Genomic DNA, 55,800 nt, shown 5'->3' with positions numbered 1-55,800 from the left:
CCACCCGCCCGGATGGGCGGGCTCGAATGTGGCGAGGCATCCCGGAGTCCGTCCCTACGAGATCGCCGTCAACATGGAGCCCACACTGCCGCCGGACCGGCGGATCGCGCTGGAGGACATCCTGCTCGGGGCGACGGCCACCCACTTCTACCTGCGCTCCGCGAGGCTGGGCCGGCGGCTTTCGGTGGGGCACAGCCACGCCCTTTCCTGGGTCCAGGCCCCCAACGTGTGCCGCGCACTGCTGGAGTTCTCGGCGGACGGATTCACCCAGGGAGCGATGTTCGACTGGGGGCCCCTCAGCGAGGCGCCGTTCCTTCCCCGCCTCACCAGGAGCAGGACGGTGGTGCACCTGGCGAAATGGACGATCGGCAGGACGAGCTTCCCCGACGGCGACGCGACGGCCGACGACTTCTTCCATGCCTGCCGGAGTTGGCGCGAAACGTGGAATGTCCCCCGTTACGTCTACCTCACGGAGTTCGACAACCGGCTGCTGCTCGACCTGGAGCATCCTCTGTGGGTGGACGAGCTGCATCGCGAGGTGGTGCGGCGGCGACGGGACGCGTGGTCGCGGTCCATCACCCTGCACGAGGCGTATCCCGGTCCTCGTGAACTGTGGGTGCGGGACCGCGCGGGCCGCCCCTACCACTCGGAGATCACCGTCCCCCTGCGGCTGCGGGAGCCGCTCCGCACCGCGGAGCCCCCGGCCGTGCGGCCCCCGCCCGTCACCCGCCGCTGGCTCCCGGGGGACCAGTGGATCCACCTGAAGCTCTACTCGGCCCCCGACCAGCACGACGCCGTCATCGCGGGACCGCTGCACGCGTTCGTGCAGGAGATCCGGGAGTCGGGACTGATCGATCGCTGGTTCTTCATTCGCTACGGCGATCCGCTGCCCCACCTGCGGCTGCGGTTTCGCGCACGGCGTCCCGACGGGGCGGCGGAGCTCATGACCGGATGCGCCGCCTGGGGGCGTGGGCTCGTCGCGGCCGGGCTGGCGACCGACCTCGCCTTCACCAGTTACGACCGTGAGGTCGAACGGTACGGCGGCCCGGACGCCATCGACAGACTGGAGACCGTGTTCTTCCGCAACAGCGACGTCTCCGTCGATCTCGTGCGGCTCGCGCTCGCGGAACCGGCCGCCTTCGACACCGAGATCATCTGCAGCGCCTCGATCCATGCGCTGTATCTGAGCTGGGGCCTTCCCTCTTTTCCTTTTCCGCGCCCGCGGAATGCCGAACGGAAGATGCTCGACGACACGCGGGAGCGCTTCCGGGAGATCCGCCCGCTGCTGTGTGAAGTACTCGCCCCGGGCGAATTTCGCCCGGATGTGCGCGCGGCGGGCTACCGGGCGGCCCTGGAGCCGATTCTCGCGCAACAGCACGACGCCGTCCGGGAAGCGGGCGAGCACATCCGGCTCCTCCGCGAAATGGGGCGGCTCACCGTGAGTGAGCTGAACATCATCGAGAGCCTCGCCCATATCCAGGCGATCCGGCTTCTGGGGGTGGACAGGGAACGGGAGATCCGCTGCCGTGACCTGGGGACACTCGCTCTTCGGGCCATCCGGAACCGCCCGCCGGGGGGACGATCCGCGCCGAGTGGGTGACGTACACCTGACGTACACCGATGCCGTTGGTAATGCGCTGCCGACGTTCGCCACATTGCGGCAACACCACCCGGCAACCGGGCGCAGATAACCTGAGGACAGGTTCCCGGCCCCACAGGAAAGGATTGGCAAGTTGACCACAGAAGCGATCACCCTCGCCCCCGACGACGAGGACCTTTTCGACCTCGATATCCGCGTGTCGGCGATTCTCGATCAGCACACCCCGAGCGCCGGTCCCACCGGCCTCTACAGCTGCTGCAACGTGAACGGCTCGTCGTGCACATGCCCTATAACGATGTGGTCGGACAACCAGCCTGTCCCCGGCTGCTGCTGAGGGCGGCTCGACCGTAACGGCCCGTCCGCTCTCCCGGCGCGTCACCGACCGGCCGGGCATGTCCGAGCAGCCGGATATGCCCGGCCCCCCGGAGGAGATATTCGTGCGCAAGCGATGGGCCGCGCGGCGCGGGTCCCGGCGGACGGCGGGGGACGGGCCGCCGCCGTCGGCCTCGGAGGAGCAGCTGTTCGGAGGACGGCTGCTGTACGACGCGAGTTGGACGCGGCACGACGGCGACTGGTTCAAGCTCGGTGCCCGGCAGAGCGTCGCGGCGCTGCCCCGGTTGCTGGGTGCGGCGGCCGGTCTCGCCTGGCGGGCGGACCGCGGAGCGGTCCTCGCGGTGCTGGCGGCCGAGCTGTGTCGCGGGGCCGCGCGGGCGGTGGGACTGCTCGGCGTCAACGCCGCGCTGGCCGCGCTGCTCGCCGGGGGGACGATGGACGCCCGGCTCCGCTCGGTGATCCCGATCGCGGTCCTCCTCGCCGCCGTGGCCGCGGTCGGCGCGGTGTGCACAGCGGTCTCCGCCCGGTTCAGCGAGCCGCTGGGACCGCGCGTGGAGCGGCTGGTGCGCCATAGCTACCTTGAGCGCTCCAGCCGCGTGGAGATGGTCGCCCTTGAGGACCACGCCTTCCACCGGCTGCTCGAAAGCGCGAAGCTGTCGGCGGTCTCCGCGCGCCGGATGGTCGAGCAGTCCGTCACGGTGATCGGCCTGCTGTTCTCACTGGCCGCGATGGGCGGGGTACTCGCCCGGCTGCACTGGCTGCTCGTGCTGATGCTCGCGGTGATGGTGCTGCCGGGCATGTGGGCGACGCTGACCGTCGCGAGGCACCGGTACGAGTCCTTTCACCGCTGGTTGCAGTACGACCGGGCCGCGGGCACGGTCGCCGATCTGCTGACCGGCACCGACGCCGCCGCCGAGGTCCGGGTCCATGACGCGGGTCCCTTCCTCCTGGAGCACCACCGGCTGATGTCCGAGGCCGAGGAAGCGGAGCAGGACCGCCTCGCCCGGCTCACCGCCCGCCTGAGAATCACCGCCTCCTCCCTGACCGGCCTGATCGCCGTGGCGACCTACGGTCTCCTCGCCGGTCTGCTGTGGTCGGGCGCTCTGGCCCTGGCCGGCGCGGGCACGGCGGTCCTGGCCATCCGCCAGGGCTCCACCGCGCTGGAGAACCTGGTCAGCCGGATCAACGTCCTGCATCGCGAATCGCTGCACGTGGCGGACCTGCGCCGGTTCCTCGCCGAATCCGCCCGACACCTGATCCGCACGGGTGGAGGTCCGCTGCCGCGCAAGGTGGAGGCGATCCGGGTGCGGAACCTCACGTTCACCTACCCCGGAAGCCCGCATCCTGCTCTTCACGACGTCACCCTGACCGTGCCCACCGGCCGTATCGTCGCCCTGGTCGGCGAGAACGGCAGCGGCAAGACCACCTTGGCGAAACTCCTGTGCGGGCTGTATCTGGCCGACACCGGCAGTATCCACTGGGACGACGTCGACGCGGCCACCGCCGACCGCGCCGAGATCTTCGCCCGCTTCGCCCTCATCCAGCAGGACCACGTGCGCTGGCCCATGACCGCGGCGGTCAACGTCGCCATCTCCCGCACCGGGCACCCTGTCGACGAGCGGCGGCTGTTCTCGACCGCCGAGGACGCCGGCGCCGACTTCGTCGACGACCTCCCCCACGGCTGGCGCACCCTGCTCTCGCGCACCTTCGTCCGCGGCGTGCAACTCTCGGGCGGCCAGTGGCAGCGCCTGGGGATCGCCCGCGGCCACTACCGCGAGGCCGACGTCCTCATCGTGGACGAGCCCACCGCCGCCCTGGACGCCAAGGCCGAGGAGCACACCTTCAACCACATCCGCGCGGTGGCCGACCGCGGCCAGACCGTCGTGCTCATCACGCACCGCATGGCGTCGGTCCAGCACGCCGACCTCGTCCATGTTCTCCACAAGGGCCGCCTCGTCGAAAGCGGCACCCCGCACGAGCTCCTGTCCGACCCGGACAGCCGTTACCGCGTGCTCTACGACATCCAGGCCGCTCCGTTCGCCCATGGCCCCCCCCGGACCGGCGGCCGCGCACGACGGCAAGAGAGTCTCTGACGTCGAGGCGGAGTGCCATGGCACCCCCGCGCCGTAGAAGCACCCCAGAACCGCATCCGGGACGTGACACCCGCCCCATCGGGAGTCGGCAATGCCGATGACCACCGGTTCCACCACGTCAGGGTGGATCATGATCTCGTTCTCGAGTTCGACCGAGGAGATCCATGAGCCGCCGGACTTCACGAGATCCTTCGGTGCGGTCGACGATGCGGATGTAGCCGTACCGGTCGATGGTGGCGACGTCGCCTGCCTGGATCGGAACCGGAGTGCCCTTGCCGGGATAGTGGGATTCGGCTTCGACCGCACAGCAGCCGCGAACAGCCATGCCGGCTCGTTGTTGGCTCGGCGGGATCGGTGCGCGACGGCACGGTCTGGCACCGGAATGGGGCTGAACGCGTACAGAACGGCACGCGGCACCACCGTTGGCGCTCTTTTAATCCGTAGGTTGTGGGTTCGAGTCCCACGCGACCCACCCATCTTGACCAGGGAAAACGCGAGAACGCTCCGCTTTGCTCCCCATCCGTTCCGTCCCGTTTCGTTCCCATGTTGGCTCGCGGGGCCGGACCGGGGACGATCATGGTTTCCGAGCGCCGCCTCCATTCACTCAAACCGGACATCTGGCCGGGTGGGTTGGCGGCCCGGGTGGCCGGGCCGCTGTTGGGGGTTCACTGGTCGGTGAGTGCGGGTGGTGCCGGTTCGTCGCGTTCGGGGTCGAGTGGGGTTTTGCGGACCAGGTCGACCGGGAAGGCGGTGATGAACTCGGCCGGTGTCTGCGAGGTGATCGTTGCCTCCCCTGCCACCTCGTTCAACTCGCCATGGATGTAAGCGCGGATCACCCGTGGCGGTTCCCATACGGACAGGTTGCTGATGGCGGGGGCGAACCTGTCGCCTCGGGCATGAAGGCCACGATCAGGCGGCGGTCGGGCGCGAACGCGAACACGTTGCCGGTGCCGGTTTCGATGCGGCACCCGGCGTTGCGAAGCACGCCCAACACGGTGTCGGGCATGCCCGCTTCGGCCAGGTGGCGAGGGATGGTGACCATGGAACTGTTTCCAACCTCGGCTGGCGTGATGGTGCAGGGTGAGGATTGCTTGGACGATGGTGGTCAGCCGGGCTGGTGAGCAGCGAGTGTGGCGCAGGATGTGCCGGCGTTTGAGGGCGGCGGCGCCCTGCTCCCCGACGGAGCGGGTCTTGGCATGGTGCCGGTTGAACAGCTTCTTGCGGCGGCCGAACTTGCGGTGCTTGTGGCGGTGGTAGGGCGTGCCGATGGCGCTGCCGGCGCCGAGGTATCCCTTGTCGGCGTAGCACGCGATCGCCCGTTGGGTGAGCGCGTCGATGATGCCGTGGGAGCGGGCGGCGGTCAGGTCGCCCGTATCGGCGGCCGTCGGCTTGTACATGGCCAACAAGCGGGCAGGTGCGTGGTGCGCTGAAGCGCAGTGACTACACCACCAAACGCGCCCGGATGATTCTTCAGCACGGCTTGTGCGTCGGTGGATCTCGACGTCATCGACGAGCTCGTGCGGCAGCTGAAGCCTTTGGCCCGCGCGGCCGAGGCTGAGCTGACGCGGCGGCGCCTGGCCGAACGCCCGGGCACCGAGCAGGAGATCGCCCGGTTGGGTCGGACCAACCCGTCGGCTTCGCAGGAGCTGGAGGCGCTGTCGCAGCGGTGCGTCGAGCTGGCCCGGCGGGTCGCCGCGGCCGCGCTGCCGGACTGGAACACCCGCAGCGCATCCGGGGACGCTCGGCCCGGCTGCTGCCCGCCGCCCAGGTCCTGGAGGACATCGCTGACCAGCTCCGCCGTGCGGTGCGGGCCTCGCTGGAGTAGTTGCCCCACCCGACCCCGAGGCCGTGCGCTTGGCCGCGCTCGCCGACCAGATCACCATCGCCACGCAGCGCCAGCGGCCGGGGTGCGCCGGCCCCGGCTGCGACCACCAGCCGCAGCCCGCCCCGACCGGACGTCCCGCCGCTACTGCAGCGACGCCTGTCGGTAGCGTGGCCGCCGCCTGCGCACCCGCCAGCCGTAGAGCAACCGCCGTCATGCCGTCGTACCGTCATGACGGCACGACGGCTATGTCCGATCATGGTCTGGTGGGGACACTTGCGCGGGCGGTGGAGCGGCTCGGTTCGGCGGAGATGGGCGTCCGGCTGGACGGCATCGACGCGCTGATGCGCCTGGCCGACGACTCGCCGTCCCCGCTCGAAGGGCCGGCGCGGGCGCTGGAGGCGTTCGTCCGCCGCCGCGCCCCGGCCTCCCGGCTGGACGACCGGCTGATGCTCCCGACGGTCCCCCGCCCCCGGCAGACGGCGGGACCCGAGGCCGATGTGCAGGCTGCGCTCACCGCGCTGGGCCGCGTGCCACGCCAGCACCACTGGCTCGACCTCAGCGGCCTCGACCTCAGCCGGGCGCGTCTCGGCGGCCTGAACCTGAGCTACGCCCACCTGTACGCGGCGGAACTGTGCGAGGCGGACCTACGCCACACGAATCTGCGCAACGCCCATCTGGCGTACGCCGACCTGAGCGGCGCGAGGCTGGAAGGCGCCATCCTCAGCCGCACGGTCCTGATCGGCGCGAACTTGAGCGGCGCCGACCTGCGCGAAGCGGACCTGCACGGCCTCTATCTCTGCGACGTGACCCTGCACGAGGTGGATCTGAGCGGTGCGGACCTTGTCGACGCCGACCTCCGCGGCGTCCGCCTGGACGGTGTGGACCTGCTCGACGCCGACCTGAGCGGCGCGAACCTGCGAGGCACGGTGATGACCGGCGTCCGCGGCATGACGCTCGACGACCTCCAACCGGTGGCATGGACCGACGAGCGCACGTGGGTCGAGGAGCGTCCCGCGGAGCCGGGGCTCGGAGCCGGGAATTGACCAGGCGGGTTTCGGCCGGGGGCGGTGGAGAGGCGGGCGGGTTGCGGAGCTTGAGCAGCAACCGAACGATGCTGATGGCGACCGAGCCCTCTGGCCAGCCGATGAGGCCCGAGACTCAGGTCCGTGTCACCAGGGGCAGAAGCCCCCGTTGGCCGTACGACGGCCAACGGGGGCCCGCCCCATCCTCGCGGACGAGCCGCTACTGGCCGTTCCGATCCTCCCCGCGGGCCACTACCGCGGCTTGAGGCTGAAGCTCCCTTGATACGCACGGGGCCTTCAACGGAGCACGCGCGCTTCACACACCGAGGATGCGCTGTGCGAGCGCGGCGCCTGCCCCGGCCGCCGCGGCGAAGCGGCGGACGAGCCGGAAGAGGGCGGGGCAAGATGCTCTCCGGTGTGCGGTGCGTCGGCCTGAGGGTGGGCGGTGGTGCGGGCGGCGAGGGCGCGGCGGCGGTTGAGGGCGTCGGGTGCGGGCGGCAGTGCGAAGTAGGGCGGCGGTGCCGGCAGCAGGCCGGCGAGCTGGGCGCGGAGTTCGGTGCGTCGCAGGGCGCCCGGCACGATGTCGTAGGGGCGGTCGTAGGCGGCGACGGCGTTGGCGATGAAGACAGCGCGGTGGTGCAACATCGGGATCCGGCCGGTCTGCTCGGCTCGCAGCAGCGACCAGCGGGAGAACTCGAACCAGGGGGCCGCCTGCTGGGCGGTCAGGCCGGCCCAGTGCCGTAGATCGGCCAGTGACGCCCAGCAGGGCTCGATCCCGGCCAGTTGCTCGGGTGCACCTCCAGCGCCCCGGTCAGCGCCGCTGGCCGGGGCGGATCGGGGCGGCGCGCACCGGGCTCGTAGTCGATCAGCTGCTGGCGGGTCGTGCCGCTGCCCACGGTCGCCGCCAGTGCATCCAGGCGCCGACCGCGGGCGTGCCGCGTGCGTCGCAGCGCATCACCGTCCAACCGCGGCAGCCCGTGCATCCCGGCGACCCCCTTTCCCCAGTCCGTTTGGGGGCTTGCCAGGGCGCGCCGCTCCGGTAACCACTCGGATGATCCAGGGAGTCCCCAGGTCCTGCTCCCTTGACCAGGCGGGCGATCAAGGGAGCAGCGCCGCTGTGTACGCCCCGTGACCTGCGCCGAGATCTCCGCTTTGGCCCTGGGGACGCGTCCGGGAGAGAACGCCTGAACAGACGGCGATCAAGGGAGCAGGGGCGGCCCGCGCGTCCCCCGACCATGTGCCCGGACCCTTGTTCTTGCTCATGCCCGGGCCTGGCGGGACGCGGTCGACAGTGAGTGCTGGTCTCAGAAGGTGCGGTTGGTGAACCAGGTCGCCTGGCTGGAGGGATGGGTCAGGTCGAAGGTGACGCCGGTCAGGCGCCGGTCGGAGCCCAGCGAGCCGACGTAGCGTCCCCGGGCCCCGCTGGACCATCCGATGGTGAAGGAGATGGAGGTGCCCTCGACCGCTCCTTCCTCGATCGTCCCGACCGTGTCGCCGAAGGATGCGGACCCGAAGAGCCTGCCGCTGCCGTCCTGGGTCACGTTGACCCGCGGGGCGGCCCCATTGCTCTGGAAGAGCTGGTAGGTGCCGCTGGCGTTGAAGGCGGGCGCGGCGAGCGCCCTGCTCGGCGCGGAGGTCGGTGCCGCGGGCGCGGCGAGGGCGGCGCTGGGGGCCAGGGCCAGGCCGCTTGTCCCTGCAGCGAGGGTGAGGGCGGCGGCGGCGAGCTTGAGCTTGATGGTCATGATGCCTCCTGTATGTGAGGGCTCCGTGCACCAGCCACGCTCGCGCATCGGCAGGCGGCCGCAGTACCCCCTGATTTAGGGGGTGGCCGTGATACGTCGGCTGCTTCACCCTCCGGCTCGTGTTGTTGGTTCTGGTGCGCTGGTGAGGCGGGCCGGTCCTGCCGGGTCGTGATGGTGACGTTCCCGTCGCCTCCCAGAGAGCCAGGCCGGTGGGCCAGGGATACCGATCAGCGTGTCGCGTGATACTGCCCGGGTGACAGGGGGAGCGAGCGCCGCGGTGATCGGGGCTGCGGCAGAGGCCGGCACCAATGCGGAGCTGGGTACGGCGATCTCACAGTGGATCGGGCGGGTGGTGCCGCACGACGGGTACATGCTCGCCGCAGTGGACCCGGTCACCGGCGCCGGGTCCTTCCTTGCCAGAGAGCACGGCTACAGCCCTGCGGCCGCCCGCCGGCTGACTCTGGGCGACCGATCGGAAGGCGAGCATCCCGTCACCTTTGAGCGGCTGGTCGATGGCCCGCACCGTGCGGCGGTGCTCAATACCGATGGTCCCGGGCCCTGCCGCAGTCCCTCGATGCGCGCGGTGATGGCCGGGGAGAGCGTCGGCAGTGAACTGCGTGTCGCGCTGGTCGGCGCAGGGGTCACCTGGGGCGGCCTGGTCCTGGTACGCGCACGGAGGGCCCGGCCGTTCTCGGCGGTCGAGGCGGCGCGCGTCCAGCGGCTGGGCAGGAGCGTTGTCGCCGCGATGAAGCGCTATGTGTCCGGCCGGCCGCTGGAGCCCAGCAGTCTGGACCGGCCACCGGGAGTGCTGGTCGTCGGAGCCGACGAGACGGTCGTGGCCGCCACCCCGTCCGTGCGCGACTGGATCGGTGAGTTGGGGACCGTGCCCGCCGCCGTGTCCACCGCCGCGCTCGTCCAGCCGCATGCGCTGCTGGAGAGCACCGTCTGGAACCTCACCCAGGCGACGCGCGGGACGGGTGCGCCCCGCCTGACCCGCGTCCCCACCCGGCGCGGATGGATCGCCTTGCGTGCCCAGCCCATGATCGGCGCAGGACCAGGCGCGGTGGCCGTGACGATCCAACCGGCAACCGGCACCGAACTGCTGCCGGCGATGGCGCTGTGGCATGGCCTGTCCCCTCGGGAAAGCGCGATCGTCGGGCACGTTCTGCAGGGCATGGCCACCAAACAGATCGCCCGGCGTCTGGAGGTGTCTCCCCACACCGTCAACGACTACTTCAAATCGATCTACCGCAAGACCGGCGTCTGCGCGCGCGAGGAACTCATCGCCAGACTTCTCGGCTGAGCTTGTCCTGCCTTCCAAGTCCGTGACCGCGCGAGCGCCAGCTGCAACACGCGCATCCGCAAGGCGGTCACCTTCTGGGCGACAGCCGGCCACTGCCGTTATCGGGACACTCTCGGTCGGCTAGAGACATTGCACCTACCGTGGTGGCATGAGCATTTGCGCCGGCGTGGTCGTGTTCGTACTCGGCGGCGCCGTCCTCTACGGGTTCAACAGGGCAGGACGAGTGCGTGGAGTCCTCAGCTGCGACTGCAACGACGAAACCAACTTCCTCGTCGTTGGCCAAGACTCAATGCTGTACTCGCTGTACTCGTTTGGATCTCGCACATGTGGCCCGTCAGTCTGACCGTCGAGGGCTACCTGGCGTGGCGCCACCGCAAGGTCACCAGATGCGGCCACTGCGGTGGGTGGGCGTTCGAGCCAGGCCCTGCTGTGTCTGACTAGAGACCCCGCCAGGCTGGGCTCTTCTGCTCCCTTGATCGCACGGGCGTTCAACGGAGCACGTGCTCACATGCCGAGGATGCGCCGTGCGAGTGCGGCGCCGCCGCCCGCTGCGGTGAGGTGGCGGACGAGCGGGAAGAGGACGGGCGAGATGCTCTCCGGTGTGCGGCGCGTCGTCCGGGGCGAGCGCGTCGGCCTGGGGGTGGGCGGTGGTGCGGGCGGCGAGGGCGCGGCAGTGGTCGAGAGCTGCGGGTGCGGGCGGCAGCGCAAAGTAGCGGCGGTGCCAGCAGCAGGCCGACGAGTTGGGCGCGGAGTTCGGTGCGTCGCAGGGCGCCCGGCACGATGCCGCAGGGACGGTCGTAGGCGGCGACGGCGTTGGCGATGAAGACCGCACGGTGGTGGAACATCGGGATCCGGCCGCTCTTCTCCGCGCGCAGCAGCGACCAGCGGGAGAACTCGAACCAGGCGGCCGCCGCCTGCTGGGCCGGTCAGGTCGGCCCAGTGCCGTAGATCGGCCAGTGACGCCCAGCAGGGCTCGATCCTGGCCGGCTGCTCGGGTGCCACCTCCTGTGCCGCGTGGTCGGTTGAGCAAGCGAAATGGTTGGTACGAGTTCTTCCCCCGCCCGGAGGGCGGGGAAGATTCGAGGATGGCTGGACCCTGGCACCAGGCGAGTAGGTCCGAGGATCGGCCCGATGACCGGCTGGATCGTCAGAATTTCAGCATCCGAGCAAAATTTGAACTAACGCTGTACTACCTGTTTCACCTGGTCAAAGCGTGATCCCATCCGTTTTGGGGGGATTTTTAGCGTCGTAGCGACGCATAAACTGCAGCGTATCTCAGCGTCACTCGCGTTGTAGAGCCCAACAAACGCGGCGTCGTTGTTGTGACGCTGGTCGTCCCCAGTGGCCAGTGGTCAGGTTGCCCTGCAACCGGGGGAGCCAGTAGCTTCCGATCCGGCTCGCTAGCTTCCCATCCGCTGCAATTGCCGGATGGACCGGCGACGCGAGCATCGGCCAACTGGCCGGGGAAGGGAGCGAGCACCCATGGGTGATCGTTCGAAGCGGGACCCCGAAATACGTTTCTGGAAGATTCGCACGACGATCGAGATGGCAAAGCTCGGCATCTGGATCGTCTGGCAGACGTTCCGGGGCGGTCCCGGCGGCCTCCTCTAGCAGGAGGAAGGGCCTCCTACCGACGCGATTGGCCATCGTTCAGCAGGTAGGAGGCCCTTGTGCTTCCCCGCCGGGGAACTTGCCTATGCAAATCTGTGCCCGGCGCCTGGACGATACACCAGCCGCCAGGTGGATTCGAAGTCCTCCCACGAGCCGGACCTGCGGCCCATGGCAGGGCGGTTAACGGCACCCCATGTCGTGCTCCAGTTCGGCGGCGGTGGCGAGGGTCGTGGTGAGCGATTCGCTCTGGGCGTCGGTCAGGGCGAGGGCGCGCAGTCGGGTGAGGACGGTTTCGGCGCGGTCGGTGTCGTTGAGGCGGAGCGCCAGTTCGGCGCGGTAGACGAGCGCCTCGGCCAGGGTGGTGACCGGTGTCGCGGAGTCGGACTTGGCGAGCCTGCCGTCGAGGATCTTGGCGGCCTGGCCGACGTCGCCCTTGGAGTCGCCGAGGACGACGGCGTTCTCCAGGGCGCGGGCGAGGGGGTCGGTCGCGGGAGGCGGGGCGTCGGTGTCCTGGCGCTGGAAGACACGGATCCAGTTGCCGCCGGGGTCGACGATGCTGAAGCCCGAGGAGTTCCCGGCGTTCTTGCGCCGGCGCGGGCGGGTTATGCGGGGGATGCCCGACAGCAGCAGTTTCCCGTGCACCGCGCGCATGCCCGCTGCGAACTCCGCGAAGAGCTCGGCGGTGTCGTCCACGCCGATGATGCAGGAGCCATACGACTGCTCAGGGTCGAAGCCGGGAATGCCGGCGAAATGCAGGTCGATGGCGCCGTACCGGACGGCTGCACAGGGGTTGGGGCGGGTCTGCCGGTAGATGCGCTCGAAACCGAGCATGCGGTAGAAGTCGACGATCTCGTCGATGTCGACGCACGGCAGAATGGGCGCGACGATCTCATTGCTCATCATGCTCCCGGAGGTACGGCTAGGTGGAAAGCCGCCTCACCGTACCTCCGGAGGTCATTGATAAGCACATCATCAAAAATGGAGAATAACGTTCTCGCGCGCCTCGGGAGGCGATGGCGTCGAGCTTGGCCGGCTCTTCCTCGGGCAGGGTGACCAGCAGCTCCACATCGGCCGGCGACAGCCGCCACAAAGCCGCCTCCGGCAGGTTTGAGACGGCTTTCCAGGCACTCACCGGTGTCGGCTACTCAGGAAGACCAGGACGATCGCGACCACCGCGGCGATCACGGTGACCGGCACTGACTGGGACGTGGCGTAGGCGGCCGGCACGCCGATAAGGGCCGCATTGACCACGATCAGCAGCTTGGTGGTGTCGTCTCCCCGGCCTGCGCGCCGTGGCGTCGGCTCCTCTGCGGGGTTGCTGTGCTCGGACACTTCGCCTCCATTCGCCGTAGTCGGCAGGTACGTGCGACAGGAGGCCCCGATGTGCAAGCAGGGGCCGCCTGAGCGCCGACCTGTCAGCGCCGCCGACGTTGACACAGAAGTCCATGGCGATGCCGACCAACCCCGAGGCGTACCCCTGGCCCGACGGCGCAGCGCTTCTACCAGTAGTCGCTGCTGGTACAGCCCGCCGAAGAGCATCGCGGTCTCGGTCGGGTTGTCAGCGTCGTAGATCGACGGAGAACACGCCCCACAGGTCGATGACCTGGTCGTTTCGGCGCGAAACCCCCACTTGCCGCCGCTGCCGGTACAGCTCGCCGAAGAGCATCGCCGTCTCGGTCGAGGCGTCCTCAGGAGACCGACGGACAGCCATTTGACGCTGAGAACGATCTAGGGCCGCGGGTGGCACCCGTTGGAAATCGATCGGTTCTCAATATGATCGGGCGAAGTTGCCTTCACTGGGTGGATGAAGCCGCCCTTGGCGTTGAGAATCGTGTTGCGCAGTCGACATGTCCAATTGTTCCGACGCCACCGATTTTTATACGCTTGGTGGTGCGTCGGCGACAGCCCACCATGAGGTCCCTCCGACGACGTGCCCCCGATGTCGTTCCAGAGGTGATCCCCGCGGCGGCCACAGCGGTGGGCGGGCGACGGGTGCAATTTGCCGTTGAGGGTCGGCAGCGATGAGCCACGATGCTTGACGCGACATGCGAAATCTCCGGGGCAGGGCCTACGGCATGTGGCGGGTCGGACAGGCCGACTTGGACGCCGACATCCGTGGCCGCCTGTGCCGCGATCAGGAACCTTGGTTTCGTGGCGGACTCCTTGCTCCGGAGAGCAACGGAGGACGGTGACGCCGGCCGCGGACAGCCATGTTGGCTCGTTGTTGGCTCCGCGGGATCGGTACGGGACGGCATGCGGTGACACGGCCTGGCACCGAAATGGGGCCGGACGCGGACAGAACGGTACGGCGCGGCACCATAAACGCCGCCCCGGAATTATCCCAGTGGGCTTTATTCCGTAGGTTGTGGGTTCGAGTCCCACGCGACCCACCCCCGTGTGACCAGCCCAAACGCGTCCAGGCGGGCATCCCCGTGATCATGCCTGGGGCCCGCCTGAGGCCGACCTGAGGCCACGAACAGCAGGCTTCAGACACGCCTCGCCGGGTCCCACGGGACTCACCATCAGACCGGCGACCGGGCAGCAGCGATCCGGCGTCCGACCACCTCCTCGGCGCCGGGCGCGATCTGATGTTCGGTTGGCCCTTTCCGCGGAGACGTCACAGGAGGGGGAGCGGAGGCTCTCAATCACGCAGCAAGCGCCGCGGCCGACCGGCTATCGGCACGTGCGGCGGTGGGCCGCTTGAGCACGGCAGGTCGTCGGCGCCGTTTGGTTCCGGGCACTCGCCAGCCAGCCCGCAGCACATGTGTGGCGGTCGTTTCGGCGGCGGCGGTGTGCGCGACCTTGGGGAGCACGCTGGTGTAGGTGTCGGCGGTTAGCCCGATGCTGGAGCGCCCGAGCATCTCCTGCACCACCTTCAGCTCAACCCCCGCCGCCAGCGCGAGCGTGGCCGCGCCGTGCCGGAGATCGTGCAGCCGGTGCTGGGCCAGCATCTTCTGGAAGAGGTGCGTGAGCCGCCCCAGGGAGACCGGATCGCCGTTGAGGTTGGTGAACACATACCCGTTGTCGCGCGATAGCGGTCCCCGTGGGCGGCGGCCTCGGCACGCTGCTGGTCGTGGTGCGCCCGCAGGGCGGCGATGGTGGTGCGGTCCAGCGCTGTGCGCGGTCTTGGGCGGGCACGCCTGAAGACGGCCGTACCGCCTCTGCAGCTGCTGACAGATGACCGCGGTGCCGTGCTCTAGATCCACATCCACCCAGCGCAGACCCGCTGCCTCACCACGCCGCAGCCCACGCAGCGCGATCAGATGATAGGCGGCGTAGAGATGGTGCTCGCCGATCGCATGCAGGAACGCAGCGTCTGCTCTGCGGTCCACACTGCCACCGCAGGCCGCTCCCCGGTCCGTCAACGCGGGCGTCGGTCCACACCACCGCCCGCGGCCGCCGTGCCGCCGGGTTTTCGGCGATCAGCCCTTCCCGGAGCGCGGTATTCAGAGCGCTGCGAAGCGTCGAGCGGATCCGGTTCACCGTCGCCTGCCGAATCGGTCGTCCCTGGGCCTGGTGGTCGTGGACGATCGCCGCGAACATTCCCCGCACGTGCTCCACCGTCAGTTCGCCCAGCAGGAGTCCACCCAGATGCGGGGCCAGATACAGGCGGATGTGGCCGAAATACCCGGCCACGGTTGAGGCGGCACCCGGATGCTCGCGCAGCCATCGCGCCAGCCACTGCCCCACGGTTAGGTCGGACCGCGCAACCGCGCCAACGCCTCCTCTGTGGCCTAACGGGAGCGGTATCCGCCCCGCCGAACCCGCCGACGCCTCCCGTCCAGCCCCGCGCCGAGCTCCAGCGTAGATACCAACTCCCGTGGCCGCGCTCAGCCTGAAGCCGCGGGCACTCCCGGCCCACCCCTCGACCGGTCTGCGGATCCTCACAGCCGCACCGCCGGTACACCCCACCTGCACGCCTCGAAGTTCCCATGCGCCCAGGTTGAGCCGCCACCACGAGCCGACGACCTGCAGCCATAAAGGAGTACCGGCAAGGCCAGCGGACCCTCCATACGAAGTAGGCCACCACCGCAATACCGAGTCCCGGTGGGGAGCTTCCTCCCGCGAACTGACGGTTGGCCCGGGAACGACATGCTGACCGCGGCGGGGGCCGGGTGGACCCGCACCGGATCGGCGACGAGCCCGGGGCGGAATTCGGAGCGTCGGTGATGTCCCATGTGCGGCTGCTGGTTCGTCGTAGGGGTGAGAGTCCAATGCCCTGGAGGTTGTGATGCAGTACGCCCTGTTGATCTACGTCGAACCCGGCTCCCATGACGGGTTGTCCGATGCGGACCGTGACGTGGTCGACGCCGACTATCGTGCGTTGGCCGATGACGGCCGCTGCGTCGTCCACGCGCAACTGCAGTCGGTCGAGACGGCGACCAGTGTGCGCGTGGTCGGGGGCCGGACGCTGATGACCGACGGTCCGTTCGCGGACACCAAGGAGGTGCTCGGCGGAATCGGCATCATCGAGGCGGCCGACCTGGACGAGGCGCTTGAGCTGGCCGCGAGCATCCCGGCCGCCCGGCTCGGCGGCACCGTTGAGGTACGGCCGTTGGTCCGGCCCTGAGCGTGCTTGAGAAGACCTTCAGGGAGGAATGGGGCCGGGTGCTGGCCTCGCTGGTCGGGTTCCTGGGTGATTTCGACAAGGCGGAGGACGCCGCGCAGGAGGCGTTCGCGATCGCGGCGGAGCGCTGGCCGGTGTCGGGCGTGCCGGACACCCCGGGTGCGTGGCTGGTGACGACGGCCCGCAACCGGGCGATCGACCGGATCCGCCGGGAGCGCACCCTGGCCGAGAAGATCCCCCTGCTGACGGTGCCGGAGGCCGCTGCGATGGACGAGTTCGACGAGAGCGGGATCAAGGACGAACGACTTGAGCTGATCTTCACCTGCTGCCATCCGGCGCTGCCGCTGGAGGGGCAGGTGGCGCTTACGCTGCGGGCCCTGGGCGGCCTGGAGACCGCCGAGATCGCACGGGCTTTCCTGGTCTCCGAAGAGACCATGAAGCGCCGCCTGTCCCGGGCCAAGGCCAAGATCAAGGCGACCGGGATCTCGTTCGCGGTGCCCAGTGCACATCTGCTGGCGGACCGTCTCGATGCCGTGCTGGCCGTCATCTACCTGATCTACAACGAGGGCTACAGCGGTCGGATCGACCTCGGCGCCGAAGCCATCCATCTTGGAGGAGTGCTCGCCGCGCTCATGCCGGACGAGCCGGAGGCACATGGGCTGCTCGCCCTGATGATGATCCACCAGGCCAGGCGGCAGGCCCGGTTCTCCGGTGACGATCTCGTGCTGCTCGAGGATCAGGACCGTTCGCTCTGGGACGAGCGCCAGATCGCGGCTGGGCGGGCCGCGCTCGATCGGGCGATCGCCTTGGGCGGGCGCGGCCCCTACGTCGTCCAGGCCGCGATCGCCTCGCTGCAGACGCGAGCTGAGATCGATTGGACCCAGGTCGCCGCGATGTACCAGAGGCTGGTCGAACTCACCGGCTCGCCGGTGGTCGAGCTCAACCGCGCCGCGGCGCTCGCCCAGGCCGGCGACCCCGCCACGGCACTGCGCGCGGTCGATGGCCTCGACCTGGACGGCTACCTCTACTTCCATTCGACCCGGGGCGAGCTGCTGCGGCGTCTGGGCCGCGACGCAGAGGCCAGATCCGCGTATCGCCGGGCGCTCGACCTGGCCACCTCACCCCCCGAGCGAAGGTTCCTGACCCGCCGCCTCGAACTTTTCTGACCCGGGTCGTCCCCTGGAGGCGTGTTCGTTCGTCGCCTGGATATGAGCGACTACTTCTCCCGCCTTCCGCACGAGGAGCGGGGCCGGTGTCTTCGTCCAGGCCATCCCGTGGTGATCGGCGGCAGACGGCCGGACCTAAGGCGACGTAGGTGATGTCCGTACCAATGCCACGCTCGTGGCATTGGCAGCGGGCGGGGAGAGCTGCGGATCGGTGACCTGTTCGATCGGCGGAACGCCACGCGCCGTCCCCGCGGCGTTCCAACCGCCGTCCGCGTCGAGTGGTCGACGGGCCGTCGCGCACCGACGGCCAGATCTCACCGTGAGTCGTGGCCACCACTGAAAGTTCATGGCGATCCAAGGAGAAACACATGTCAGAAGGCCAGACGGCGATCAACAAGGCGACGTGGCACCGCGGGAGCCAGGCGGTCAACAGCGGTGATGCGGACCTCATCTCCGCGACCTTCGACGAGGTCTTCGACCCGGACGTTGTGATCCGCACTCCCTTGCCGATCGGAATGACGGGAGTCGGGGCGATCAAAGAGGTGTTCACCAAGCTCCTCGGTGCCTTTCCCGACCTGCACGTCACGATCGAGGACGTGATCGCCGAGGGGGACAAAGTCGTCTCCAGGAACACCGTGAGCGGAACTCATCAGGGCGAGTACATGGGCATCCCGCCCACCGGAAAGACCGTCACCTGGAAGGAGATCATGATCGCTCGATTCGAGGACGGGCGGGTCACCGAGACCTGGGGGGTCGTCGACGTCCTCGCGCAGATGCGACAGCTCGGAGTGATCCCCGCAGGCCCTTCATGACCTGGCGGCGGAGAGCCTGAGGGTGACCTCCGACGGCTCGTGAAAAGATTCTCACGCCAACAGAAAAGACTTTTGATGAACGTGTTCCTGTGGATCGTTCAGGCGCTCCTGGCGGCCATCTTCGTCATGTCCGGCCTGGAGAAACTCACCCAGCCGAAGAACAAACTAGCTGGCGAGTACGCCTGGGTAAAGGACGTCTCTCCGGCAACGCTGCGATTCATCGGTGTCGTGGAACTGCTCGGCGCGATCGGACTGATCGCGCCGGCCGCGATCGGAATCGCCCCCGTCCTGACCCCGATCGCCGGGACCGGGCTGGCGACCTTGATGCTCCTGGCGGTGGCCATGCACGTCCGCCGTAAGGAGCCGTCCGGAGTGCCGGTCACCGCCATCTTGTTGGTGCTCGCGGCGTTCGTCGGTTGGGGACGATTCGGTCCGTACGGCTGGTGACCATCCCGGGCGGGGCAGGAGACGGGGATCCCCGGACCTCGCCTGACATCCAATCAACGATCGAGCAGGCCTGTCACCGGCGGTGTACGAGCACGCTGTTCTTGCCGCCGGTGTGGTGCGGAGGTTTTGGCGGAGAGGAGCGTCCCTCAAGCAGCTACTCATTCGTCTCCTGGATATGAGCGATAACCCTCCCAACCCCGATCGGACTGACCGCTGAATATCGATCACAGGACGGATGGACGATGACGCAGCCGAACGAAGTGCCGCTGCAGATGCGGCGGAACGGGTTCGATCCGGCCGAGGAACTGGCCCGGGCCCGCGACGGCGAGGGCGTAGTCCGGGTGGAGACGCCCTGGGGGCTGCCCGGATACCTGGTATGCCGCCAGGAGGACGTCCGCCGGGTGCTCGCGGATCCGGCACGATTCAGCAGCGCGCTGACCCCGCTCCGCGGAGCCGGCGCGCTGCACCCCGACGAGCTGGCCAGGATGCGCGCCGGGCAACTGATCGGGCTGGACCCGCCCGAGCACACCCGGCTGCGCCGAATGCTCACCTCGGAGTTCACCCAGCACCGGATACGCCGGCTCGAACCGCGGATCGTCGAGATCGTGCAGACCGCCCTGGACGATCTGGAACGGGCCGGCAGGCCGGCCGACCTGATGGCGAACTTCGCCCTACCGGTCCCGTCCTTGGTGATCTGTGAGCTGCTGGGCGTGCCGTACGCCGACCGCGCCGGATTCCAGGATCGTTCCGCACAACTGCTGGACACCTCCTTGTCGGCAGAGGAGCTGACCGCGGTGCGGCGGGAGGAGCGCGCCTACCTGGCCGACCTGGTCGCCCGCGCGCAGGCCGACCCGGGCCAGGACCTGCTCGGCATGCTGGTGCGTGAGCATGCCGACGATCTCAGCACCGACGAGCTCATCGGTGTCGCCGGACAGTTGCTGCTGGCCGGGCACGAGACCACGTCGAACATGCTCGGACTGGGCATCCTGGCCCTGCTGCGGCACCCGGACCAGCTGGCGGTGATCCGCGAGGACCCGGCGCGGGTCGAGCCGGCCGTCGAGGAGCTGCTGCGGTGGCTGTCCATCTCGCAGTCCCCTCCGCCACGCACCACCACGACCGAGGTGGAGATCGCCGGGCAGGTCATCCCCGCGGGCACGCTGGTGATCTGCTCGCTTCCCGCCGCCAACCGTGACTCCGCCCTGGTCGGCGACCCGGACCGACTCGACGTCACCCGGGAGGTCGCCGGTCATGTCGCGTTCGGCCATGGTGTGCACCACTGCCTCGGGGCGCCGCTGGCGCGGATGGAGATGCGCATCGCCTTCCCCGCCCTGCTCCAGCGGTTCCCCGGCCTCGCTCTGGCCGAGCCGTATGAGCAGGTGGACTTCCGGGTCCTCAGCGTGGTGTTCGGCTTGAACTCACTACAGGTGACCTGGTGAATCAACCCGGTAACTCGGGCCTGGGGACGCCGTGTCGACGTGCGGGCCTGGAGCGTGCGGCGGAGGTCGGACCAGGCGAGTGCGTGGGCGAGGGTGCGGTGGGCGGCGCTGGTCAGGTGTGCCACGAGACGGCGGATCTCGGCTGGGTTGAGGGGGCCAGGCCACGGGTGCTTTTGGGGCGTGGGCGGCGGTGACGGCGAGGTAGGCGGGGGCGAGCATGGCCAGGGTGATGTGCCGGTGCCAGCCGGCGTAGCGTCTGACCTGGTAGTGGTCCTCGTTCTTGGCGGCCTGGAGGCATTCCTCGATCGCCCACCGGGTTCACGGTTCGTCGCCGGCTGGTTGATGGTCGGTCGGTTCACCGCTGCTTGGCGGCGTTGTACTGCTCGTCGGTGACGGGTTCGAGCCAGGTGGTTCCGTTGCCGCCGTCAACACCTTCGAGCAAGGCCAGGTGACTCATGAAGTTGTCGATGATGGCGCCGTGCCAGTGCTCCTCACCGGGCGGGGTGTAGACGGTGTCGCCGGGCCGCATGACGATGGTCTTGCCGTCGCGGGTCTGGACCAGGCCGATCCCTTCGGTGACGTGCAGGGTCTGCCCGACGGCGTGGGAGTGCCAGATGGCGCGCGCACGGAGTGAACCTGACCAGGCTGACGATCATCCGTGACGGGTCTTCTCCTTTGTAGACCGGGGTGACATAGACGTCGCCGGCGAACGCCTGTGTCGGCGCTTTGGCGGTTGGGGCGACGGACTTGAGCTCCACGGGTTCTCGGCGTAGCGGGCGACCTCAGGGGCAAGCGATCGTCCCTGGGGGCGATGGTTCAGGGACTGCCCGGTTCGGCTGTCTGGTCGTAGCCTCAGCTTGGTTGGCGGCCTGCCTGTCGCCCTCAGTGTCGGCTTCGGTGCCGGAGGGCGGGGCGAGGGTGGCCGCCCAACTGGCGAGCAGCCGGAGTCCTTCTTCCGAGCGGGTGTCGGGCTCGGCGGTGTAGGCGGTCAGGGTGAGGCCTGGCTCGTTGGGCAGCGCCAGGGCGTCGAAGGCCAGGTCAAGGTCACCGACGGCGGGGTGGTGCAAGCGTTTTATGGCCGGTGCGGTGCAGCCGGACGTTGTGCGCGGCCCAGCGGGCGCCGAACTCATCGCTGCGCGTGGCGAGTCCACCGACCAGGTCCGACACGGTGCGGTCGTGGGGGTCGCGGTCGGCTTCGGCGCGCAGCAGCGCGACAGTGGTGTCGGCGGCCTCGTCCCAGTCGGGATAGAAGTCGGCAGCCCGCGCATCCAGAAAGGCGAAGCGGGCCAGGTTCACCGGTGGTGTCCGCGTTCCCTCGAAGGCGGGTGAGTAGAGAGCGCGGCCGAGCCCGTTGGTGGCTAGGACGTCCAGGCGCCCCTTGCGGACGAATGCGGACGCGGTGGCCATGGCATCCAGGAGCCGCTGGATGCTGGGCCGCACCTGCGGCCGCCGTCGGCGGGGCGCGCGCGTCCGGGGCGGGTGTTGGCGGCGCGGGCCAGATCGTGCAGGTGGGCGTGTTCGGCCTCGTCGAGTTGCAGGGCGCGGGCGACGGCGTCCAGGACCGATTCCGACACACCGCTCAGGTTCCCCTTCTCCAGCCGGGTGTAGTAGTCGATGCTGAACCCGGCGAGGAGCGCGACCTCTTCGCGGCGCAGGCTGCTCGGCGCGTCGGGTGGCCAGGAAGTTGGGTGGCCAGGAACTCGCGCACTTCGCTCCGGTTGTCCACGACCACCACGCTCTGGCCGCCAGGGTGAAGCTGGGGGTTCTGTTGTCACCCGGAGGACCAGAACCTGCCGCATCTGCGTGACCTGCGATTACGTGGGGGAATGGCGGTTGGTGGACGGTCCCTCGCTGCGCGAGCAGGGGGACGGTGGGCCATCCGGCCGGGGTTCACCCGATCGTCCCAAGCCCTATCGGTGTGGAGCTTCCCTGATGTCCAAACCGCTGGCTGCGCCGCCCGATGTGCTGCTCTGCGAACTGCGTCGTGGACCGTCCCGCGACCAGCGGCTGCGGCGGGCTGGAGCGTTCGGGCTCGCGGGCGGCGCCGGCCGCCGCGGTGCTCGGGTTCTTTGTGATCACGCTGGACGCGGTGATCGTGAACGTGGCCCTGCCCTCGATCACCCGGGACCTGGGCGGCGGAATCACCGGGCTGCAGTGGGTGGTGGACGGCTACACGCTGCTGTTCGCCGCGCTGCTGCTGTGGGCGGGCTCGCTGTCGGGCCGCCGATCATCCACCTTGGAGAGACACCGTGAAGGGGAACACCATGACCAACTGGACCAACGACGACCTGAACCGGATCGCGCCGTGACGCCGCGACGCCGCGACGGCACCCACCGCGCACCCACCACCATCTGGGTGGTCCGCGACGGCGACGACCTGTTCGTTCGGTCCTGGCGGGGCAGCCGCGGCGCCTGGTTCACCGACGCACGCTTCACCCATGGCGGCCATGTCCCCGCGGGCGGCGTGAGCCGGGACGTCACCTTCACCGAGGAGGACGACCCGGCGGTCTACGACCGCGTCGACAACGCGTACCGCACCAAGTACGGCCGCCACAGCGGCTACGTCGAGCCGATGGTCGCCGACACAGCCCGCACCACCATCCTCAGACTCCTGCGCCGCTGACGGCGCTGCCCGCTACCCGCGCATCACCGATTGGAAGAGAGCACCATGACCGCCATGGCCATCATCGGAGCAAGCCCCGTTGGGCGCCTCCGTCGCGCGTCGCTCCGGCCGCGAGGCCTGAACCTCGCTCGCCGCCGACCTTGGCATCGAACAGATCAACGCGCGGGTTCGCGGCCGACGTCCGAGATCTGGCGGTACGGGTCGTGGACGTCGGAACACGACTTGAGCGGTCCAGCTCAGGCCCTGGACTCGATCGTTTCCGACACGGCCGGCTTCGGCGCCGCCCGAGGGCGTTCAGAGTGCTGGGGCGATTGCTGCTCCCCCACGTGCCGGTGTTCAGGCGGCGCATCATGGTTTCAACGGGCCCCGGCGGCGCTGGATGAGGGTAAAACGACCGCGATGTCCCCGAGACCGCTGGTACCGATCAGGCGTTGATCATCACCAGATCGAGCGTGTGGAGGTGCTCGGAGTTCGCGATCAGTTTGATCTCGGTGATTCTGCCGGCGAAGGTCGTGAACGCGAAGGCCACGCGTGGTCGGCCGGCCTGAGTCCACACTGCGCCGGGGACCCCGTCGATCAGTGCTAGGCGTGCGTGGAGGGCGCGGCCGGAGAGGGTGTCGGCGACCGCCGAGGCGCCATGGGCAAGCCCAGAGGAGCCCAGACCGATGGCGGCGTTGTCGGCGCGGAGTACGGCGTCTGGGTGCAGCAGATCGAGCAACGCGTTGAAGTCGCCGCGTCGTGAAGCGGAGAGAAAAGCACGGACGATCTCCCGTTGCCGGGCCATGTCGGTGCCGGGGGACGGTGCCGCGACCTGGATGCGGCGTCGGGCTCGGCTGGCGAGTTTTCGGGCCGTGGCGGGCGTCCGGCCGACGATGGGAGCGATCTCCTCGAACGGCACGGCGAAGACGTCGTGCAGCACGAAGGCCAGGCGCTCGTTGGGAGCCAGCGTGTCCAGCACCACCAGTAGTGCGAGGCCCACCGAGTCGGACAAGATCGCATGGTGCTCGGGATCGATGTCTGTGTCGTCCGTTGCGTTGGGCTGGTTGAAACAGGGCCACGTCCAATGGATCCTCGCCCCGGGCGGTGCGTGAGCGCAGCATGGTCAGCGCCACATGGGCGACGATGGTGGTGAGCCACCCGCGCAGGTTCTCCACCTCGCTGGTGTAGGACCGGTTGAACCTGAGCCAGGCTTCCTGGACGGCATCGTCGGCCTCGGCCGCGGAGCCGAGGATCTGGTAGGCCACCGCACGCAGACGCCCGCGATGCTCCTCGAACCGGTCGGTCAGAAAATCGTGCTCGTTCATCGGTCACATTCCTCCGTCGCAGCCAGTCAATGTCTATGACTCGCGAAACGTCGCGGGTGTGACCTGTTCCCATCGGAGGAAGCATGTCCGCACGTATCCCGTCTTGGCTGCGCACAGCCTTCTACTGGGTCCTGGCCGCAGAATTCGCCGTCGGCTTCGTCACCAAGTTCTGGCCCGGCCCGACGTTCTTCGGCCCGGCGTACTCGGTGAAGTTCGTTGAGTGGGGGTTTCCCGCCTGGTTCAGATTCGTCGCCGGCGCCATCGAACTGATCTGTGCGATCTTGCTGGTCATCCCATCCAAACGGTTCAGATTCATCGGTGCCGCGGGGCTGGTCTTCCTCCTCACCGCCGCGGTCACCACGCACCTCATCGATGACGCGGCCCTGTACGAAGAGGTCTCGGCCCCCGTCCACCTGGTGATCATGACCATGGTCGCCCTGGCGAACTGGCCGGCCAGCTGGAAAGACCTCATACGCCCGCAGGGGGACAGCAGCGCCGCGCCGACACGCGCACGGGGCATGGAGCACAGCACCCGATGATTCGCGCCGTCGATTCCATCTACCCGCGCAGTCGCAGCATCGTGTACTGCGCCGCCACCGCGATCAACGCGGCCGAGTCGTTCGCGGGCGGCTTGGGGACCTCCCGCGGATCGACTACGTCCGCGATGTCCTGGAACAGCAGCTGAGCTACCCGCCCTATGCCGCTGCCGTCCTGGGCCTTTGGAAGCCCTGCGCGGTGGTGCTGGTCCTGCGACGCCTTCCCCGATTCAAGGGATGGGTCTACCGCCGTGGCCGACGTCCCGCTGGCCGCGTTGAGCGGCCTGCCCATGGCCTTGGCCAAAGGCGGGACTGCACCAGGTGGGCGGCTATGCGGGCGGGTTCGGCTACGCGGCGCTCATCGCCCTGCTCGCGGTCCACGCGGCCGACCGGCAAGGCCCGTTGATCAAACGAACGGGACCGCTCCCAAGGAGGGCGATGAGCCCCTTGCCGCTGCGGCCTTGCCACGCACCGCCAAGGCGGTCCGCCCAGGAAATGGTGTGCGAGGCATTCCCTCTGGCCCTCACCCACCTGTTCGACTTCGAGCACCCGACAGCGAACCGCGACCTCCTCGACCCGCGGACCGGAGCCGTCGCCCGAGAGAACCCGGCCGGCCGGCCGCCGCCCACGCGCTTTGGCCGCACTGAAGCCCGAGGCCACCCGCACCGACCGTGAGTGGCTTGGGCCTGAGTCTCGCGGATCTCCGGGAGCCCACCTGGGTGTCATCATCGGTGTTGGCTCGTTGTTGGCTCGTTGTTGGCTCGGCGGGATCGGTACGGGACGGCACGCGGCGATACGGCCTGGCACCGGAATTGGGCCAGGTGCGGACAGAACGGCACTGCCCGGCCTTCAAGATCCGGATTGATACGGTCCCAGCGGGCGTTTGATCCGTAGGTTGTGGGTTCGAGTCCCACGCGAACCACCCACCGTGACCAGCTCAGACGCGAGAACACCTCGCTGTGCCCCGCCCGTTTCTTTCCCATGTTGGCTCGCGGGGCCGAGCCGGGACGATCACGGTTTCTGGGGCACCCTTTCCATCCACTCAAACCGGACATCTGGCCGGGTGGGTCGGTGGCCCGGGTGACCGGGCCGCCGTTGGAGGTTCACTGGTCGGTGAGTGCGGGTGGTGCCGGTTCGTCGCGTTCGGGGGCGAGTGGGGTTTTGCGGCCAGGCCGACCAGGAAGGCAGCGGTGAACTCGGCCGGTAGGTGCGAGGTGAACGTTGCCTCCCACACCACCTCGTTCAACTCGCCATGGATGTAGGCGCGGATCACCATAGCGGCTCCCCTCTCGGCCAGTGGCTGATGGCGGGGGCGAACCTGTCGCCTTCGGGCATGGAGGCAACGATCACGCGGCGGTCGGGCGCGAATGCGAACACGTTGCTGGTCGTTCTGAGCGCGGCATCGCCTACGTGGTCGGCGTCCGCGGTGACACCGCGCTGTTGCCGGCCGGTGCCCGGCGCACCGCCTCTGCCCGCCGGGGACGGAGGGTGGGACGGCCGCCGGTGCCGCGTTACCGGCGGCCGCGGTGCTCGGCCCGGGACAAGGCGCTCCGGGCGCCGCAGCTTGCGCACCCTCGTCTGGCGGGACGGGGCCAAGGCGAACTGCGCTCGCGGTTTGTCGCGTTGCGGGTCCGCCAGGGCCGGTCGCTCGATCCGCGAGGACTGCAAAGGGCAGGTGCTGCCAGTGTGCTGGCTGCTGGCCGAGAGTCCGCCGGGCCAGGACGAACCGGCCAAGTACTGGCTGTCGACACTGCCCACCGACACGGCGCTGCCCAAACTGGTGCGCCTGGCCGAGATCCGCTGGCGCGTCGAGCACGACTACCGCGAACTCAAACCGCTCTCGGGCTGCCCCATTTCGAAGGGCGCACCTGGATCGGCCTGCACCACATCGCCCTGGTCGCCGCCGCGCACGCCTTCTGCACACTGGAGCGGCTCCCGCCCTCATCCGGCGACCACCTACCAGGTCGTGGCCGACCTGCAAGCCCTACTAGCCGCCCAGGCCTGAACACCCCGGCTCCACCTCCCCGGCGCGACCGGCCGTTGCTAAGGGATCGGTATTCAGCGTTAGGTCCTGGTGAGAGCCCGTTCCTCCAGGACGTGCGGGGAAGCCGGGAGTAGGCACCGCGCTATGGCCAGTTCCGGGACCAGGTCGCCGAGGTGCAGGCAGCGCGCCCGACGTGGAACTGGACCGGGCCCGACGATCGGTGACCCTCCACCTGATCCGCCCCCTGCCCATCAAACGAGGACAAAGACACGCCGAGGCCGCTCTCCGAGACATACTCGCCCGGGCCGACCAATGGCACGTCTCGGTCCGCCGGCGCACGCCGATGTCCCGCTCGCGGAGCTCGTGGATCGGGTTGAGGCACTCAGGGATGTTGCGGCCCAGCCGGTCGAGGGATGTCGCCGGGGCGCGAGCGTAGGCGAGCAGGGCGGGCAGGCTCTCCGCCTCGATGAAGACCGGGGTCTGCGGTCGCCGAGGGTGGTGCCGGCGCGCCCTGAGTGGTCAGTGGCCCGGCTGTGTCAATGACCGGTGTCGGTCTGTGGTGGGTGTGGCTTGGTGGCCGGTCCCACGGGTCGCTCCAGGCGACATGCGTCCCCGCAGCCTCGCCCTGGGGTGGGGCGAAATACCTAATTGACCATGCTCGGTGATTGGGCGGTTATTTCGGATAGGCGTACCGGGGCAGATGGGAAGTGATCCAGTTTTCGCGTCGCGTCGGCTTGCCGACATTGTTTTGGGTGGAATCGGTCGTGGTTCACCGACATGGTGGCCGGATTGCTTCGGTGGTGGGACGGCCGACCGCCCCTACCCGGGCATGTAAGTGGTTTTTGGGCTTGGGTTTTTCGGTCTGTTGTTGTGGTGCTCTTGAGGGCGGGTTGCCCTTTCGGGTGGGCGGAGGGGACGGTGTGTGGGTCCGGTCCGCCGGGGGCCGGGGGACACAGCAAGGGGGCTGGTCATCGTGGGGTTCATGCGGATCAAGAATACGGGGTACAACTCGGCGCTGGTGCTGCCGACCGGGGCGTGGAAGGCGATGTTCCTGCGCGGCGATCAGATGGCGCAGACCAGCGTGACGGGCCTGGAGCACAACGGGGCGATCGGTGCCGCGACCATTCACAGCGGGAAGCTGAACGGCATTCCCGAGCCGTACAAGAGCGCTTGCGAGGGCGCGCTGATGCTGCCGATGACCGGGGGGTCCTGGCAGATGTTGCTGTTCAAGGGCGACCGGGTGTGCTGGTACCACTGGGACACCAAGGTCCGCAGCGAGCAACCGGTCACCGATCTCAAGCACGCCCCGAACGCCCCGGCCTGGGGCACGCTGCTTCCCGCCAATTACCGCGAGGGCGTGGACGCGCTGCTGATGGATTCGACGGTCGAGTCGACGTCGTGGACAACCTACGTGTTCAAGAACGACCGGGTCGCCACCATCGACTGGGTCAAGGGCTGCACCCGGGAGTGCCGGATCTACGACGGCGCGCAGCCCACCGCGGGCTGGGCGAAACTGCCGGCCGAGTGGCTGCGGGACTACGATCACGTACTGCCGTTGCCGAGCGTGTCGGGCGCCAAGCGCAGCCTGCTGATCAAGGGCGGCAACGGGTGCGTGTTCAACTGGAACACCGGCGCGGAGAAGACCGGCGCGCTCACCTCGCTGATGACCGAACTGGCCGCGCTGCCCGCGCCCTACACCACGCAGTACAAGCCGATCGTGGGCCGGTTCACCTCGGCCCCGCCCCACCCGGTCACCGTGCGCGTCGATCTGGACGGCCTCGGTGCGACGCGGCAGTTCAGCGGCGACTTCTACGCCACCAACGGCGCGACGCAGAACTTCCACTCCTCCTTCCGCGTCAGCGCACCGGTGATCGCCGCCTCGGCCACCGAGGTGACCGCCTCCGGCAACACACAATGGAAACCGCCGATCGGCAACGGCACCAGCACCGGCACCGCCAAGATCACCATTCCCCGGGTGACGGAGACCTCCCCCAACCCCAACCTGCGGGTGGAGTTCCGCTACGACGACGGCAACACCGGCGTCTACGACCTGCCCTACGAGTCGGCGTACCTGCGCACCGTCGACGTGGAGATCGACGCGATGGCCGGGCGGGCCGCGCTGGCCTCCTACAACACCGCCGACGATGCGGTGGCGGGCCCGCCCGACTACGTCGACCGGCGGCTGACCATCGCCTCCGCCCTCGGCGAGGCGGGCATCGAGATGCGCACCGCGGGCACGGTCAACGAGGTCGGCACCGCCGATTCCGGCGCCGACCTGAAGTGGTCGGACTCCGAACTGCACACCGCGATGGTCAACAACTTCTCCGGCCACGCCGAGACCGAGCAGTGGAAGCTGTGGACGTTCGTGGCCAGCCTGCACGTCAACGGAAGCACGGGCGTCATGTTCGATGTCTCCGAGGGGAAGCAGCGGCAGGGCATGGCCGTCTTCTACGACCAGATCCGCGACCAGGCGGGCTATTTCCAACTCGGCCTGTACGTGCATGAGCTCGGCCACTGCTTCAACCTGCAGCACTCGTGGCAGAAGAACGTCTCCGGGGCCCCGCTCGGCCCCAGAGACGGCCGTGGCGACCTGTCATGGATGAACTACTGGAACCTGTACATCGCCGAGGACGGCAGTAGCGGCTGGGACGTCTACTGGAGCCGGTTCCCGTTCACTTTCACCGCCAACGAGCTCGCCCACCTGCGGCACGCCTTCCGCTACGACATCATTCCCGGCGGGGCCAACTGGGCAGCGCAGGGCAGCGCCGCCTACAACACCCAGGACGCCGCGCTGGCCGCGATGGACGCCCCGATCGTCGACGATTCCGGCTTGGCCCTCACCCTGTCGGCCCGGCCGTTCGCCTATGGCGAGCCGGTCACCGTCGAGATCAAACTCGCCCGCGACGGCCGTGATGTCACCGTGCACCGCGACCTGTCGCCCAAGAGCGAATACCTCGCCATCGCCATCACCTCCCCCTCCGGCGCCACCCGGCTGTTCCGGCCGCTGGCCCGCGAGTGCAAGGGGCACGGCGACGACACCCTGACCACGCTGACCGCCGACCAGCCCGCCCTGTATGACTCGGCCTACCTGGGATCGGGCGCCGACGGCCAGTACTTCACCGACCCCGGCCTCTACACCGTCCGCGCCCTCTACATCGCGCCCGACGGCTCCCGCGTGGTCTCGCCCGACCTGACCATCCGGATCCGGCTGCCGCGTACCGGCGACGACCAGGACGCCGGCGAACTGCTCATGGGCGACCAGGCCGGGACCCTGATGGCCCTGCTGGGGTCGGACTCAGCCGCCCTGCAGGCGGGCAACGACGCCCTGGCCGAACTGTCGGACCGCTTCCCCGGCCACCCCCTGGCCGTCTACTCCCGCCTCGCCCAGGGAGCCAACGCCGGCCGCCACTACCAGCACCTCCGCGACGGCCAGATCCACGTTCGGCAACCCGCCACCAAGGACGCCATCACCCAGCTGACCGCCGCCGTCGACGCCTCCACCGGTCCTGGCGGGCTCAACGGCATCACCCTCAACGCCGCCATGCGCCGCCTGGCCACCGTCCACGCCAAGGCCGGCGACCAGACCGCCGCCGACGCCACCCTCGACCGCATGGTCGACCACTTCCGCGCCCGGCACCTCCCCGCACACATCCTGGCCACCATCCAAGACCAGGCCGACACCACCCGCCGACAGATCATTCCCAGCGGCCAGAAGCGCCCCCGCAAGGGCGGCAAGCCCACCTGACCGGCCAAACCGTGCGCCCACCGCCCAACAGGCGGTGGGCGCACGCCCCTCAGGCCCGGCGCGCCACATGACCAAACCCCGGCCGGTCCACCACCGGAGTCGACCCGGCCCACCGTCGATGCCAGGTCAACGACGCCAAGGTCCCGCATCGCCATGCGCTGGCGCTCGACACCTGGCTAGGTGGTTGCAACAAGGCGCCGAGCAGAACGCTGCCGAGCACGAGAGGCAAAGGCGCATGGCGGTGCCTATGGTGATCGGTCCCCGCGCGAACGCGGTGGATGGTGATCCGGCCGGCCAGCCGGGCCCCGGCTGCGCTTCCGGCGGCCAGGAAACGGCTGATCAGGCCCCAATCCTGGGAGCCGCTCAGATCCTGCTGGGCATACACCGGGCCGACATGAACGCGCCCTGCACGAAGGCCTCCGACAGCGTCAGGGCCCACAGCCACCGGCGCCGCCAGGACGCCTCCCAGCCCTGCGGTGCCGGCGAGGGCAGTGGTGGTCGGCCCGGGGCGGGCACGTGGCAGCCGGGTGAACCAGATCGCCGCGTCCCAGGCTTGACCGACCAGCGGCCGGAGTGTGCGCGACGTGCGGTAACGGCAAGCACGAGTCCGATGACCGACTGGCAGCGGCCCGCATCGAATGCCACCCGGGACCCCGCAGCAGGTCGTGGCGTCACCCTGCAGCCTGACCGGCCGCCACTTCGCCAAGACCATGGGCGTGCGCCCCTTGACCGGCCACTGAACTCGAAAGTGCGTGCTGTCGCTGTTCGCGGGGTGTCGCGCCCTTACGCAGGGAGCAGTACGAACTTGCCTCCCGGGTGCCCCGACTTGCTGACCTTGAGCGCGGCCGCCGCCTCGCCTAGGGGGTACGTCCGCTGGATCCGGACTCGCAGCCGCCCCGCATCGATGAGGGCGAGGATGCCCCTGAGCGCTGGGGCCCGCCGACTTCCGGTTCGGTCATGTGGATTTGGATACCGCTCCCGGCCGCGTTGAAGGCCACGAGAGAGAGGAGACGTTCCGGGCCGCCGGCGAGTTCGATCGAGTCCGGGATCTCACCGAGGCCGGAGGCATCGATGACCGCTGCTCGATTCCTGGTTCTTTCGTCTGGGGGGTGGGTCAGCCCGACGGTGCCTGACCGCAGGGCCCCGCGTGGTCGCAGTACGGCTGAAGGCGGCTCTGCCCGCAGCCACACAGAATGACCCTGGTCTCCGTGCGTGGGCCTTCCGCCGTGTCCACGGTCAACTCGCCGTGCACGATCAACTGCCCGAGGGAACTGCGCGTGATCTGCGTGGGCCGGTCCGGGGTCTCCGCCCCGCCGTGCACGAGTTCGTATTGCAGCGCACCCGAGGGACAGCGCCGCACCACTTCGGCCAGGCGCTCGGCCTCGGCGCCGTCCGGCCGGATCCACGGGCGCTCGCCCGGGTCGAAGACCTCTGGCAGGCCGTGGACGCATTCGGCGGCGTGCAAGCAGCGCCTGGCCTCGAATGTCACGGTGATCGACTGACCCTCGTATGCCTTCTTCTCGGTTCTCCTGCTCATATCTGCCTCCGTCGCCGCCATGCCCGGCTGTTCAGTCGCTGACCTTGCTGCGGGACTGATACAGCAGGTCCTGGTACTCAGGGTGCCGGGCGATCCACCCCGCGATGAACGGGCAGGTGGCCAGCACCCGCAGGTTCGCGGTGCGCGCCTCGTCGAGGGCGGTGCGAGCCAGTGCCGCCCCGACCCCCTTGCCCTCGTACTCCGGCGAGACCTCGGTATGCACGAACGCGATGAGTTCCGTCGTGCGGATGTACTCCGCGACGCCCGCGACCTTGGACTCTCCCTCGACCCGGGCCTCGTACCGCTTGGCTTCGGGAACGTCACTCACTTCAACTGCCACGTGTCCTCCATGTGCCTTCCGCGTGGACCTTGCTCCACGCTGAGTCAATCCAGTTGGATGCATCAACTTGTCTACCCTGCGAGTGCGGCAACATCCGCTCACCGCAATTTCAGCGCCCCACGTTGAAGTGAGCGTTCACGGGAATCTGGTACACCAGAGCGTTCTTGAGAAGATGGGCAACATCCTAGTCCTGAGCGATTTTCCGGAAGGTTGTGGTCAGCCGCCTTCATTCCGCAGCGAAAGCTTTCGCCTAGGGGAAGACGAGCTCTCCGGAAGACGCTTCCGGTGGGGACGCGACGATCTGCCTCGTCCCGTTCTGGAATTGACCGACCTCTTGACCGGAAACTCCCTGGAACTGACCTGCAGGACACGCGGCTCCGACCACTCGCCCTTGGCCCCGAGCCGGACGTCGCCCATGACGGTTCCTTCCGTGCGTACGCCGAGAGACTCGCGTCGTCGAAGCCACCCGTCGCTTCGACGGCCTGGGTGACCACATGCATCTGGGCATAGGCGAGTGGCGCCATGTGGTGCCCCAGGAGGTCGACACCGGGTTCACCGGTAATAGGTGTTCAGCAGTGCCCAGTACTCGTAGTTCACGAAACCGTTGAGTAACGGGCCGAGCGTCGTCTTCACCGCTGTGTTCTGTGGGCCGATCATGGCACCGCCGACCATCTTCGGCCGGAAGGGATGAGAACGGATGGTACCTGCCAGGTTGATCGAGTCGGCCAGGTAGGAACACGGAAACAACAGATCGCTGCCGCTTTCGGGGACCGCGTCGATGGCGGGCGTAAAATCCTCGGTCGACAGCGGATATATGGCCTGGTGGACCACCTTGATGCCGTACTTCTCGGAATTCGTCTTGGCGCATTGAATTGGATTGCGCGAGAACTCGGCGTCGGCGGACGCGAGCGCCACGGTTTCCGGTCGGGGCTTCTGCTCCGCGGCGAGAGCGAAGAACCCCTCGGTGAGTGCGGCATTCGGGTCCGGCCCGGTGGGGATCATGGCGAAGTAGTTCGGATAGAGAAGCGCGTTGTTGGCTCCCGCTCCACCATCAGCGGCATCGCCGGCAGCAGGGTGTTGGTGCCGTATCCGCCGATGACGAGATCCACTTTGTCCTCGTCGGTCAGCCGCTCGTAGATCCCGGGAACAAGGTCGGCGTTCCCCTGGTCGTCGTAGCGGACGAACTCGACAGGACGGCCGAGCAGTCCGCCTCGGCCGTTGACGTCCTCGCGCCAGATTTCATGGGCGAGACGGGCCGACCGGCTGTTGTCCGCGAGGGAGCCGGTCAGCGAGAGGCAGTACCCGATACGGATGGGAGCCGGGGCGGTCGTCATGTCAGGCGCCGCCTCCGGTGCGCCCTGCGGCGAGGAGCTGCGTCTCCCAGGCGAAGGCCACGCCGGTGGCACCGGTGTGCTGCAGAATGACCTCGGTGGCGGCCGGAATGGTCTTCTCGCGGGCCCAGTCGCGCTGCCACTCGCTCATCACGGCCAGCCAGGTGATCGGAACCACGCCCGCCTGGATCATGCGCCGTACGGCCATGTCGTGCGCCTCCTTCGAGACACCGCCCGAGGCGTCGGTGACGGCGAAGACCTCGAAGCCCTCGCCCGCGGCCTGTATGGCCGGCATCGCCACGCAGATCTCCGTCCAGAGGCCGGCGATGATCAGCTTCTTGCGTCCGGTCGCCTTGACGGCATCCACGACGCGCTGATCCTCCCAGGTGTTGATGAAGGTCCTGTCGATCGGCTTCTGCTCCGGGAACACATCCTGCAGACCCTGGAGGAGGAGGCCGCCGCGCTCCTCCAGAACGGTCGTCAGAATGGTCGGGACGTCGAACACCTTGGCGCCCTTGGCGAGTCCGATGACGTTGTTGACGACCATCGTCGGTTCGTGGCTGTTCAGGTTGGCGAACTGGAACGGCTGGTGGTCGATCAGTACGAGAACGCTCTCCTCGGGCGTCAGCAGCGCGTCGAGTCCAGCCTTGTTCTCGGTGCTCATGGGATTCCCTTTCTAGCGCTTTGCGTCCACGGGCCTCAGGCGGTGCATCGAAATCTCGATGCCTGCGGCGAGCCGAATCCGATGCTTGCGGCGTCCCGGACGTTCTGAGCATTGATTCACAATCGGCCACGCCTGCCGGATGGAAGAGCTGTCAACAATCTCGTTGAACGCAACGTCTCGCTGGCCGACCTCGGAGCAGACAGCCGCCTGGGACAGCTTCATTCGCATGCAGGAGAAGCTCATCGGACCGAGTCCAGGCTGACTCCGGAATGTCCGCCTCCGACTACATCGTGGTGGCCGAACTCACCGAAATCGACGGCGGGCGGATGCGCTTCATGGGCCTGACGAAGTCCCACCAGGTCGGGCGGATGACGAAGCGCGGACTGGTGACCAAGGAAGAATGTCCCGACGACGGACGCGGAGCGTTCATCGTCGCCACCTCGGCCGGCTGCAAGGCGATCGAAGACGCCGCGCCCATGCACGTCGAACACGTCCGCCGACTGTTCATCGACGCCCTCACCCATGAAGAACTCGGCACGCTCGCCCGGATCTCGAACCGCGTCCTCGCACATATGGAGAAGCAGCCCGCCTGACCGATCGAACAGCAGGCCGCCTCCTCCTCGGCCCTGGTCTGTGGGCGCTACGGACACGCGTGCGGCCAGTCCGCAGGGGCGCGGCGTGGATGCTGCCCGCCGGCAGCGACCGTCCGAGGTCCTGATGGGCCGCTTCGCCGCCTCGGTTCGCCCCCGCCGAGCCGAGGCGGCACGCCAAGGAGTCGGCCCTCGGCCTGCTCGCGAACCCGCCCCGGGAGAAATGCCGGCCCGCGACGAGACCCAGCGCCCGTTCACCGCGCGCGTCGTCCGTCCCATGCACCGGCTTCGCTGGTCGCGGTGGCGACGACGTCACCAGGCCGGGGCCCGGACCGTCCACTACCGTCGACAGACCACCCGGCCGGCATGAACCGCAGGGAGAACGCCGACATCCCCATGGCCCCGAGGCCGATGCGCGAGCCCTCGAGCCCGCCCGGCAGCGTGCTCCTCATCATGTCGATCTCCTCCCTCGCCGCCGGCCATCGTCGGCGACCGGTGTCTCAGCCCTCGACGATGAAGCGGAGCAGCGGCCTGTTCACCTCGTCCGCGTGCGTCCACAGGAGCCCGTGCGGAGCACCGGGGATCTCGACGTACTCCGCCTCGGGAAGCAGATCCCGGAACGGTCGGGCGGTCGCGTCGATCGGCAGGATCCGGTCCGCGGTCCCGTGCAGGATGAACGCCGGCTTCCCGCTCTCGCGGACGGCTTCCACGTCGCGGCGGAAGTCCTCGATCCAGGACGGCACGACGGCGTACGCGGCGACCGGCGCCGACTTCGCGGCGGTGTTCCAGTTGGCGGTCACGACGTGCTGGCTGATGCGCGAACCGAGCGTCTCGTCGAGGTTGTAGAAGTTCTCGTAGAACTGCGTGAACCACGCGAAGCGGTCGTCCTGCGCGGCCTTCGCGATGCCGTCGAAGACGTCCTGGGGCAATCCGGTCGGGTTGTCGTCGGTCTTGACGAGGAACGGCTCGAGCGAAGCGAGGAAAGCGAGCTTCGCGATGCGCTCGTGGCCGTGGCGGCTGACGTAGCGGGCAAGCTCTCCCGTTCCCATCGAGAAGCCGACGAGGATGACATCACGCAGGTCGAGGGTTCTCAGCAGGACGTTGAGGTCATCGGCGTAGGTGTCGTAGTCGTAACCGCTTCCCACCTTCGTCGAATCCCCGAAGCCTCGGCGATCGTAGGTGATGACCCGGTAGCCGGCGTCAATGATGTCCCGCTCCTGGCGCTCCCAACTCGCCCCGTCCAGGGGATAGCCGTGGATCAGGACGACGGGCTGGCCGCTGCCGCGGTCGGTGTACGCGATCTCGATGGGGGCACTGTTCTCTGTGCCGACGGTGACGGTTGCCATGTCCTGGTCCTTGGTCTCGGTGCGCAATGACGGTCGAACTGCGTCAGGTGTGGAAGGGGGCCCTTCCGGCAAGCGGTAGTCGGGGCCGGGCCGTTCCAGGCGGAGTGGTACTCGGTCTGGCTGGTGTCTCCAGCCGGCCGCTCCCTCCATAGCTGCCGTTGCTGGTCTTCTTCTCGAGGACGTGCCGGGTGGTGTAGTCGATTCCCTTATCGGGATGTGGGCCAAAGGCCGCTTCAGCGTGGCCGAACCTACGTCGGCCGCCCGCGCTTGCGAATCGGTCGCCGTATCGGTCGCGGGCTTGTACTGCAACGGCACGTGGTCCGGATGGGGCCGCTCGGGAGAATCAGCTCAGCGGTGTGCCGGATGGTGCAGTGGGCAGTAGCCGGGCGGGCAGTCGCGGCGCGGATGGATCGAGGCAGGCTGACCTTCGCCGGACGGCTCGGTTCTTCGTACGCCCACGCGCAGCGGCGGTGGAAGTCTTGCTGGTGGCCTCCGGTGAGGCATGGTCGGCGGCCCGGCGGCAACGGGCCGGAGGAGCCGTCTAGCTTCGCGGGGCCTTGGAGGGGTCGTCGCCAGCCCAGGCCACGTGGCCGTCGGGGCGGATGAGCGCGGCCGCCGGCCATCCTTCGTGAGGTGTGGTCGTCAGGTCCAGGAGCACATGGCGACCCGGGTGGAGCAGGGTGAACAGTTCGTCCGGCAGCCGCAGATTGGGTGCCCGCCTCCCGATCAGCGGATGCGCACCCGGAGGGCGGTCATAGGCGACCGCGAGTCCCGACAAGCGTTCCGCCAGCTCCCTGGACAACTCGGGCACGGTGGCGATGAGGCGGCTGAGCAGCGCCCGCAGGTCCTGTCCTTCGGGGGTGAACGCCGTCATGAGCGCGGTCTGCGCCCGCGTGCTGACCAGCAGGTCGGCGCCGACGGGGTGGCGTTCGGCACGGTAGGTGTCCAGGAGGTCGTCCTTTGCGGCCCCGGTGATGGTCGCGGCCAGCTTCCAGCCGAGGTTGGTGGCGTCCTGGACACCCACGTTGAGGCCGACGCCGCCGGTCGGGAAGTGCATGTGCGCGGCGTCCCCGGCGAGGAAGACCCGGCCGGCCCGGTAGCGCTCGGCCTGGCGGGTGGCGTTGCCGAAGCGGGACAGCCATCGCGGGTCGCCCATGCCGTGGTCGGTGCCGGCGATGCGGGTGACCTTGGCGCGCAGTTCGTCGAGGGTGAGCTCGCCCGGCCGGTCGGACCGGACACCGGCGGGGTCGCTGCCGACGATCCGGTGGACGCCGCCCGGAAGTGGAGCGATCATCAGGCCGCCGTGCGGGCCGGACAGGTTGGCGATGCCCGCCGGGGGCCGGTCGAGCACGACGTCGCCGAGCCAGCCCCACACGGTGGTGCCGGTGCCGGGGAAGCCGATGCCCGCCGCCTGGCGGACGGCACTGGCCGTTCCGCCGCAGCCCACGACGTAGGAGGCCGTCAGCGTGTACGGCCCGGCCGGGCCTTCTGCGGTCACCGTCACCGCGTCGGAGTCCTGGGCGAGGCCGGTGACACGGTGGCCGCGCCGTACCGCGGCGCCCGCGGCGAGCGCGTGCTCCTCCAGCAGCTCCTCCGTGCGGGCCTGCGGTAGCGCCAGCGTGAAGGGGAACGGCGTGTCCAGCACGCTGAAGTCCATGCGGTCGTCCAGCCCGCCGAAGTGGCCGCTGGGGATGCGCGGGCCCTCGGCCAGGAATCGGTCCACGATGCCGCGGAAGGCCAGGATCTCCAGCGTGCGGGGATGGATGGTGAGCGCCTTGGAATGCGGATCGCGCTCCTGCCGGGCCTCCAGCACCATGACCTGCACGCCGCCCAGCCGCAGCTCGGCGGCCAGCCACAGTCCCACCGGGCCCGCTCCGACCACGATGACCTGGTCCATGAAACCCTCCTCTTGGTCAGTGACCAACAATAGACTTGGTCGGTGACCAAAAAGCAAGAGGCGGTCGTCCGGACGGCGCTGGAGATCCTTGAGGACAAGGGCATCGAGGCGGTGTCGATGCGCGCCATCGCCGAGCGCCTGGGCGTACGGATGAACACCGTGCTGTGGCACGCCAAGTCCAAGGCCCACCTGCTGGAGCTCATGGCCGACGCGATCGTCGGCGAGGCGTCCACGCGAGATCTCCCCGCCCCCTGGAAGGAACGGGTGCACGAGCTCGCACACCGCTACCGCGCCGCGCTCCTGGCGCACCGCGATGGGGCCGCCGTCGTGACCGGCACCTACGCGGCCGAACCCGCGACCCTGCACTTCGCCGACACCATGGTCGAGGCCCTGCTCGACGGCGGCCTCGACGCGCGGAAAGCGGCCTGGACCTGCTGGACCATCGTGTACTTCACGCTGGGGCTGGCCCAAGAAGAACAGGCGGCCCCACTATCGGAAGACGGCCGCCTGGCCGAGGCCGTCGGCACGGGCGGCTTTCCCTCACTGGCCAAGGTGCTGCCGCAGTTGGGGGACGCCTCGTTCAACGAACGCTTCGACTACGGCCTGTCCCTCATACTGCGATCGCTGTAGCCTCGTCCCCGTCGGCAAGGACAAGAGCAGATCCCTCGTCGCCAACGTCGGCCACATCCTCTCCGACAGCGACGTCCCCCCAGCCTGATGTCTGCGCGCAGGACGCACCACTGGAGACGGTTCAGGAAGAGCGTGGCGCCGTGACACCACCTGCTCAGGTAGGTCGCCGGCTCGTCCCGAGGTAGGCGGCGAAGCCGATCAGGCAGACACCGGTGACTCGCGCCACCAGGCGGTCGGCGCGGGCGGAGATCACGATGCGCCGCAGTTGGGAGCCCAGGACGGCGTAGAGCAGAGCGACGAGGGTCTCCACCACGAGGTAACCGGTGCCGACCAGCAGCAGGCCGCCGGCGGTCGATCCGGGTCCCGAGACGAACTGGCGCGTGTGTCCGTCGCTTCGCCGCGGCGTGCGTGCTGATGCGGCTTGGTAGGCGCCTGGGCTGGCCAGGTTCTCCTTTGAGAGGGAGAGGTCGGCATGGTCCGTTGAGCTCGAGCGGGCGTTAGTCGGGGGCGCTCGGCTCGTCGGCGCGGGCCGGGGTGCCAGTGGGTCCCGGCCCGGCGCCACTCGACAGGGCGATGGCGAGCCGGTCGTGGTCGAAGGCGGGCCGCCGGCTCCCCGAACCCGGGGCGACGATCACGTACTCGGCGCCGACGTGATACCGGAACCGCTGATCGAACTTCCCCGGCTCGGCCGTGGTCGCGGAGGAGCCGACCTGCCGGAAGCCGTCCACACGGAGGGATCACGGGAACGAGTGTCGTCGCACCGCGGCCTTGCCCGGATCGGCTGGTCAATCGGTTGCCGCCGATGGCCAGAACGGGCTGTAGCCTCGAAACGGGTATATCACCGCGGCCCGGCGCGACATTTTGGGGTGGGACATGGAGCTGTTCGGGCGGCACGCCGAGACGGCTGCCCTCGACGGGCTGCTGGATCGGGCGGCGGATGGCGCGGGCTCCGGGCTCGTGCTGTGGGGCGAGCCGGGTATCGGCAAGACCGCCCTGCTCGAGTACGCCGTCGAGGCCGCGTCCGACGCGACGGTGCTGCGGTGCCGGGGCTCCCGGATGGAGGCGGGGCTCGCGTTCGCGGCGCTGCACGAGCTGCTGTGGCCGGTCATGGACCGGCTGGAGACGCTCGCCGCCCCGCAGGCCGCGGCGTTGCGCGGGGCGCTGGGATTGAGCCGGGACACGGCCAACCGGTTCCTCATCGGCGCGGCCGTGCTGTCGCTGGTCAGCGGACTCGCTCAGGAACGACCGGTGCTCGTCGTGGTGGACGACGCCCAGTGGGTCGACGAGGCCACCGCGCAGTGTCTCGGCTTCCTGGCGCGACGCGTGACGACGGACCGGGTCGTGGTGCTGCTCACCGGGCACGAGGATCCCGCCTCGGGACCGTGGGAAGGGTTGCCGGCGCTGGAGGTGCTGGGCCTGGCCGACGACGACGCCCGGAAGCTCGTGGCCGCCGCCGTTCCGGGGGCCGACGAGGCGCTGATCGACCACACGATCCGGACGGCGGGCGGCAACCCGTTGGCGCTCCACGAGCTGCCCACCCTCGAGCACGAGCCCGATGGTGACGCGCCGCTCGCGCGATCCGGGGATCTGATGCCGGTGGGGCCGCGGTTGCGGCGGGCGTTCGCCGCCCGGGCCGCGGCCATGACGCCGCCGGCTCGGGCGTTGTTGCTGCTGGCCGCGGCCGAGGACCGGGGTGACCGGCACGTCGTGCATCGCGCCGGGACCGCGTGGGGGGTCGACACGATCACCTGGGACGAGGTCCTGCGCTCCGGGCTGCTCCGCGTCTCGGGGGCCCGGCTGGAGTTCCGGCACCCGCTGATCCGGGCGGCGGTCTACGACGGCGCCCCCTTCCTGGACCGGCAGGCCGCGCACCGGGCGCTGGCCACCGCCCTGCCGGCGAACGCCACCGCGGAACGGGCCTGGCACCTGGCCGCCGCCGCCGACGGGCCGGACGAGGACGTCGCCACACTGCTGGAGCAGGCCGCCGAGCAGTGCCTGCGACGCAGCGCGGGTCCGATGGCGGCCCGCACGCTGCGCCGGGCCGCGGAGCTCTCGCCGACGCCGGCCGCGGCTGGGCGCAGGCTGGCCGCTGCCGCCCGTGCCGCGTGGGACGCCGGCCGGGCCGAGACCGCGCGGCAGCTGCTCGAGGACGCCGAGGGCCTGTGCGGTGAGCTTCCCGTCGCCCGGCTGAGCGGCGGATTGCGCGGAATCCTCGAGTTCGCCAACGGCATGCCCGAGCGTGCCCACCGCTACCTGGTCTGCGACATGGCCGTGGTCCCCGAGACCCGCCGCGCGGTGGAACTGGGAACGCTGGCGGTCCGCGCCGCGTGGTCGGCCGGCCGGCCCGACCTACAGCAGGAGGCGCTCCAGCAGGTGCGGGCCGTGGACGCCGACGGTGATCCCGCCCTGTCGGAGCTGTTGCCCGTGCTGCGGAACTGGTGGTCCTGCTACGACGAGACCGGTGAGGTCACCCCCACCCTCCTGGGCATGGCCAGCGGCACGGTCGGCCGGCTCGGCACGGCCGCGTGGGAACTGCTCCCGCCCGTACCGTTGGTCCAGGCCTGGGGCATCGAGGACGGGCTGCTCGACGTGCTGCGTGTGCAGGCCGCACAGCTGCGGCGTCGGCACGAGCTCGCCGCACTCGCAGTGGTGCGCTCTCAGACCGCGGTCCTCGACCTCGGTGCGGGCCGGTGGGGTGCCGCCGAGGCAGCGGCGACCGAGGGGCTGCAGCTGGCCGAGGAGGCCGGGGCGGATCACGTGGCGACGCAGTGCCACGCGACCCTCGGATCGTTGGCCGCCGCCCAGGGCGACAGCCGCGCCGTCGCCGAGCACACCACCCGGATCCTGCAGGTCTCGGTTCCGCGCGGGGTACGGGCGCTCAGCGCCGCGGCGTACTGGTACCGCGGCCGCGCGGCGCTGTTCGACAGTCGTCCCCAGGAGGCCCTGAACGACCTGCTGTGTCTCGCCGAGCCCGGCCACGAGGCCGCTCACCCCACCTGCGCGCTGTTCGCCGCCGTGGACACCGTCGAGGCGGCGGTGCAGGTCGGGAACACTGACGTCGTCGAGGCTCAGGTCGTCATGGTGGAGGAGTGGGCGCAGCGTACGGGTGCGACGTGGGCCCGCACGGCCGGCCACCGTCTCCGCGCCCTCGTCCAGGGCGGATCGGCGGCCGAGGCCTCGTTCCGAGCCGCTCTGGACGTCGTGGGAGCGGCGGGTAATCCGTTCGAGTACGCCCGCACCCTGCTGCTGTACGGGGAGTGGCTGCGGCGGGCGCGCCGCCGGGCCGATGCCCGCCTCCAACTCGCCGGAGCAGCCGAGGCCTTCGACCGCCTGGGTGCGGAACCACTGCGGGCGCGGGCGCTGCGCGAGCAAGCCCTGACCGAACGACCGGCCGCCCCCCGCGTACCCGGTCCTCCAACGGCAGCCGGGCTGACCGCGCAGGAGCTGCGGGTCGCGCGGCTGGCCGCGGACGGTCTGACCAACCGGGAGATCGCGGCGCAACTGTTGATCAGCCCTCGCACAGTCGGCCACCACCTCGCCAATGTCTACACCAAGCTGGGCATCACCTCCCGCGCCGACCTGGCCCGGATCGACTTCGCGGGCGACCTGCGGTTCAGCACGGCCGGTGACTGACCCGGCGGTGTGCCGATGATCGATGACGCACCTGCGAGCCCTTGGACATGACCTCATTCCTCGTCCTCGCCATCGCCGGGGCGATCACCTGACCGCCGGAGCGGACGCTTCTTCTCACGTCATCGGTTGAGACGAGACGTCAGGGCGTCCAGCATCGATCCGACCTTCTGAACGGTGAGCGAGACGTGACCGTGGTCAGGCTCCAGGTGGGCTCGGACATCGGTCAGGTTGCGGGAGAGCCACTCGCCGTGGGCGACGGGGACCATCCGATCCAGCTCCCCGTGCCACAGCTCGACGGGGGCGACGACATCGGCGAGGTCGAAGCCCCAGTCGCCGCCCAGCGCCTTCAGGTCGGCGAGCCACCCTTCGTTCCCCGCCTCCAGGGCGTGGTCCATGTTCGCGGCGTTGTCCGCGCCGAAGCCACTCGTCATCACGGAGACGTCCACATCCGGAAAGAGGGAGGACAGCTGCGCGGTGACGTCCTCGGGCCGGTTCCCACGGACCGCGGCCGCCATCCGGCTCACGACCGCGCGTGCCGCCCGATCGCCCTCCTGCAGGCTCCTGAACTGGATGCCGTTCTGCTCGCCCATGCCGGCGACGAAGTCGAGACCCGGCGCGGTGGGGGGAGCGAACGACGCACTGATCAGAACACCGGAGACACGGTGGGCGTCCACCGCGGCGCTCGCCAGCGCATGAGGGCCTCCGCCGGACCAACCGAAACCGCAGTAGCGAGCGATACCCAAGTGGTCGATCAGGCGAGCACAGTCCGCCGCCGTCTCGGCCACTGTCCGGCCCGGGACGGGGGTGGACCGGCCGTAGCCCGGCCGGGAGTAGGTGACCACACGGAACCCTCGCTCGAGCACGGGAGCGAGCACCGTGTCCATGGGAACCGCGGAACCGGGCATCCCGTGATGGAACAGGACGACCGGGGCCGACTCCGGACCCAACGATTCGTATTCGAGATCCCGACCGTCCGGGAGCCGCGCCAGCAGCATGTGTCGGTCCTTTCTCCCGTGTCGCCCAGTGCTGCGCGGGCTCGTCGTCACGGGACCGGTGAACGAGGACCCGCGGTTCAGTGTTCGCAGGAGGCCGGAACAGCCCGTTCTCCCAGGTGTCCGGGGACGGTGGAGGCGACATCGTTCATCTGCCGTCCCGATGCTGGAAGTCACTCCTCGTACCCGGGCCGCGACTGCACGGGGAGCTGCTCGGGCTCGCGTGCACCATCGCCTCCCCGGACGATGGCGTAGCGGCCGCGTAAGGCCGTCAGGTCGCGGACGGCGAGGCAGCGGTCAGGATCGAGCCCGCGGTGGGGCCAGCGGTCCGGCCCGGTCAGGCATCCTTGTTACCTTGAGGTGCAGGGGTTCGATGCCACCGGAAGGGGTTGTCTTCCAGCGCGGAGCGGTCCCAGTGTCCGCGGTTCGCGGCGGCTTCATAGGTGGTGTGGAGGAACTCGGCGACCGCGCGGTCGGGGTCGGGTGCGGCGCGGGCGGCCTCGTAGGGCAGCAGGAACTGCTGGAACTCGGTGCTGAAGTAGGCCCCTTCGGGGCCGATCGGCTGATCGGCGAACCCATCGGGTTCGGGGTAGGCGTAGGAGTAGAAGGCGCCTTCCTCTCCACCGCCGGGCCAGAACCCGCAGCTGGACAGTTCCCGGGAGTAGCCCTCGACCATGACCCAGTCCCCGCAGTTGGGTGCTCCACCAGGGTGCGGCGGAGCCGCCCGCCCGGAGAAGCGGGTACAGGCGAGGTCCATCCCTCCCCAGAAGAAGTGCACCGGACTGACCTTGCCGACGAAGTGCGACCGGAACTCGCCGATCACCCGGTTCGCCTGCAGCAACTGTCGCCAGAACAGGGCGGCCGCCTCGCCGTCGTAGGAGGCGTGGACGTGGTCCTCGGCGAAGGGGATCGCCGGCTCGACCTCGTTGGGGTGCGGCCGGATCGGTGCCTCGATCCCGAGCTGGTCGAGCGTGTCCAGGATCCGGGTGTAGAACTCGGCGACCGGCATCGGCCGGAGCGGGAGGCTCCGCGTGCCGCTGTCGCTGCTGCGGACCTCGAGCCGGTGGCCGACGAAGTCGAACTCGATCTCGAAGGCGCCTGTGCGGTGCGGGATGGCCGACGTCGTCAACCCGCGCGGGCTGACGTACAGGGTCACCTGCCACCAGTGGTTGACCAGCGGAGTGTGGGCCATGCGGATCTTGCCCACGATCTGGGTCCACATGTGCAGGGTGTCGCGGGTGGGGGTCCAGTCCGAGACCCGCAGGCTCGGCCAGCTCGTCGTGGCAGGGCTGGTCATCGGTTATCACGTCCTTCGCGGCGCCACGAGAGGGTGGCGGTCGTGGTGTTCATGTCCCCGCGGACGGGCTTCTCCGGTCATCGTGAACTGCGCCCTCTCGTGCGCCAACGCTGGGCGGCGGCGCGGGCCCCGACGACGACCCGCAACGGGACCGACATCAGTCCCCTGCGCATCGGGGCGTCGGTGACGTAGACGCCGGTCACGAGTAGGCGGACCAGGACCTCGTCGTCGGGACGGGGCCCGACCTGGACGCCGATCCAGACGAAGGAACCGTCTTCTCCTCGAGCACGGCGGCGCGTGCGGGGTGGCTCACGTGCCGAGCGTAGGGCGCCGCTGCCCCCGCTGGATCGGCCGGTCGATCTGTCGTCCACCTCTCGATGAGGGGCGATGCTCGGGCGGCGGACGGTACGGGTTCCGGACTCGTGGTACGGGGTGAGCCGGGTATCGGACGCATCCGGGCCACTGCAAAGGGCGCGTTCACGGCGGCAGGTTCGCACCCACGGCTCCATGACCGCGTTCATCCTCCGCACCCGCACTCCGGTGAGCACCACGGTTCCGGCAGACGAGCGTGTCCCCGGCGCGGCGCTTGCAGTCGATCTTGATGTCCAGCCTGTCGAGTTCGCGGTCCAGGGAGGCGAGCAGCGAGGGATGCGGGTCCAACAGCGGCGCCGTGCCGCCGCGGGGCAGGATGGCCCTGGTGGGCAGTCCGGCTGACAGCAGGGCGCGGCCTGCGTCGGCGACCCCGACTCCGGTGGCAGGTTCGCGGGCGGCGAACCCTGGTACGTCACCGGCGACATCTGGCGCGGTGACACCGAGAGCGCGTTCGCCTTCTCCGCACGGGACGACGATGTGATCATCATGGCCAGGTACACATTGGCCCGTTCGAGGTGGAGTCCGTCCTCGCGCAGTGCGCCGTGTTCACCGTGCCCGACGAGGTACGGGGAAGAGGTCATCGAGGCGATGGTCGTCACCCGCCCGGGGGCATCCTCCCCGCGCCGGTCTCGCCGACGAACTCCGCCAGTTCGTCAAGGAACGCCACGCCGCGCACGCGTATCCACGGAGCATCCGGTTCGTGGACGGGCTGCCGAAGACGCCCAGCGGAAAGGTGCGACGCCGACTGCTGTGCGCGGCCCGGACGGTGCTGACCGAACAGGAAGGCCCCCTACGCCGGCTGATCCTCAACCGCCCGGAGCGCCGCAACGCCATGGACGGCGAACTTGTCCGGACGCTGCGTAAGGCAGTGCGTGCCGCGATCGGCGACCCTCGCACCCGTGTGCTGGCCTCCGCGGCCGGGTTCTGCGCAGGAGCCGATCCGCGGCATCTGCTCGCGATCGAACGGAACGGGGGAAGGCCGGTCGACTTCCTGGCCGAGGTGTCCGCGTGCGTCACGGAGCTCGCACGGTGCCCGAAACCCGTAATGGCGGCGCTGCACAGGCACGCCGTCGCCGGTGGGATCGAACTCGCGCCGGCATGTGACATCGTCATCGCATCGTCCGCAACGGGCTCGTGCCCGCAGCCGCATCGAGCGTCCGGCTGCCCCGCGGGGTCGGTGGCTCATCCTGACCGCCATCCATACCGGCCGAACGGTTCGCGAACTCGGGATGGCTGCACGCGGTGGATGTGCGTGACAAGGCCAGAACGGCCGCCGCCGAACTGACGCGCCGCCGGGGTGGCCCCAAAGGCCTGCCGGTCCGCGAGGCCCTTCAGGCGGAACTGGACGTGTTCGCCCGGCACTGGGACGACTCGAGTGTCGCCGAGAACGTCGAGAGGTTCTTCACCGGCCGGAGGGGATGCCATGCCCAGGTTCGCTGACCAGGTCGCCTTCATCAGCGGCGCCGCGCGGGAACTCGGCAATGCGATGGCCGAGCGTTTCGCCGCCGAGGGGCCGAGTGTCCCGCTGGCCGACGCCGACGCAGTCGCCGAGGAGATCGCGCGGGACCACGGGGTGCGCGCCCATGCGGCCACCGTCGACGTGAGGTCCTCCGCACAGGTCCAGCAGTGGATACGGCGTACCGTGACGGAACTGGGGCGATCGACATTCTGGTCAACAACGCCGGTCATCCGTGACAACCGGGCCGAGGACATCTCCGACGAGGACCGGCGCCGTCGTCGACACCGGCCTCGCCGGTGCCTTCTACGGCATCCGCGTCGTACTGCCGATCATGAAGGAGCAGTGCTACGGCCGGGTGCTCTCGCCGTCCTCGATGACCTGGCGCGGGAACTTCGGCCACGTCGCCAAGCCGGAATCGTCGGGCTGACCCGGACCGTCGCACTGGAGGGCGCCCGGCACGGCATCACGGCGAACGCGATCGCACCCGGGCTGATCGACACGCCGATGCCGGCCTCGATGAACCGGCGGGCCCAGCAGAAGCTCATCGCGAAGATCCCGGTCGGCCACACCGGGATCCCGCACGACATTGCTGAGGCCGCGGCCTTCCTCTGCTCCCCGCAGGCACGGTTCGTCACGGGCGTCGACGTCGAATCGTGAGGACTCCGTGCACGCACGGCTGCGACCAGGACTTCGCAAGGTGTGTTGGGGGCAGCCCTGACTGCTGCGGCCAACACTGTGTCCTGGCAGGCCGCCGTGATCACATCGGTGGCTTTGTCGGCACCCGGGATGATGCGGCTTGCCGTGGAAGGTCGGCGGCGCCGGACGTTCGTGTCGATGCCGGCCGTACATGCCAACGTCCGTTTCCCCCTATCGAGGCGGCGTGGAACTTGCCTGCGGCCAGGTGGTCGGGGCTGATGGAGGTTCCCGGACAGGCGTTCATGGACGTCGGCCACGCTCATTTGCTGTCTGTGGTGCCGTCGAGCCGGGCGACCAGGTCGCGCAGGGCGGCCAGTTCCTCGGCGAGTGCGCGGGAACCCTCGGTGGTCAGGCTGAGCCAGGTACGGGGGCGGCGCCCGTGGTAGCCCTTGTGGATCTCGATGTAGCCTGCCTGCTCCAGCGTGCGCAGGTGGCGGGAGAGATTCCCGTCGGTGAGGTTCAGGGTGTCGCGCAGGTAGCCGAACTCGGCGCGGTCGGTCTCGTGCAGCACCGCCATGATGCCGAGCCGGGTGCGGTGGTGGACGGTGTCGTTGAGGCCCTGCGTCGGGTGCGGTGTCTCAGGGCCGGCAGGCTCGCTCATGCCGGGCTCTGGGCTGCGGCCATGGCCGAACGAAGCCGTGCCCGGGCCCGAAGATGGACGGCTAGCGCGCCGATCAGCAGGACGAAGGCCAGCAGGATCAGGTTCGGCGCCGGGTTGATCAGCCCATCGATCATGCCGCCGTAGGGCGGCATGATCCACGGGGGGATCTGGCCGAGGCCGTAGCCGTTCATGATGATGCAGAGGCCGCCGTAGGCGAGGGCGGTGACCGCGACGCCCGGGCTCCGCTCGACCCTGGCCAGGATCAGCAATCCGGCCGCGATCGCCAGCAGCGGACTGACCACCGGGCCCCCCGCGAAGTCGAACGGGGGCGAATTGGGCAGGCTGTGGCCCTGGGCGAACACGGCGAACAGGAAGACGGCGAACAACGGCGTGCCCACGTAGACCCAGGGCCGCCATCGCATGGTGAGGCCGACCCGTGCGGCCCGCCGCCGGTACCACCAGGCGCACGCCAGGTAGCTCAGCGGCCCGGTGATCACCCAGAACGCGATCGAGAGGGTTGCCGACCGGTCGACCCCGTTCAGCCCCGCATAGCCGCTCATCGAGCCGGGCTTGCTGGAGCCGCTGCCGTCCGGATGCAGCTGCATGGCCTGGAACGGATGGGAGTACAGCAGGATCGAGACCAGCGTCAGTAGTCCGAAGATCGCTAGCGGGACGGCCGCCCCGCGTGCCTGGGCGCGGGTGAGCCGCCGCAGCCTGGCCACCTCGTCGAGCATCCCGCCGGGGGATTGTGGGTCCACGACTCCTCCAGAGTCTCGCTTCTGAAAACAACTTTGCATCAGCGAGTACTCTCCCGTCAAGAGAACCGGGCGAAGCCCCGGGCGGCGCGAGTCATAGACGAGGGCCCACGCAAGCGGGCGTGCAGCAAGCGCAGCGCACCGCGACAGAGCCGCGATGCCCGTACCCGTCCCGTCGGCCGCCGCAGACCCGAACTCGTCCGTCCGCTTCCGCCCCACCTGCTGACCCCATCGCCATCGGTCACGTCGATGCGGTAGCCGACAAGCTGGCCACGCGCGTCGCGCGCACGAACCTCAAGGGGCGCGCCGCGCCCGCCGGGCGGCTCGTGCGCCGCCACGCTGCCGCGACCAGGCCGGCTGCCCCTGACCGCGGAGACCCTCGCGCTGGCGATTCCGGCCAGCAGCGGCGCCAGCCGGCGCTCGGCGCCGCCGACACCGGACACCGTGGCGATCAGCCATGGTTCGCCGGGTCGGCGCCGGGCATGAGGATCACCGATGCCGCTGCCGGAGACGATGATTCGTCGGGCGATCTGGTTGCCCGGCCGCGGAATCAACCCGGCCCGAGCCGGTGGATTTACCAGCCCGGGCCTCTTACTGCGGGTCAGCCATGCTGTGGCCGCGCGTCAGCCGCCTCCGTCGCCGTCGCCGGGTGAAGCCCCGGTGATGGCCTGCCTCTGCTGTCCGATGATCTCCTGCATCGGTACGCCGTCGTAGTTGCTGAGGACGACGCCGACCCACCCTGTGTCCGGGTAGATGCTCCAGTGGGTGGAGCTGCCGGGGTAGGTGCCACTGCGCGCGAGTTCCCACTGGCCTTCGACGATGTGGGCTGTCGACCCGTAGGTGCTGAACCCCGGGGAGCCTCGGAAGTTGGGGGCCTTGACCGAGGTGAACACGTCGGCCCAGACCCGGGCGAGGACGGTGCCGTCGTACAACGCTTCCGCGAACCGGACCATGTCCGGTGCGGTGACGAACCCGCCGTCCGGGACGAAGTTGCGGGCATTGTTCTGGCCCGCTATGCCCGGGCTCGAGGTGTCCTTGTCCAGGTTGCGGACGGCGTCCACCCGGCTGCCGTCGGCCTGTTTCATGTACGAGTGCGCGATGTGCTCGTCGGCCAGCCACTGCGGCCTGGTGTAGTACGCCGAGCCGGTCATGCCGCAGCGCTCGAAGATGTGCTCGTGCACGTAGTCCCAGAACGTCATGCCGGTCACGGCCTCGACGATCTGCACGGTGATATCAGCACCCCAGCCGGGTTTGTCCGAACCCGCGCCGGGGGAGGCGACCAGCTTCGCCTGCCGGGTGTACTGCCGGTAGTACTCGTGCTGCTCCTGCTCGCTGTGGAAGATGCGCTGGTGGTCGTGCTCCGGAAAGGACAACCCGGAGGTGCCCATGAGCAGGTGGTGGACGCGCACCTGCTCAGCGATCTCCTTGGCGAAACCGGTCAGGTAGGTGCCCACCGTGTCCCACAGCTTCACCTTGCCCCGCTGCGCCAGCTGCACGATGGACAGGCTGACGAACGGCCCCCCGTAGAGGTTGAACGCGGCACCTTCGTGGTTACGGATCCCCTTCTCCTTGTCGGCCATGCCGTAGCTGCGCGACAGCACCGTCCGGCCCCGGTGCGACAGCAGTACCACTCCGGAGAACTTGTCCTCGGCGGCCAGCTTTGCGATGTACCGGTCGTAGGCGCCGCCGGGACGGGTGTCCGGCGGGATCTGGCCGGGCGCCGTGTCGGCGTGGCCGAGCCGTCCACCGCCGCCGGCTTGGGCCGTGGCCGCCTCGCCCAGCAGCGGCGCGGCCACGGCGGCACCGGCCACCACGGCTGCGCCCCGCAACAGCGAACGCCGGTCCGATCCTCCGTCATCAGTCCGAAGTTCCCTGGCCACGGCCTTCTCCTTCCGTGATGATCCATCGCCGCAAACTTTCTAGCGACTGAGGAGTCACACCACGGTGCCCAAAGCTGTGACCCGGCTGTGACCGGGTCTGCAGCCAGAATCGGGGGTTGCCGACTCCGCGATGGCCTCCGAAGCCGGCGGCACCATGCCCTCAGCACTGACCGCTGCGGTCCATGCCCGGGGCGCCCCGGGTTTGGTGGAGGCTCTGACCCCTGGAAGGGTGAGGGGCTATGGCCCCCAGGGAAGTATTCCCCTGCGCTTCGTGAACGCGGGTGCTCAGCCTGCCTACTCCGATTTGCTGGAACGCAAGGCGACCGACCGTGTCAAGTGGCCCAGCTCCGGAGCGCGTTCGCGGAGGTCGAGGACTGCAAACGGCTCGAGCTGCGGCGTGGAGACCCCGCCCGGCTCAAGGGCGGAACGACCGCGGAGATCTCCCACCTGCTCGCCGAACTGATCGAGAACGCGCTCGCCTTCTCGCCACCCGGCTCGCCGGTGGAAGTGTGGACGCGGATGGACCCGTCCGGCCATCACATCGCGGTCGTCGACCGCGGCATCGGCATGGCGCCCGCGGCGATGGCCTGCGTCGACACCCGGGCGGGACGAACCCCTGTTCGCTCGCGCCACGAACCTGGGCCACCACGTGGCGGGACGACTCGCCGCCCGACTGGGGTGAAGGTACGGCTGCAGGAGTCGCCACTGAACGGGATCACCGCGCCTGGAACCCCGCCCACCCAGCGTGACATCTGGACCCCGACGCCGCTGAAAGACATGAGCCGGTGGGGCCACTCAGGAGCCCGGCCACGTGACTAGACCGGCACACCCGGTGCCTGGAGGCGGGAGGGCCGCTCAATGCCCGGTATCTGTCCTGGCGCGGCCATGCCCGGCAGATTAGAAAACGGTGGAAGGGCGTTCGCGGGGTCCGCGTCCGTCTGTGAGGACGGAAGGGGAGTGGAGCATCCAAGCCTTTGTTCAGCAACACCTGAACTATCCGCACCATGCCCCCGAGACTGAATTTTCAGTGCAGACACTCGGAGGATTGAGTTTCGCGGCGAGGCTTCAGTGACTTCCCCTCAAGCTGCCGCCACTGCCCAGGGGCGGGTGAGTTTCCGCACTGTTCCGATGAAGTCAATATTTCTCAGGAGCGTGTTGCGAGCACGTCCTGTCGATGTCAGCAGGGGATCAACTGTCTCTTGAGAATTCCATTTCTTTGTTGAAAACGGTAGATCTCGATATTTGGCCTGTGTTCGCGGGGTCCAGGTCAGGCTTCCCCGAGATCTACGGCCGCTTTTGTGCTTGCTTGGTCTGCCTTTTCGTCATACGGAGTTCATCGCGTCGGCCCGCATCGTCGGTGGTTGGGCGGGGCTGCTTCCTCTTGTTGCATGAAACCCGGCGTGCCCCGAGAACGGCAACCGGAGATCCTTATGCCCGAGTGTGCACCTCTCGCGGATGCGTTGCAGATGATCGCCATGGGGGTCGGACGTAGGCTCTTGCCGCTTCTCGGAAGATCCGTTCCTGGGGCGCACCAATCGGTGTTCTGAAATTTGCGGTAGCGGTGGGTGGGCTCCGAGAAAAGCGCAGTGCGACGGCCAAACGGCCGTCGCGCATGTCCTTACATGCTCTCCCGCTCAACCACACGATCTCATCTGGGGGAAGAAGATTTCGTATGGAGACGCCAACACGGTCGAGCGCCCTCGACGACGAGGTCATGGCCTGTTGCCGGTCACTGGGCACCGAGTTGCGCAGTGCCCGGCTACGACGCAACATCTCACTTCGTGAACTGGCGCGGCGCACCCATTACAGCCACACCTACCTGAGCAAGATCGAGCGTGGGGAGAAGGTGCTCACGCTACGGCTGGCCGAGCAGTGCGACGAGGTCCTGGGCCCGGACAGCGAACTGGCGGCGCTGGTCGAGCGGGCGCAGCAGACGCGCGGCCGCTGGCCCCGGCCCCGTCAGCTGCCGGCCGGACCTTACCGGTTCGTCGGGCGGGAGGCGGAGCTGGCCAGGGCGCGGGCCTGGCTGCGCAGCCGTCGGGCGGTGGATGCCGGAGTGCCGATCCTGGCGGTGCACGGCCCGACGGGGATCGGCAAGACCGCGCTGGTGCTGCGCTGGGCGGCCGAGGAGACCGAGCAGTTTCCGGACGGCACGCTGTTCGCCGACCTGGGTGGCGGGGGGCGGCGGGTGGAACCCGCCGCCGTGTTGCGTGGGTTCGTGACGGCGCTGGGTGTTGAGCCGCACCGGGTACCCGAGGACGTGCGGGAGTGCGCCGCCCTGTTCCGCTCGCTGTTGCACGGCAGCAGGACGCTGGTCGTGCTGGACGGTGCGGTGGACGACGAGCAGGTCATCCCGTTGCTGCCCGGCTCGGGCGGCAGCAGCGTGGCGATCACCAGTCGCGAGCGGCTGACCATGGTGCACGCTCGCTTCGATCCGCTGAGCATCACGCTCGGCTGCCTCGCCCCCGGGAAAGCCGCTGAGCTTTTGCACTCCCTGGTGGGCGGTGCGGGCGGCGTCCAGGCCGAGCAGGTCGGCTGGGCTTCGCCGGAGGAGATCAGGTTGGCGGCCAGTGCCCTGCCGAATCGCCCGTGGCGACCGGAGACGGCTTCACCGTCGATACCTGGGGACGCGTCAACGCGGTAGGTGGACCATTGAGTCGCGTCCGGAAATTGTAGCGAGAAACATATGACCCAGATATTCACAGAGAAAGAGCGGGTGTTGTGCGAAGCGGACGGGACCAGCCGGGCCTGGCCAGGGCGACGAAGTGGATCGTCCCGGTCGTCATCGTGGCAGAAGTGGTCCTGCTGCTCTCCGGGGCCGTCGGGCTGGGCGCCGGCTTGCTGGTCGTGGCCGTTGTCGAGGGAACGCTGCTGGTCCTGGTGCTGTTCGAGATCTGGCTGTTGTGGCGGGCGGTGCGCCGGGCGCGGGCGGCGGGTGTGGACGGCGCCGATGCGCTGGCCGCCTCGCTGCGCATGGTGATGCCGGATTTCGCGGCCTCGGTGGTCAAGCACGACCTGCTGATGATCCGGGCGCTCTGGCTTGTGGTGAGGGGAAGCCGGGATGTGCCCGCGGACGGCGAAGCAATTCACTACAGCAGGGGACTGCGCCCGATGATGTGGGTCTTGTTCGTGCTGAGTCCGCTGGAGATCGTATTGGTGGAGTCAGCGGTGCCGTGGGTTTTCCTGCGGCTGGTGCTGGTCGTGCTCGGCGTGCTGGGTGCCATCTGGTTGCTCGCGCTGATCGCGACGATGCACAAGTACCCGCACAGCGTCGACCCTCGCCGGTTGCGGCTGCGCTACTGCTCGTTCTTGGATGTTCGGGTGCCGGTCGCCGATATCAAGACCGTCACCATTTCCCGGCGGCAACGCTCGATGCGGCGGTCCGCGGAGGTCGTCGAGGGAGTGCTGATTTTGGAGGTCTCGGGGGCGACCAACGTTTCTGTCGCCCTGCACCGTGAGCACCAGGTCGATCTCGGTCTGCGCGGCCGCAGAGCAGTGCGCCAGGTGGATTTCTGGGCGGATGATCCCGCAGCCGCCGTACGATTCATCCGAGCTCAGGTGACCTGAATCATCCGGCGACCCGCCGCCTTTATGGAAGCCGCCGGGGGCCCTCGCGATGGTTCCTAGAAGAGTCACCACTGATCATCTGGACGACTCCCGCGTGTGGCGACACTCTGGTCAGGAGAGCGCGACCGCCGCGCTCCTGCCGAATGGGGAGTCATGGAGAAGAAAGAGGATGCGGTGACCGCGTCGGTTCCCGAGGCCGACATCGAGGAACTGGTCCGGCAGATCAAGGCCGACGACGTGGCGAACGCCGAGCTGGGCGAGGTCGACCTGTCGTTCGCCGAAATCTCCGGGCTGAGCGATGAGGAACTGCAGAAGTTTCTCGAGGAAAAGGCCAGCGTCACGGCGGCGAGCGGCGTGCAGCAGAGCGTCATCGGCTTCGCCGTCACCATCGGCGTGCACTGCTGATCTGGCCTTCGCATGAATCCGACCATCGATCACGATGAGCGGATGCGGGTCCGGGCGCTGGGTTTCCACACCCGGCGTCCGGTCGCCCATCCGAAGCCCCCGGCCGAGCACACCGCCGATCGTTCCGCAGTGGCCGACCGCGTGCGCGGGCTGGAGTTCGACGCCCCGGTCGCGTGGGTGCGGCCCTGCGTCTCTCGGCGCCCCGTCGCGCTGGTCGGGTTGGCCGACGGACGCCACATCGTGCTCAAGTGGCCGGACGAGGACCTGGACCGCACGGGCGACCGGGAAGCCGAGATCCTGGACCTCCTGCACACCACCCCGCTGGCGGCGGCGACCCGGCGGGCCCTGCCCAGCCCGGTGCCGCTGGGGGCTCCCGGACGCGTGCGCGCCTACGACGCCGTCCACCCCGCCCTCAGCCTGCGCGACCTGCTGGGCGCGGGCATGCTGGGCCCGGGCCAGATCGACGCACTCGCCACCGCCCTGGCCGGGCTGCACGACGCGCCGTGGCCGGCCGAGGTGTTCGCCGACCCGGACATGCGGATGACCGTCCCCGCGCCGCGCACCACGCTGCTCACCGTCGAGGAGTACTCCCGGGGCGTGGGTGCGGAGTTCGACGTCTGGATCCGCGCCATGCAGCGGCTCTCGGACTGCTTCGCCGAGCTCCACCGGAACTGGGACGCACGCTCGCTGGTCCACTTCGACCTCCGCGACGACAACGTGCTCTTCGGCTCAGGCGGGAGTGTGCGGATCATCGACTGGGAGTTCGCCGCCGTCGGCGACCCGCGCTACGACGTCGGCTACCTGGTGGCCCAGTTCATCGTGCACGCACTGCGCTCGAGTCCCGGCACCCGTCCCGCGCTGCCCGCCGGAGCCATACGCACGGCCGACCATTTCACCGCCGCCTACTTCGCCCGCACGCCCGGCGGGCGTGACGCGGTGCGCGCCGTCGTGCGTTACGCCGGGCTCGTGCTGCTGCAGCATGCCGGGGCCCGTCTGGAACTGTTCGGCTCGCTCGGCCGCACCGGGCACCTGTGCCTGCTGCTCGCCGAGGGCCTGCTCCGCCGCCCGGAGACGCTGGCCGGCCGCCTGTCCACCGGATGTGCGCCGTGACCGATCACGAGGACCTGTTCCGCGCCATCGCCGCCGATCTGGTGGTGGAGTCGCCGGAGAAGTTCCGGCACCGCGAACTCGGCGCGTTCACCCCGCCCAGGGACCTGGAGACCACGGCCGACCGGCCGCTGCTGGTTCCCCTGTGCCGCACCGTGTACCTGCTCTACCACGCGGGCGATCAGCCCTCGGCGCGGTTGTTCCTCGGCGGCGGCCACGCCGCCCGCGCGGTGCACGACCTGGAGGACGGCGAGCACGCCGAGCGGCTCTCCCGCGCCGCCGAGGGCTTCGGGCAGTGGTCCGACGGCTGGACCGTCACCGAGCTGCGCGGGCCGGACGCGGTGGTGGCCCGCGACGGCCTGGCGTTGCTGGCCCGGCGGCATGAACTGTCGGAGCCCGCCGAACAGACCGGGCAGGTGGTCGGCGTCCGGTTCCGCACCGACCATCCCTACCGGGTGCCGGGCTGGTACTGCGTGGTCGGGGAGGTCGGCAGGCCGAAGAGCGCCGACCTGGTGCGGATCTACTTCTGCCTCGGCAACCCCGACGTGGCGC

General features: G+C 69.3%; 58 protein-coding genes and 3 pseudogenes (2 of these 61 running past the window's edge). 28 read left to right on the top strand and 33 right to left on the bottom strand.

The window, feature by feature from the left end; translation table 11 throughout:
• The 3 genes from ACZ466_RS17680 to ACZ466_RS17670 form a co-directional block, all read left to right on the top strand.
• Positions 1-1,600, top strand: the final stretch of a protein-coding gene (locus ACZ466_RS17680; protein ID WP_378280181.1) for a lantibiotic dehydratase. It extends 1,661 nt beyond the left edge of the window; only the last 1,600 of its 3,261 coding nucleotides appear in the window; its start codon lies beyond the left edge, outside the window; its stop codon occupies positions 1,598-1,600.
• Positions 1,601-1,733: 133 nt separating this feature from the next.
• Positions 1,734-1,934, top strand: coding sequence for a hypothetical protein (locus ACZ466_RS17675; RefSeq protein WP_378280179.1), 201 nt, complete (start codon positions 1,734-1,736; stop codon positions 1,932-1,934).
• 103 nt (positions 1,935-2,037) lie between these two features.
• Positions 2,038-4,026, top strand: coding sequence for an ABC transporter ATP-binding protein (locus tag ACZ466_RS17670; protein WP_378280177.1), 1,989 nt, complete (start codon positions 2,038-2,040; stop codon positions 4,024-4,026).
• Between the two features lie 118 nt (positions 4,027-4,144).
• Here the strand turns inward: ACZ466_RS17670 and ACZ466_RS17665 are convergent, their stop codons facing one another.
• Entirely contained in the window at positions 4,145-4,351 is a 207-nt protein-coding gene (locus tag ACZ466_RS17665) for a hypothetical protein (protein WP_378280175.1), read from the bottom strand.
• A 340-nt stretch (positions 4,352-4,691) separates the two neighbouring features.
• Entirely contained in the window at positions 4,692-5,423 is a 732-nt protein-coding gene (locus tag ACZ466_RS17660; protein WP_378280173.1) for a transposase family protein, read from the bottom strand.
• 269 nt (positions 5,424-5,692) lie between these two features.
• Between ACZ466_RS17660 and ACZ466_RS17655 the strand changes: the two genes are divergently transcribed.
• Together ACZ466_RS17655 and ACZ466_RS17650 are read left to right on the top strand one after the other, a co-directional pair.
• Positions 5,693-5,851: a hypothetical protein gene (locus ACZ466_RS17655; protein ID WP_378280171.1), complete on the top strand. Its 159-nt coding sequence runs from the start codon at positions 5,693-5,695 to the stop codon at positions 5,849-5,851.
• A 263-nt stretch (positions 5,852-6,114) separates the two neighbouring features.
• Positions 6,115-6,894 (top strand): pentapeptide repeat-containing protein, encoded by a 780-nt coding sequence (locus ACZ466_RS17650; RefSeq protein WP_378280170.1) that lies wholly within the window; start codon positions 6,115-6,117, stop codon positions 6,892-6,894.
• A gap of 276 nt (positions 6,895-7,170) precedes the next feature.
• Here the strand turns inward: ACZ466_RS17650 and ACZ466_RS17645 are convergent, their stop codons facing one another.
• The 3 genes from ACZ466_RS17645 to ACZ466_RS17635 form a co-directional block, all read right to left on the bottom strand.
• A complete protein-coding gene (locus ACZ466_RS17645; protein WP_378280168.1) occupies positions 7,171-7,518 on the bottom strand; it encodes a hypothetical protein in 348 nt (115 codons plus the stop codon).
• A 77-nt stretch (positions 7,519-7,595) separates the two neighbouring features.
• Entirely contained in the window at positions 7,596-7,856 is a 261-nt protein-coding gene (locus ACZ466_RS17640) for a hypothetical protein (protein WP_378280166.1), read from the bottom strand.
• Positions 7,857-8,177: 321 nt separating this feature from the next.
• The gene (locus ACZ466_RS17635) at positions 8,178-8,615 is read right to left on the bottom strand and encodes a hypothetical protein (protein WP_378280164.1); all 438 of its coding nucleotides are present in this window, start codon (positions 8,613-8,615) and stop codon (positions 8,178-8,180) included.
• Between the two features lie 253 nt (positions 8,616-8,868).
• Between ACZ466_RS17635 and ACZ466_RS17630 the strand changes: the two genes are divergently transcribed.
• From ACZ466_RS17630 to ACZ466_RS17620, 3 genes are all read left to right on the top strand, one after another.
• Positions 8,869-9,918 carry a helix-turn-helix transcriptional regulator gene (locus ACZ466_RS17630; protein WP_464043882.1) on the top strand — a complete coding sequence of 350 codons (1,050 nt, stop codon included), beginning with the start codon at positions 8,869-8,871 and terminating at the stop codon, positions 9,916-9,918.
• Between the two features lie 819 nt (positions 9,919-10,737).
• Entirely contained in the window at positions 10,738-10,866 is a 129-nt protein-coding gene (locus tag ACZ466_RS17625; protein ID WP_378280161.1) for a hypothetical protein, read from the top strand.
• Between the two features lie 534 nt (positions 10,867-11,400).
• Positions 11,401-11,529, top strand: coding sequence for a hypothetical protein (locus ACZ466_RS17620; protein WP_378280159.1), 129 nt, complete (start codon positions 11,401-11,403; stop codon positions 11,527-11,529).
• A 180-nt stretch (positions 11,530-11,709) separates the two neighbouring features.
• Here the strand turns inward: ACZ466_RS17620 and ACZ466_RS17615 are convergent, their stop codons facing one another.
• The 5 genes from ACZ466_RS17615 to ACZ466_RS17595 form a co-directional block, all read right to left on the bottom strand.
• On the bottom strand, positions 11,710-12,432 hold the full coding sequence (locus ACZ466_RS17615; RefSeq protein WP_378280157.1) for a VOC family protein: 723 nt from the start codon (positions 12,430-12,432) through the stop codon (positions 11,710-11,712).
• 16 nt (positions 12,433-12,448) lie between these two features.
• Complete coding sequence (locus ACZ466_RS17610) at positions 12,449-12,661, bottom strand: hypothetical protein (RefSeq protein ID WP_378280155.1); 213 nt, start codon at positions 12,659-12,661, stop codon at positions 12,449-12,451.
• Complete coding sequence (locus ACZ466_RS17605; protein WP_378280153.1) at positions 12,658-12,861, bottom strand: hypothetical protein; 204 nt, start codon at positions 12,859-12,861, stop codon at positions 12,658-12,660. Before ACZ466_RS17605 ends, ACZ466_RS17610 begins: the two co-directional genes overlap by 4 nt.
• Before the next feature lie 1,313 nt (positions 12,862-14,174).
• Positions 14,175-14,861: a tyrosine-type recombinase/integrase gene (locus tag ACZ466_RS17600; protein ID WP_378280149.1), complete on the bottom strand. Its 687-nt coding sequence runs from the start codon at positions 14,859-14,861 to the stop codon at positions 14,175-14,177.
• Positions 14,761-15,219 carry a hypothetical protein gene (locus ACZ466_RS17595; protein WP_378280449.1) on the bottom strand — a complete coding sequence of 153 codons (459 nt, stop codon included), beginning with the start codon at positions 15,217-15,219 and terminating at the stop codon, positions 14,761-14,763. Before ACZ466_RS17595 ends, ACZ466_RS17600 begins: the two co-directional genes overlap by 101 nt.
• A 541-nt stretch (positions 15,220-15,760) precedes the next feature.
• Between ACZ466_RS17595 and ACZ466_RS17590 the strand changes: the two genes are divergently transcribed.
• The 5 genes from ACZ466_RS17590 (at position 15,761) to ACZ466_RS17570 (ending at position 19,957) form a co-directional block, all read left to right on the top strand.
• On the top strand, positions 15,761-16,099 hold the full coding sequence (locus ACZ466_RS17590) for a YciI family protein (protein WP_378280147.1): 339 nt from the start codon (positions 15,761-15,763) through the stop codon (positions 16,097-16,099).
• A gap of 2 nt (positions 16,100-16,101) precedes the next feature.
• Positions 16,102-17,262 (top strand): RNA polymerase sigma factor, encoded by a 1,161-nt coding sequence (locus ACZ466_RS17585; RefSeq protein WP_378280145.1) that lies wholly within the window; start codon positions 16,102-16,104, stop codon positions 17,260-17,262.
• Between the two features lie 326 nt (positions 17,263-17,588).
• Positions 17,589-18,074: an ester cyclase gene (locus ACZ466_RS17580; RefSeq protein WP_378280143.1), complete on the top strand. Its 486-nt coding sequence runs from the start codon at positions 17,589-17,591 to the stop codon at positions 18,072-18,074.
• Between the two features lie 75 nt (positions 18,075-18,149).
• Entirely contained in the window at positions 18,150-18,521 is a 372-nt protein-coding gene (locus tag ACZ466_RS17575; protein ID WP_378280141.1) for a DoxX family protein, read from the top strand.
• 242 nt (positions 18,522-18,763) lie between these two features.
• Complete coding sequence (locus ACZ466_RS17570; protein WP_378280139.1) at positions 18,764-19,957, top strand: cytochrome P450; 1,194 nt, start codon at positions 18,764-18,766, stop codon at positions 19,955-19,957.
• Between the two features lie 112 nt (positions 19,958-20,069).
• Here the strand turns inward: ACZ466_RS17570 and ACZ466_RS17565 are convergent.
• The 5 genes and pseudogenes from ACZ466_RS17565 to ACZ466_RS17545 form a co-directional block, all read right to left on the bottom strand.
• A pseudogene (locus tag ACZ466_RS17565) lies at positions 20,070-20,272 on the bottom strand (IS701 family transposase); the annotation flags it as partial.
• Between the two features lie 40 nt (positions 20,273-20,312).
• Positions 20,313-20,486 carry a cupin domain-containing protein gene (locus ACZ466_RS17560; RefSeq protein ID WP_378280137.1) on the bottom strand — a complete coding sequence of 58 codons (174 nt, stop codon included), beginning with the start codon at positions 20,484-20,486 and terminating at the stop codon, positions 20,313-20,315.
• Positions 20,487-20,739: 253 nt separating this feature from the next.
• Entirely contained in the window at positions 20,740-21,087 is a 348-nt protein-coding gene (locus ACZ466_RS17555) for an MmyB family transcriptional regulator (protein ID WP_378280447.1), read from the bottom strand.
• Positions 21,002-21,364 (bottom strand): MmyB family transcriptional regulator, encoded by a 363-nt coding sequence (locus ACZ466_RS17550; protein ID WP_378280135.1) that lies wholly within the window; start codon positions 21,362-21,364, stop codon positions 21,002-21,004. Before ACZ466_RS17550 ends, ACZ466_RS17555 begins: the two co-directional genes overlap by 86 nt.
• Complete coding sequence (locus ACZ466_RS17545) at positions 21,316-21,756, bottom strand: helix-turn-helix domain-containing protein (protein WP_378280133.1); 441 nt, start codon at positions 21,754-21,756, stop codon at positions 21,316-21,318. The genes ACZ466_RS17550 and ACZ466_RS17545 overlap by 49 nt, the downstream gene beginning before the upstream one ends.
• A 185-nt stretch (positions 21,757-21,941) precedes the next feature.
• On the opposite strand from ACZ466_RS17545, the gene ACZ466_RS17540 reads away from it, so the two are divergent.
• Positions 21,942-22,580: a DUF2255 family protein gene (locus tag ACZ466_RS17540; RefSeq protein WP_378280131.1), complete on the top strand. Its 639-nt coding sequence runs from the start codon at positions 21,942-21,944 to the stop codon at positions 22,578-22,580.
• Between the two features lie 424 nt (positions 22,581-23,004).
• Here ACZ466_RS17540 and ACZ466_RS17535 read toward each other — a convergent pair whose 3' ends face one another.
• Entirely contained in the window at positions 23,005-23,571 is a 567-nt protein-coding gene (locus tag ACZ466_RS17535; RefSeq protein WP_378280129.1) for a sigma factor-like helix-turn-helix DNA-binding protein, read from the bottom strand.
• A gap of 151 nt (positions 23,572-23,722) precedes the next feature.
• Positions 23,723-23,884 (bottom strand): annotated as a pseudogene (locus ACZ466_RS17530) (sigma factor); the annotation flags it as partial.
• Between the two features lie 83 nt (positions 23,885-23,967).
• On the opposite strand from ACZ466_RS17530, the gene ACZ466_RS17525 reads away from it, so the two are divergent.
• On the top strand, positions 23,968-24,423 hold the full coding sequence (locus ACZ466_RS17525) for a DoxX family protein (RefSeq protein ID WP_378280127.1): 456 nt from the start codon (positions 23,968-23,970) through the stop codon (positions 24,421-24,423).
• 19 nt (positions 24,424-24,442) lie between these two features.
• Here the strand turns inward: ACZ466_RS17525 and ACZ466_RS17520 are convergent, their stop codons facing one another.
• A complete protein-coding gene (locus ACZ466_RS17520; RefSeq protein WP_464043881.1) occupies positions 24,443-24,724 on the bottom strand; it encodes a hypothetical protein in 282 nt (93 codons plus the stop codon).
• A gap of 1,380 nt (positions 24,725-26,104) precedes the next feature.
• Here ACZ466_RS17520 and ACZ466_RS17515 point away from each other — a divergent pair.
• Both ACZ466_RS17515 and ACZ466_RS17510 read left to right on the top strand, forming a co-directional pair.
• Positions 26,105-26,425: a hypothetical protein gene (locus ACZ466_RS17515; protein ID WP_378280123.1), complete on the top strand. Its 321-nt coding sequence runs from the start codon at positions 26,105-26,107 to the stop codon at positions 26,423-26,425.
• Between the two features lie 961 nt (positions 26,426-27,386).
• A complete protein-coding gene (locus tag ACZ466_RS17510; RefSeq protein WP_378280121.1) occupies positions 27,387-30,149 on the top strand; it encodes a hypothetical protein in 2,763 nt (920 codons plus the stop codon).
• A gap of 783 nt (positions 30,150-30,932) precedes the next feature.
• Here the strand turns inward: ACZ466_RS17510 and ACZ466_RS17505 are convergent.
• The 6 genes and pseudogenes from ACZ466_RS17505 to ACZ466_RS17480 all read right to left on the bottom strand — a co-directional run.
• Positions 30,933-31,094, bottom strand: a pseudogene (locus ACZ466_RS17505) (zinc-binding dehydrogenase); the annotation flags it as partial.
• A gap of 169 nt (positions 31,095-31,263) precedes the next feature.
• The gene (locus tag ACZ466_RS17500) at positions 31,264-31,686 is read right to left on the bottom strand and encodes a (4Fe-4S)-binding protein (protein ID WP_378280119.1); all 423 of its coding nucleotides are present in this window, start codon (positions 31,684-31,686) and stop codon (positions 31,264-31,266) included.
• Between the two features lie 31 nt (positions 31,687-31,717).
• The gene (locus ACZ466_RS17495; protein ID WP_378280117.1) at positions 31,718-32,026 is read right to left on the bottom strand and encodes a GNAT family N-acetyltransferase; all 309 of its coding nucleotides are present in this window, start codon (positions 32,024-32,026) and stop codon (positions 31,718-31,720) included.
• Positions 32,027-32,578: 552 nt separating this feature from the next.
• Positions 32,579-33,028, bottom strand: a complete 450-nt coding sequence (locus ACZ466_RS17490) for an ABC transporter substrate-binding protein (RefSeq protein WP_378280115.1) — start codon at positions 33,026-33,028, stop codon at positions 32,579-32,581.
• The gene (locus ACZ466_RS17485; protein WP_378280113.1) at positions 33,025-33,360 is read right to left on the bottom strand and encodes an ABC transporter substrate-binding protein; all 336 of its coding nucleotides are present in this window, start codon (positions 33,358-33,360) and stop codon (positions 33,025-33,027) included. The genes ACZ466_RS17490 and ACZ466_RS17485 overlap by 4 nt, the downstream gene beginning before the upstream one ends.
• Position 33,361: 1 nt before the next feature.
• Complete coding sequence (locus tag ACZ466_RS17480) at positions 33,362-34,021, bottom strand: hydrolase (protein WP_378280111.1); 660 nt, start codon at positions 34,019-34,021, stop codon at positions 33,362-33,364.
• A 269-nt stretch (positions 34,022-34,290) separates the two neighbouring features.
• Between ACZ466_RS17480 and ACZ466_RS17475 the strand changes: the two genes are divergently transcribed.
• Positions 34,291-34,614 carry a MarR family winged helix-turn-helix transcriptional regulator gene (locus ACZ466_RS17475; RefSeq protein ID WP_378280109.1) on the top strand — a complete coding sequence of 108 codons (324 nt, stop codon included), beginning with the start codon at positions 34,291-34,293 and terminating at the stop codon, positions 34,612-34,614.
• A 497-nt stretch (positions 34,615-35,111) separates the two neighbouring features.
• On the opposite strand, the gene ACZ466_RS17470 is transcribed toward ACZ466_RS17475, so the two are convergent.
• Positions 35,112-35,957: an alpha/beta fold hydrolase gene (locus tag ACZ466_RS17470; RefSeq protein WP_378280107.1), complete on the bottom strand. Its 846-nt coding sequence runs from the start codon at positions 35,955-35,957 to the stop codon at positions 35,112-35,114.
• A gap of 541 nt (positions 35,958-36,498) precedes the next feature.
• Positions 36,499-37,854 (bottom strand): FAD-dependent monooxygenase, encoded by a 1,356-nt coding sequence (locus tag ACZ466_RS17465; RefSeq protein WP_378280105.1) that lies wholly within the window; start codon positions 37,852-37,854, stop codon positions 36,499-36,501.
• Positions 37,855-37,896: 42 nt separating this feature from the next.
• Between ACZ466_RS17465 and ACZ466_RS17460 the strand changes: the two genes are divergently transcribed.
• On the top strand, positions 37,897-38,484 hold the full coding sequence (locus ACZ466_RS17460) for a TetR/AcrR family transcriptional regulator C-terminal domain-containing protein (RefSeq protein ID WP_378280104.1): 588 nt from the start codon (positions 37,897-37,899) through the stop codon (positions 38,482-38,484).
• 154 nt (positions 38,485-38,638) lie between these two features.
• Here the strand turns inward: ACZ466_RS17460 and ACZ466_RS17455 are convergent, their stop codons facing one another.
• Both ACZ466_RS17455 and ACZ466_RS17450 read right to left on the bottom strand, forming a co-directional pair.
• Complete coding sequence (locus ACZ466_RS17455) at positions 38,639-38,797, bottom strand: hypothetical protein (RefSeq protein ID WP_378280102.1); 159 nt, start codon at positions 38,795-38,797, stop codon at positions 38,639-38,641.
• A 184-nt stretch (positions 38,798-38,981) separates the two neighbouring features.
• The gene (locus ACZ466_RS17450) at positions 38,982-39,212 is read right to left on the bottom strand and encodes a hypothetical protein (protein WP_378280100.1); all 231 of its coding nucleotides are present in this window, start codon (positions 39,210-39,212) and stop codon (positions 38,982-38,984) included.
• A 145-nt stretch (positions 39,213-39,357) separates the two neighbouring features.
• Between ACZ466_RS17450 and ACZ466_RS17445 the strand changes: the two genes are divergently transcribed.
• Positions 39,358-42,117 (top strand): helix-turn-helix transcriptional regulator, encoded by a 2,760-nt coding sequence (locus tag ACZ466_RS17445; RefSeq protein ID WP_378280098.1) that lies wholly within the window; start codon positions 39,358-39,360, stop codon positions 42,115-42,117.
• Between the two features lie 119 nt (positions 42,118-42,236).
• On the opposite strand, the gene ACZ466_RS17440 is transcribed toward ACZ466_RS17445, so the two are convergent.
• Together ACZ466_RS17440 and ACZ466_RS17435 are read right to left on the bottom strand one after the other, a co-directional pair.
• Positions 42,237-43,112 (bottom strand): alpha/beta fold hydrolase, encoded by an 876-nt coding sequence (locus tag ACZ466_RS17440; protein WP_378280096.1) that lies wholly within the window; start codon positions 43,110-43,112, stop codon positions 42,237-42,239.
• 334 nt (positions 43,113-43,446) lie between these two features.
• Positions 43,447-44,406 carry a DUF5996 family protein gene (locus ACZ466_RS17435; protein WP_378280094.1) on the bottom strand — a complete coding sequence of 320 codons (960 nt, stop codon included), beginning with the start codon at positions 44,404-44,406 and terminating at the stop codon, positions 43,447-43,449.
• 907 nt (positions 44,407-45,313) lie between these two features.
• Between ACZ466_RS17435 and ACZ466_RS17430 the strand changes: the two genes are divergently transcribed.
• Together ACZ466_RS17430 and ACZ466_RS17425 are read left to right on the top strand one after the other, a co-directional pair.
• A complete protein-coding gene (locus tag ACZ466_RS17430) occupies positions 45,314-46,063 on the top strand; it encodes an enoyl-CoA hydratase/isomerase family protein (RefSeq protein ID WP_378280092.1) in 750 nt (249 codons plus the stop codon).
• Positions 46,064-46,201: 138 nt separating this feature from the next.
• Entirely contained in the window at positions 46,202-46,894 is a 693-nt protein-coding gene (locus ACZ466_RS17425) for an SDR family NAD(P)-dependent oxidoreductase (protein ID WP_378280090.1), read from the top strand.
• A 298-nt stretch (positions 46,895-47,192) separates the two neighbouring features.
• Here the strand turns inward: ACZ466_RS17425 and ACZ466_RS17420 are convergent, their stop codons facing one another.
• From ACZ466_RS17420 to ACZ466_RS17410, 3 genes are all read right to left on the bottom strand, one after another.
• A complete protein-coding gene (locus tag ACZ466_RS17420; protein ID WP_378280088.1) occupies positions 47,193-47,534 on the bottom strand; it encodes a winged helix-turn-helix domain-containing protein in 342 nt (113 codons plus the stop codon).
• The gene (locus tag ACZ466_RS17415) at positions 47,531-48,292 is read right to left on the bottom strand and encodes a hypothetical protein (RefSeq protein ID WP_378280086.1); all 762 of its coding nucleotides are present in this window, start codon (positions 48,290-48,292) and stop codon (positions 47,531-47,533) included. Before ACZ466_RS17415 ends, ACZ466_RS17420 begins: the two co-directional genes overlap by 4 nt.
• A gap of 620 nt (positions 48,293-48,912) precedes the next feature.
• Positions 48,913-50,118, bottom strand: coding sequence for a serine hydrolase domain-containing protein (locus ACZ466_RS17410; RefSeq protein ID WP_464043880.1), 1,206 nt, complete (start codon positions 50,116-50,118; stop codon positions 48,913-48,915).
• Positions 50,119-50,505: 387 nt separating this feature from the next.
• Here ACZ466_RS17410 and ACZ466_RS17405 point away from each other — a divergent pair, with 387 nt between their 5' ends.
• The 6 genes from ACZ466_RS17405 to ACZ466_RS17380 all read left to right on the top strand — a co-directional run.
• Positions 50,506-50,988, top strand: coding sequence for an ATP-binding protein (locus ACZ466_RS17405; RefSeq protein WP_378280082.1), 483 nt, complete (start codon positions 50,506-50,508; stop codon positions 50,986-50,988).
• 853 nt (positions 50,989-51,841) lie between these two features.
• On the top strand, positions 51,842-52,813 hold the full coding sequence (locus ACZ466_RS17400) for a helix-turn-helix domain-containing protein (RefSeq protein WP_378280081.1): 972 nt from the start codon (positions 51,842-51,844) through the stop codon (positions 52,811-52,813).
• A 152-nt stretch (positions 52,814-52,965) separates the two neighbouring features.
• A complete protein-coding gene (locus ACZ466_RS17395; protein ID WP_378280079.1) occupies positions 52,966-53,736 on the top strand; it encodes a hypothetical protein in 771 nt (256 codons plus the stop codon).
• Between the two features lie 153 nt (positions 53,737-53,889).
• A complete protein-coding gene (gene tvaA / locus ACZ466_RS17390) occupies positions 53,890-54,141 on the top strand; it encodes a thioviridamide family RiPP peptide (RefSeq protein ID WP_378280077.1) in 252 nt (83 codons plus the stop codon).
• 12 nt (positions 54,142-54,153) lie between these two features.
• Positions 54,154-55,251, top strand: a complete 1,098-nt coding sequence (locus ACZ466_RS17385; protein WP_378280075.1) for a phosphotransferase — start codon at positions 54,154-54,156, stop codon at positions 55,249-55,251.
• Positions 55,248-55,800, top strand: the 5' portion of a protein-coding gene (locus tag ACZ466_RS17380; RefSeq protein WP_378280074.1) for a T3SS effector HopA1 family protein. The gene runs 434 nt beyond the window's last position; the window shows 553 of its 987 coding nt (coding positions 1-553); its start codon is at positions 55,248-55,250; the stop codon falls past the right edge of the window. The genes ACZ466_RS17385 and ACZ466_RS17380 overlap by 4 nt, the downstream gene beginning before the upstream one ends.

The organism is Actinomadura rugatobispora (assembly GCF_055379765.1).
Note: the sequence above shows the minus strand (reverse complement) of the source record. Positions and strands in the feature narration are given on the sequence as shown.

Excerpts from the sequence above, each read along its gene's own strand:
- ACZ466_RS17665 (WP_378280175.1), bottom strand. The coding sequence starts at position 4,351 with ATGGCTGTTCGCGGCTGCTGTGCGGTCGAAGCCGAATCCCACTATCCC.
- ACZ466_RS17660 (WP_378280173.1), bottom strand. The coding sequence starts at position 5,423 with ATGTACAAGCCGACGGCCGCCGATACGGGCGACCTGACCGCCGCCCGC.
- ACZ466_RS17645 (WP_378280168.1), bottom strand. The coding sequence starts at position 7,518 with ATGTTGCACCACCGCGCTGTCTTCATCGCCAACGCCGTCGCCGCCTAC.
- ACZ466_RS17640 (WP_378280166.1), bottom strand. The coding sequence starts at position 7,856 with ATGCACGGGCTGCCGCGGTTGGACGGTGATGCGCTGCGACGCACGCGG.
- ACZ466_RS17635 (WP_378280164.1), bottom strand. The coding sequence starts at position 8,615 with ATGACCATCAAGCTCAAGCTCGCCGCCGCCGCCCTCACCCTCGCTGCA.
- ACZ466_RS17625 (WP_378280161.1), top strand. The coding sequence starts at position 10,738 with ATGAAGACCGCACGGTGGTGGAACATCGGGATCCGGCCGCTCTTCTCC.
- ACZ466_RS17620 (WP_378280159.1), top strand. The coding sequence starts at position 11,401 with ATGGGTGATCGTTCGAAGCGGGACCCCGAAATACGTTTCTGGAAGATT.
- ACZ466_RS17615 (WP_378280157.1), bottom strand. The coding sequence starts at position 12,432 with ATGATGAGCAATGAGATCGTCGCGCCCATTCTGCCGTGCGTCGACATC.
- ACZ466_RS17590 (WP_378280147.1), top strand. The coding sequence starts at position 15,761 with ATGCAGTACGCCCTGTTGATCTACGTCGAACCCGGCTCCCATGACGGG.
- ACZ466_RS17575 (WP_378280141.1), top strand. The coding sequence starts at position 18,150 with ATGAACGTGTTCCTGTGGATCGTTCAGGCGCTCCTGGCGGCCATCTTC.
- ACZ466_RS17570 (WP_378280139.1), top strand. The coding sequence starts at position 18,764 with ATGACGCAGCCGAACGAAGTGCCGCTGCAGATGCGGCGGAACGGGTTC.
- ACZ466_RS17560 (WP_378280137.1), bottom strand. The coding sequence starts at position 20,486 with ATGCGGCCCGGCGACACCGTCTACACCCCGCCCGGTGAGGAGCACTGG.
- ACZ466_RS17555 (WP_378280447.1), bottom strand. The coding sequence starts at position 21,087 with ATGAGTTCGGCGCCCGCTGGGCCGCGCACAACGTCCGGCTGCACCGCA.
- ACZ466_RS17550 (WP_378280135.1), bottom strand. The coding sequence starts at position 21,364 with ATGGCCACCGCGTCCGCATTCGTCCGCAAGGGGCGCCTGGACGTCCTA.
- ACZ466_RS17545 (WP_378280133.1), bottom strand. The coding sequence starts at position 21,756 with ATGCGGCAGGTTCTGGTCCTCCGGGTGACAACAGAACCCCCAGCTTCA.
- ACZ466_RS17525 (WP_378280127.1), top strand. The coding sequence starts at position 23,968 with ATGTCCGCACGTATCCCGTCTTGGCTGCGCACAGCCTTCTACTGGGTC.
- ACZ466_RS17510 (WP_378280121.1), top strand. The coding sequence starts at position 27,387 with ATGCGGATCAAGAATACGGGGTACAACTCGGCGCTGGTGCTGCCGACC.
- ACZ466_RS17500 (WP_378280119.1), bottom strand. The coding sequence starts at position 31,686 with ATGAGCAGGAGAACCGAGAAGAAGGCATACGAGGGTCAGTCGATCACC.
- ACZ466_RS17490 (WP_378280115.1), bottom strand. The coding sequence starts at position 33,028 with ATGATCCCCACCGGGCCGGACCCGAATGCCGCACTCACCGAGGGGTTC.
- ACZ466_RS17485 (WP_378280113.1), bottom strand. The coding sequence starts at position 33,360 with ATGACGACCGCCCCGGCTCCCATCCGTATCGGGTACTGCCTCTCGCTG.
- ACZ466_RS17480 (WP_378280111.1), bottom strand. The coding sequence starts at position 34,021 with ATGAGCACCGAGAACAAGGCTGGACTCGACGCGCTGCTGACGCCCGAG.
- ACZ466_RS17475 (WP_378280109.1), top strand. The coding sequence starts at position 34,291 with ATGTCCGCCTCCGACTACATCGTGGTGGCCGAACTCACCGAAATCGAC.
- ACZ466_RS17470 (WP_378280107.1), bottom strand. The coding sequence starts at position 35,957 with ATGGCAACCGTCACCGTCGGCACAGAGAACAGTGCCCCCATCGAGATC.
- ACZ466_RS17465 (WP_378280105.1), bottom strand. The coding sequence starts at position 37,854 with ATGGACCAGGTCATCGTGGTCGGAGCGGGCCCGGTGGGACTGTGGCTG.
- ACZ466_RS17445 (WP_378280098.1), top strand. The coding sequence starts at position 39,358 with ATGGAGCTGTTCGGGCGGCACGCCGAGACGGCTGCCCTCGACGGGCTG.
- ACZ466_RS17440 (WP_378280096.1), bottom strand. The coding sequence starts at position 43,112 with ATGCTGCTGGCGCGGCTCCCGGACGGTCGGGATCTCGAATACGAATCG.
- ACZ466_RS17435 (WP_378280094.1), bottom strand. The coding sequence starts at position 44,406 with ATGACCAGCCCTGCCACGACGAGCTGGCCGAGCCTGCGGGTCTCGGAC.
- ACZ466_RS17425 (WP_378280090.1), top strand. The coding sequence starts at position 46,202 with ATGCCCAGGTTCGCTGACCAGGTCGCCTTCATCAGCGGCGCCGCGCGG.
- ACZ466_RS17420 (WP_378280088.1), bottom strand. The coding sequence starts at position 47,534 with ATGAGCGAGCCTGCCGGCCCTGAGACACCGCACCCGACGCAGGGCCTC.
- ACZ466_RS17400 (WP_378280081.1), top strand. The coding sequence starts at position 51,842 with ATGGAGACGCCAACACGGTCGAGCGCCCTCGACGACGAGGTCATGGCC.
- tvaA (WP_378280077.1), top strand. The coding sequence starts at position 53,890 with ATGGAGAAGAAAGAGGATGCGGTGACCGCGTCGGTTCCCGAGGCCGAC.
- ACZ466_RS17385 (WP_378280075.1), top strand. The coding sequence starts at position 54,154 with ATGAATCCGACCATCGATCACGATGAGCGGATGCGGGTCCGGGCGCTG.